Annotated in this window: 41 protein-coding genes; 18 read left to right on the top strand and 23 right to left on the bottom strand. The window is 72.9% G+C overall.

From position 1 onward, the window contains the following. Nucleotides 1-1,829 (bottom strand): DUF5682 family protein (locus ACWGN5_RS29285; protein ID WP_453520684.1); only part of this gene is annotated, 1,829 nt, incomplete at its 3' end. Between the two features lie 245 nt (nucleotides 1,830-2,074). Beyond that, entirely contained in the window at nucleotides 2,075-3,232 is a 1,158-nt protein-coding gene (locus ACWGN5_RS29290; protein ID WP_453520609.1) for an ATP-binding protein, read from the bottom strand. Between the two features lie 117 nt (nucleotides 3,233-3,349). Between ACWGN5_RS29290 and ACWGN5_RS29295 the strand changes: the two genes are divergently transcribed. Continuing rightward, entirely contained in the window at nucleotides 3,350-4,693 is a 1,344-nt protein-coding gene (locus ACWGN5_RS29295) for an SWIM zinc finger family protein (protein ID WP_453520612.1), read from the top strand. Between the two features lie 104 nt (nucleotides 4,694-4,797). After that, nucleotides 4,798-6,516, top strand: a complete 1,719-nt coding sequence (locus ACWGN5_RS29300; protein ID WP_453520614.1) for a DUF5691 domain-containing protein — start codon at nucleotides 4,798-4,800, stop codon at nucleotides 6,514-6,516. A 197-nt stretch (nucleotides 6,517-6,713) separates the two neighbouring features. Here the strand turns inward: ACWGN5_RS29300 and ACWGN5_RS29305 are convergent, their stop codons facing one another. Further along, nucleotides 6,714-7,121, bottom strand: a complete 408-nt coding sequence (locus ACWGN5_RS29305) for a cobalamin B12-binding domain-containing protein (protein WP_041130843.1) — start codon at nucleotides 7,119-7,121, stop codon at nucleotides 6,714-6,716. A gap of 302 nt (nucleotides 7,122-7,423) precedes the next feature. Here ACWGN5_RS29305 and ACWGN5_RS29310 point away from each other — a divergent pair, with 302 nt between their 5' ends. Beyond that, complete coding sequence (locus ACWGN5_RS29310; RefSeq protein ID WP_453520618.1) at nucleotides 7,424-8,263, top strand: lipase family alpha/beta hydrolase; 840 nt, start codon at nucleotides 7,424-7,426, stop codon at nucleotides 8,261-8,263. Nucleotides 8,264-8,485: 222 nt separating this feature from the next. Then, nucleotides 8,486-10,063: a M23 family metallopeptidase gene (locus ACWGN5_RS29315; RefSeq protein WP_453520621.1), complete on the top strand. Its 1,578-nt coding sequence runs from the start codon at nucleotides 8,486-8,488 to the stop codon at nucleotides 10,061-10,063. 72 nt (nucleotides 10,064-10,135) lie between these two features. On the opposite strand, the gene pcrA is transcribed toward ACWGN5_RS29315, so the two are convergent. After that, on the bottom strand, nucleotides 10,136-12,583 hold the full coding sequence (gene pcrA / locus ACWGN5_RS29320; RefSeq protein WP_453520624.1) for a DNA helicase PcrA: 2,448 nt from the start codon (nucleotides 12,581-12,583) through the stop codon (nucleotides 10,136-10,138). A gap of 79 nt (nucleotides 12,584-12,662) precedes the next feature. Beyond that, entirely contained in the window at nucleotides 12,663-13,016 is a 354-nt protein-coding gene (locus ACWGN5_RS29325; protein ID WP_453520626.1) for a hypothetical protein, read from the bottom strand. A 355-nt stretch (nucleotides 13,017-13,371) separates the two neighbouring features. On the opposite strand from ACWGN5_RS29325, the gene ACWGN5_RS29330 reads away from it, so the two are divergent. Beyond that, nucleotides 13,372-14,481 carry an NlpC/P60 family protein gene (locus ACWGN5_RS29330; RefSeq protein ID WP_453520628.1) on the top strand — a complete coding sequence of 370 codons (1,110 nt, stop codon included), beginning with the start codon at nucleotides 13,372-13,374 and terminating at the stop codon, nucleotides 14,479-14,481. Nucleotides 14,482-14,489: 8 nt separating this feature from the next. Here ACWGN5_RS29330 and ACWGN5_RS29335 read toward each other — a convergent pair whose 3' ends face one another. Then, on the bottom strand, nucleotides 14,490-15,206 hold the full coding sequence (locus tag ACWGN5_RS29335) for a LuxR C-terminal-related transcriptional regulator (RefSeq protein WP_453520631.1): 717 nt from the start codon (nucleotides 15,204-15,206) through the stop codon (nucleotides 14,490-14,492). Beyond that, entirely contained in the window at nucleotides 15,203-16,465 is a 1,263-nt protein-coding gene (locus ACWGN5_RS29340; protein ID WP_453520633.1) for a PspC domain-containing protein, read from the bottom strand. The genes ACWGN5_RS29335 and ACWGN5_RS29340 overlap by 4 nt, the downstream gene beginning before the upstream one ends. A 156-nt stretch (nucleotides 16,466-16,621) precedes the next feature. On the opposite strand from ACWGN5_RS29340, the gene ACWGN5_RS29345 reads away from it, so the two are divergent. After that, a complete protein-coding gene (locus ACWGN5_RS29345; RefSeq protein ID WP_453520636.1) occupies nucleotides 16,622-17,962 on the top strand; it encodes a PspC domain-containing protein in 1,341 nt (446 codons plus the stop codon). Beyond that, nucleotides 17,949-18,209 (top strand): hypothetical protein, encoded by a 261-nt coding sequence (locus ACWGN5_RS29350; RefSeq protein ID WP_453520639.1) that lies wholly within the window; start codon nucleotides 17,949-17,951, stop codon nucleotides 18,207-18,209. The genes ACWGN5_RS29345 and ACWGN5_RS29350 overlap by 14 nt, the downstream gene beginning before the upstream one ends. On the opposite strand, the gene ACWGN5_RS29355 is transcribed toward ACWGN5_RS29350, so the two are convergent. From ACWGN5_RS29355 to guaA, 4 genes are all read right to left on the bottom strand, one after another. After that, the gene (locus tag ACWGN5_RS29355) at nucleotides 18,119-18,568 is read right to left on the bottom strand and encodes a DoxX family protein (protein WP_453520687.1); all 450 of its coding nucleotides are present in this window, start codon (nucleotides 18,566-18,568) and stop codon (nucleotides 18,119-18,121) included. The two genes, ACWGN5_RS29350 and ACWGN5_RS29355, sit on opposite strands and share 91 nt — an antisense overlap. A 423-nt stretch (nucleotides 18,569-18,991) precedes the next feature. Continuing rightward, the gene (locus ACWGN5_RS29360) at nucleotides 18,992-20,224 is read right to left on the bottom strand and encodes a hypothetical protein (RefSeq protein WP_453520640.1); all 1,233 of its coding nucleotides are present in this window, start codon (nucleotides 20,222-20,224) and stop codon (nucleotides 18,992-18,994) included. A gap of 195 nt (nucleotides 20,225-20,419) precedes the next feature. After that, nucleotides 20,420-21,208 carry a class II aldolase/adducin family protein gene (locus ACWGN5_RS29365; protein ID WP_453520642.1) on the bottom strand — a complete coding sequence of 263 codons (789 nt, stop codon included), beginning with the start codon at nucleotides 21,206-21,208 and terminating at the stop codon, nucleotides 20,420-20,422. A 111-nt stretch (nucleotides 21,209-21,319) separates the two neighbouring features. Next, on the bottom strand, nucleotides 21,320-22,912 hold the full coding sequence (gene guaA / locus ACWGN5_RS29370; RefSeq protein ID WP_453520644.1) for a glutamine-hydrolyzing GMP synthase: 1,593 nt from the start codon (nucleotides 22,910-22,912) through the stop codon (nucleotides 21,320-21,322). 376 nt (nucleotides 22,913-23,288) lie between these two features. Between guaA and ACWGN5_RS29375 the strand changes: the two genes are divergently transcribed. Next, the gene (locus ACWGN5_RS29375; protein ID WP_453520646.1) at nucleotides 23,289-23,594 is read left to right on the top strand and encodes a chorismate mutase; all 306 of its coding nucleotides are present in this window, start codon (nucleotides 23,289-23,291) and stop codon (nucleotides 23,592-23,594) included. 695 nt (nucleotides 23,595-24,289) lie between these two features. On the opposite strand, the gene ACWGN5_RS29380 is transcribed toward ACWGN5_RS29375, so the two are convergent. The 6 genes from ACWGN5_RS29380 to ACWGN5_RS29405 form a co-directional block, all read right to left on the bottom strand. Further along, nucleotides 24,290-26,095 (bottom strand): GMC oxidoreductase, encoded by a 1,806-nt coding sequence (locus ACWGN5_RS29380; protein WP_453520647.1) that lies wholly within the window; start codon nucleotides 26,093-26,095, stop codon nucleotides 24,290-24,292. Between the two features lie 64 nt (nucleotides 26,096-26,159). After that, nucleotides 26,160-27,827: a succinic semialdehyde dehydrogenase gene (locus tag ACWGN5_RS29385; RefSeq protein WP_453520649.1), complete on the bottom strand. Its 1,668-nt coding sequence runs from the start codon at nucleotides 27,825-27,827 to the stop codon at nucleotides 26,160-26,162. A gap of 201 nt (nucleotides 27,828-28,028) precedes the next feature. Continuing rightward, a complete protein-coding gene (locus ACWGN5_RS29390; RefSeq protein ID WP_453520651.1) occupies nucleotides 28,029-29,735 on the bottom strand; it encodes a protein kinase domain-containing protein in 1,707 nt (568 codons plus the stop codon). Between the two features lie 127 nt (nucleotides 29,736-29,862). Beyond that, nucleotides 29,863-32,973 carry a protein kinase gene (locus tag ACWGN5_RS29395; protein ID WP_453520653.1) on the bottom strand — a complete coding sequence of 1,037 codons (3,111 nt, stop codon included), beginning with the start codon at nucleotides 32,971-32,973 and terminating at the stop codon, nucleotides 29,863-29,865. 158 nt (nucleotides 32,974-33,131) lie between these two features. Further along, a complete protein-coding gene (locus tag ACWGN5_RS29400; protein WP_453520655.1) occupies nucleotides 33,132-35,669 on the bottom strand; it encodes a protein kinase domain-containing protein in 2,538 nt (845 codons plus the stop codon). Nucleotides 35,670-35,855: 186 nt separating this feature from the next. After that, entirely contained in the window at nucleotides 35,856-37,562 is a 1,707-nt protein-coding gene (locus ACWGN5_RS29405) for a glycerol-3-phosphate dehydrogenase/oxidase (protein WP_453520657.1), read from the bottom strand. A 310-nt stretch (nucleotides 37,563-37,872) separates the two neighbouring features. Here ACWGN5_RS29405 and ACWGN5_RS29410 point away from each other — a divergent pair, with 310 nt between their 5' ends. Continuing rightward, nucleotides 37,873-39,114, top strand: a complete 1,242-nt coding sequence (locus ACWGN5_RS29410) for a nucleotide sugar dehydrogenase (protein WP_453520659.1) — start codon at nucleotides 37,873-37,875, stop codon at nucleotides 39,112-39,114. A 49-nt stretch (nucleotides 39,115-39,163) separates the two neighbouring features. Here the strand turns inward: ACWGN5_RS29410 and ACWGN5_RS29415 are convergent, their stop codons facing one another. From ACWGN5_RS29415 to ACWGN5_RS29430, 4 genes are all read right to left on the bottom strand, one after another. Further along, nucleotides 39,164-40,288, bottom strand: coding sequence for a GuaB3 family IMP dehydrogenase-related protein (locus tag ACWGN5_RS29415; RefSeq protein WP_453520660.1), 1,125 nt, complete (start codon nucleotides 40,286-40,288; stop codon nucleotides 39,164-39,166). Nucleotides 40,289-40,393: 105 nt separating this feature from the next. Then, entirely contained in the window at nucleotides 40,394-41,896 is a 1,503-nt protein-coding gene (guaB, locus tag ACWGN5_RS29420) for an IMP dehydrogenase (RefSeq protein ID WP_453520661.1), read from the bottom strand. Between the two features lie 190 nt (nucleotides 41,897-42,086). Next, entirely contained in the window at nucleotides 42,087-42,689 is a 603-nt protein-coding gene (locus tag ACWGN5_RS29425) for a sigma-70 family RNA polymerase sigma factor (protein WP_308433031.1), read from the bottom strand. Between the two features lie 243 nt (nucleotides 42,690-42,932). Beyond that, nucleotides 42,933-43,544 (bottom strand): response regulator transcription factor, encoded by a 612-nt coding sequence (locus ACWGN5_RS29430; RefSeq protein WP_003948568.1) that lies wholly within the window; start codon nucleotides 43,542-43,544, stop codon nucleotides 42,933-42,935. Between the two features lie 430 nt (nucleotides 43,545-43,974). Between ACWGN5_RS29430 and ACWGN5_RS29435 the strand changes: the two genes are divergently transcribed. After that, nucleotides 43,975-44,349 carry a WhiB family transcriptional regulator gene (locus ACWGN5_RS29435; protein ID WP_453520663.1) on the top strand — a complete coding sequence of 125 codons (375 nt, stop codon included), beginning with the start codon at nucleotides 43,975-43,977 and terminating at the stop codon, nucleotides 44,347-44,349. Nucleotides 44,350-44,459: 110 nt separating this feature from the next. Here ACWGN5_RS29435 and ACWGN5_RS29440 read toward each other — a convergent pair whose 3' ends face one another. Beyond that, nucleotides 44,460-45,353, bottom strand: coding sequence for a LysR family transcriptional regulator (locus ACWGN5_RS29440; protein ID WP_369146007.1), 894 nt, complete (start codon nucleotides 45,351-45,353; stop codon nucleotides 44,460-44,462). 79 nt (nucleotides 45,354-45,432) lie between these two features. On the opposite strand from ACWGN5_RS29440, the gene ACWGN5_RS29445 reads away from it, so the two are divergent. Continuing rightward, nucleotides 45,433-46,107, top strand: coding sequence for an MOSC domain-containing protein (locus ACWGN5_RS29445; protein ID WP_453520666.1), 675 nt, complete (start codon nucleotides 45,433-45,435; stop codon nucleotides 46,105-46,107). 85 nt (nucleotides 46,108-46,192) lie between these two features. Next, on the top strand, nucleotides 46,193-46,966 hold the full coding sequence (locus tag ACWGN5_RS29450) for an SDR family NAD(P)-dependent oxidoreductase (RefSeq protein ID WP_453520667.1): 774 nt from the start codon (nucleotides 46,193-46,195) through the stop codon (nucleotides 46,964-46,966). Between the two features lie 26 nt (nucleotides 46,967-46,992). On the opposite strand, the gene ACWGN5_RS29455 is transcribed toward ACWGN5_RS29450, so the two are convergent. Then, entirely contained in the window at nucleotides 46,993-48,780 is a 1,788-nt protein-coding gene (locus ACWGN5_RS29455; protein WP_453520670.1) for a DUF2264 domain-containing protein, read from the bottom strand. Nucleotides 48,781-49,139: 359 nt separating this feature from the next. On the opposite strand from ACWGN5_RS29455, the gene ACWGN5_RS29460 reads away from it, so the two are divergent. From ACWGN5_RS29460 to ACWGN5_RS29485, 6 genes are all read left to right on the top strand, one after another. Continuing rightward, nucleotides 49,140-50,237 (top strand): substrate-binding domain-containing protein, encoded by a 1,098-nt coding sequence (locus tag ACWGN5_RS29460; protein ID WP_453520671.1) that lies wholly within the window; start codon nucleotides 49,140-49,142, stop codon nucleotides 50,235-50,237. Nucleotides 50,238-50,339: 102 nt separating this feature from the next. Further along, nucleotides 50,340-51,656 carry an ABC transporter substrate-binding protein gene (locus ACWGN5_RS29465; protein WP_453520674.1) on the top strand — a complete coding sequence of 439 codons (1,317 nt, stop codon included), beginning with the start codon at nucleotides 50,340-50,342 and terminating at the stop codon, nucleotides 51,654-51,656. Nucleotides 51,657-51,660: 4 nt separating this feature from the next. Then, on the top strand, nucleotides 51,661-52,605 hold the full coding sequence (locus ACWGN5_RS29470) for a carbohydrate ABC transporter permease (protein WP_453520677.1): 945 nt from the start codon (nucleotides 51,661-51,663) through the stop codon (nucleotides 52,603-52,605). Then, nucleotides 52,602-53,453: a carbohydrate ABC transporter permease gene (locus ACWGN5_RS29475; protein ID WP_453520679.1), complete on the top strand. Its 852-nt coding sequence runs from the start codon at nucleotides 52,602-52,604 to the stop codon at nucleotides 53,451-53,453. Before ACWGN5_RS29470 ends, ACWGN5_RS29475 begins: the two co-directional genes overlap by 4 nt. 17 nt (nucleotides 53,454-53,470) lie before the next feature. After that, nucleotides 53,471-54,490, top strand: a complete 1,020-nt coding sequence (locus ACWGN5_RS29480; RefSeq protein ID WP_453520681.1) for a hydroxyacid dehydrogenase — start codon at nucleotides 53,471-53,473, stop codon at nucleotides 54,488-54,490. Nucleotides 54,491-54,536: 46 nt separating this feature from the next. Then, nucleotides 54,537-55,235 carry an ester cyclase gene (locus ACWGN5_RS29485; RefSeq protein ID WP_453520683.1) on the top strand — a complete coding sequence of 233 codons (699 nt, stop codon included), beginning with the start codon at nucleotides 54,537-54,539 and terminating at the stop codon, nucleotides 55,233-55,235. Nucleotides 55,236-55,333: the final 98 nt, after the last annotated feature.

Consider the following 55,333-nt stretch of genomic DNA (forward strand, 5'->3'; position numbering starts at 1 on the left):
GGCTCTGCGGGTGCGGCGGGCGTGGCGGGAGCGGCGGGCGTGGCGGGGGCGGCGGGCGTGGCGGGTGCGGCGGGCGTGGCGGGGGCGGCGGGCTCGGCGGAGTGGTCCTGGAGGAGGGCGATCGACGTGTGGACCGCGTCCAGGCGGTCCCGCATCGCGGTCGCGGCGTCCGCGTCCAGGCCGGCGCAGGCGGGCGGCAGGCCGACGCAGATCCGCTCGGCGAGCCCGGCGGCGACCCCGCCGAGGGCCGCCGTGCCCGTGCCGCGGACGTCGCCGTAGCGCAGGGAGCGGGCCAGGGCCGGCAGGGCCTCGGCGAGGTGGGCGACGTCCGTGTCGAGCGCGGCGCGGTCGGCGAGGGCCCGCATGACGACGGGCAGGGCGTCGGCGAGCCCGGCGAGGAGGCACTGCTCGGCGAGGGCGGTGATGTCGGTGAGCGCGGTCGCGGCGAGGGCGCGGGACTCGGCCCTTGCGGTGGCGGCGGCCTCGAGGGTGGTGCCCCAGACGCCGGCCTCGGCGACCTGGACGTGCAGCTCGGGCTCCCAGCGCAGCCGCCAGGTCTCCCGGAAGGTACCGGTGCCGGCCCGTCCGGCGGCCGGCTCGCCCCAGTGGACGCCGAGGAGCCGCAGCCGGTGCAGCAGGCGGCTGCGCTCGCCGTCGGTGTCCTTGCGGAGGTCGAGGGCGAGCTCACGCTCCTGGGCCTCGGGCTTGAGGCGCAGGGTGCGCTGACGGCGGGCCAGATCGCGCTGGAGGGGTACGGCGGGGGCGGCGGCGGGGACCTCGCCGAGGACGTCGCCGACGACGAGCCGGTCGCGGACGAGGCCGAGCGGCACGTCGGAGCCCTCGCAGAGGACGGCACGGACGGCGTCGGTCGTCTCGTCGAGGCCGGGGAGCGGGCGGCCGCGCAGGGCGGCGAGGGTCTCGGCGAGCCGGACGGCCTCGATGACGTGGGCGGAGGAGACGGGATGGTCCTCGGCCCTGAGCAGGCCGGCGACCTTGGTCATCCAGCGTTCGACGGGCCGGTCGGGGGCGGCGAACAGGTGCCCGTACCAGCCGGGCGCGTCGATCCCGGCGCCGTAGCCGGAGCGGCGGGCGAGCCTGCGGTGGGTCCAGGGGACCCAGGTCAGCTCGGTCTTCGCCCGGGGCAGGCCCTTCAGGAGGGCCTTGTCGGCGGCGACGGTGGTCCTGCGGGTGAGCGCGGGGACGTGCCAGGCGCCGCAGACGACGGCGACGGAGTCCCCGAACTCCTTGCGGGCGGCGCGCAGCCGGAGCCGCATGTGCGCCTCGCGGACGAGGTCGCGGGGGTGGCCGCCGTGCCCGTACGTCTCACGGAGGGCGCCCATGGCCTCGGCGAGGGCCTCGAAGGGGGCGGTGGGGTCGCCGTCCCCGCGCAGCTCGACGACGTCCTCCCACCAGCGCTCGGCGTCCTCGTGACCGGCGGTCCTGGCGAGCTCGGCGACCGGGTCGATCCGCAGGCCGCTCCCGTTCACCTCGCCCTCCCCGTCGCTCCAGGTGGGGTCGGCGGCGGCGAGGGTGTGGGCGGCGGGCAGGTCGATGAAGCGGACGGCGGCGCCGTGGTCGAGCGCCCAGCGGATCGCGACCCACTCGGGCGAGAACTCGGCCATCGGCCAGAACGCGGCCCGCCCGGGGTCGTCCACGGCGTGGGCGAGCAGGGCGACGGGCGGCCGCATGCCGGGATCGGCGGCGAGCCGCACGAGGGCGTCGGCCTCGGCGGGCCCCTCGACGAGCACCGCGGCGGGCCGCACGGCCTCCAGCGCGGCCCGCACCCCCCGAGCGGACCCGGGCCCGTGATGCCGCACCCCGAGCAACAGGGGCCCGGCGTCGGGGACACGACCGGGTAGGGCGGGGCCGGCCGCGGCGGATCCGGGTACGGCGGGTCCGGGTACGGCGGGTCCGGTCGCAGCGGGTCCGGTCGCGGCGGGTCCGGTCGCCTCGGGCCCTGCTGCGGCGGGTCCGGTGGCGACGGCCTCGGTCGACACGGGCCCGGCCGCGGCGGGCGCGTCCCCCCGGTCGGTTTCCCGCGCGCGGGGCGTTTCCGGCACCGTGCCCGTGGGGGTCACGCCGTCACCTCGCGGCAGGCGCGGTAGAAGTCCTTCCAGCCGTCTCTCTCCCGTACGACCGTCTCCAGGTACTCCTGCCAGACGACCCGGTCGGCCGCCGGGTCGCGGACGACCGCGCCGAGGATGCCGGCGGCGATGTCGGCGGGGCGCAGGACGCCGTCGCCGAAGTGGGCGGCGAGGGCGAGTCCGCCGGTGACGACGGAGATCGCCTCGGCCGTGGAGAGCGTCCCCGAGGGCGACTTGACCCTCGTCCGGCCGTCGGCGGTCACCCCGTCCCGCAGCTCGCGGAAGACGGTGACGACCCGGCGGATCTCGTCGACGCCGTCGGGCAGGACGGGCAGTTCGAGGGAGCGTCCGAGCTGTTCGACCCGGCGGGCGACGATGTCGACCTCGTCCTCGGGGGTCGCGGGCAGCGGGAGGACGACCGTGTTGAAGCGGCGGCGCAGGGCGCTGGAGAGCTCGTTGACGCCCCGGTCACGGTCGTTGGCGGTGGCGATCAGATTGAAGCCGGGGACGGCCTGCACCTCCTCGCCCAGTTCGGGGACGGGCAGGGTCTTCTCGGACAGGATCGTGATGAGGGTGTCCTGCACATCGGCGGGGATGCGGGTGAGTTCCTCGACGCGGGCCGTCTTGCCCTGGGACATCGCGCGCATCACGGGGCTGGGGACGAGCGCGTCCCCGCTGGGGCCGTGGGCGAGGAGCCGGGCGTAGTTCCAGCCGTACCGGATGGCTTCCTCGGGCGTGCCGGCGGTGCCCTGGACGAGGAGGGTGGAGTCGCCGCTGACGGCGGCGGCGAGGTGCTCGGAGACCCAGGTCTTCGCGGTGCCGGGGACGCCGAGCAGGAGCAGCGCCCGGTCGGTGGCGAGGGTGGTGACGGCGACTTCCACGATGCGGCGCGGTCCGACGTACTTGGGCGTGACGACGGTCCCGTCGGGAAGTGTGCCGCCGAGGAGGTAGGTGGCGACGGCCCAGGGCGAGAGGCGCCAGCGGGCGGGCCGGGGGCGGTCGTCGGCGGCGGCGAGGGCCGCGAGTTCATGGGCGAAGGCGTGCTCGGCGTGCGGCCGCAGGGCCTCGGCGGCGGTCTGCGGCCGGCCCGGTCCGGTGTCCGTCTCGACACCGGAACCGGGCTTCGCGATGGTTTCGGGCACGGGCATGGATCCCCCTCCAGATCGTTCGACCTGCTGTGCGATCCACCGTGCACCATGCCACTGACAATCGGATGTCACCGCTGGTCAGGGGCGTTGTCAGTGGCGGCCTCTACCGTCGAGGACATGAATGGCATGGGGGTGCGCCGGACGGCTGATCAGGTGCTGGCACTGGCTTCTGACGAGGCGTCGCGCAGAGCGGGGAGGGAGCTCGGCACGGCCGGGCCCTGGCAGGAGACGGGGTGTGGGGACGGCGCCGTCTGGGGCCTGTGCAAGGGCAGTGGAAGCACGCCGTACCGGACGGTCGTCGACACCACGGGCCCGGCGTACTCCTGCGGTTGCCCCAGCCGGAAGTCCCCCTGCAAGCACGCGCTGGGCCTGCTGCTGCTCAAGGCGGCGGACGGGATCGCCGCCGAGGACGCCGCCGCGCCCGACTGGGCCGCGCAGTGGCTCACCGGGCGCCGGGCCCGGGCCACGGGCGCCCGCCAGGCCGCGGAGGCGGCCCCGGGGGCGCCGGCGGACCCGGAGGCGGCGCGCCGCAGGGCCGAGCGCCGGGCGGCCCGGATCACCTCGGGCGCACAGGAGTTGGAGCAGCGGCTCGCCGATCTGCTGCGCGGCGGCCTGGCGGCGGCCGGGCAGGCGGGGTACGGGCTGTGGGAGGAGACGGCGGCCCGCATGGTCGACGCCCAGGCGCCGGGGCTCGCCGGGCGGGTCCGGGAGCTGGGGGCGATACCGGGCTCGGGGCCGGGCTGGCCCGTGCGGCTCCTGGAGGAGTGCGCGCTGACCCACCTCCTCGACCGGGCCTGGCTGGCGGCGGACCGGCTGCCCGCCCCGCTCGCGGCGACGGTACGGACCCGGGTGGGCCTCACCGCCCCGGCCGACGGCGTCCCGGTGCGCGACCACTGGCTGGTCCTCGCCCAGTACGACGCGGGGGACGCCCGGCTGACCACCCGTCGGATCTGGCTGCACGGCACGACGACCGGCCGCACCGCGCTGCTGCTCTCCTTCGGCGCGGCGGGCAGGGCGCCACAGCTCGCGCTCCCCGTGGGCGCGCTGCTCGACGGCGAACTGACCCCGCACACCGGCTCCGGGCAGGTGCGGGCGGAGCCGGGCGAGCGGTTCGTCCCGGTCGCGGGCCCCGTCGCCCCGCCGGCGGGCGGACCGGTCGGCGCGGCGCTCGACACGTACGGCCGCGCGCTGTCCGAGGATCCGTGGCTGGAGTCCTGGCCGGTGACGCTGACCGGGGTCGTCCCGGCCCGTGCGGAGTACGGCTGGCAGCTCGCCGACGCCGACGGCCGCGAGGCGCTGCCCCTGACGCCCGCCGCCCAGTCCCGGCCCGGCCTCTGGCGCCTGCTCGCCCTGTCGGGCGGCGCCCCGGTGACGGTCTTCGGGGAGTGCGGGCACCGGGGGTTCACGCCGCTCGCGGCCTGGTCGCCGGAGACCCGGGGGGAGACGGTCCCCCTCATATGACGCGCCCTCACACAAGGCCGACCCCGGTGGCACCCACCACCACTCACCTGACGCCCACCCGCGAAGGACCCGACCACCGCGCACCGGCCCACGGGAGGAGCCCGATGGACACCACCACGACCACCTCCACCACGCCCCCCGCCGACGACGCGGCCTGGGACGAGCTCGTCAGCTCGGCGCTGCTCGGCACGGACCGGCGGCCGCCCGCCGGGCTCGCCGGCCCGACGGCGCCCCGGGACCTGCCGGGCGCGCTGCTCGACGCGGCCGCGCTGCACACCGTACGGCGCAGGGCGGGGCTGCGGCCCGGGCCCGCCGCACCGCTGCCGGACCCCGCGCCGGAGGACCCTCGCACGCCGCTGCCCGAGGCCGCCCGGCGCCGGCTCGACCAGCTGCTCGCCGACCGGGCCGCACCCTCGCCCGCAGGGCGGCGCGGGGCCACGCCCGACCTGGCCGAGCTGCTCCCCCAGTGGCTGGCCCTCGCCAACCGGCACGGGTACAAGGCCTCCCCCGCCGCCCTGCCGGCGCTGCTCGACGCGGCCAGGGCCCGCACCGATCTGCGGCCCCAGGCCTTGCGCCTGGCGGGTCCGCGCGGTCTGTGGCTGGCCCGGCTCAACCCGGAGTGGAGGTTCGCGCTCAGGGGCACGGGCGCGAGCGGCAACCTCCCTTCCGCTCAGGACCCGGAGGGGGTCCGCGCCCTGTGGGACGAGGGGCTGTTCGCCGAGCGGGTCGCCCTGCTCGCCGCCGTACGGACCGAGGACCCGGCCGCGGGTCTCGCGCTGCTCGCCTCCACCTGGTCCGCCGAGCGGGCGGAGGACCGGCTGATGTTCCTGGACTCGCTGCGGACCGGACTCTCCGACGCCGACGAGGAGTTCCTGGAGGAGGCCCTCGGCGACCGGAGCCGTAATGTCCGGGCCACGGCGGCCGAGCTGCTCTCCGCCCTGCCGGCCTCGGCCCTCGCGGGCCGGATGGCGGTGCGGGCCGCCACCTGTGTCGGCCTGGACCGTACGGCCCCGGTGCCGACGATCGCGGTCGAGACCCCGCACGAGTGCGACGCGGCGATGCAGCGGGACGGTCTGGCCGCGACGCCTCCGGCGGGCCGGGGCGAGCGTTCCTGGTGGCTGGGCCAGCTGGTCGAGGCCGCGCCGCTGTCGTCCTGGCCGGCCAGGTTCGGGGGCCGCACCCCGGAGGAGATCGTGGCGCTGCCGGTCGCCGACGACTGGCAGGGCGAACTGCACGCGGCCTGGTGCCGGGCGGCCGTGCGGCAGCGGGACCCGGCCTGGTCGCGGGCGCTGCTCGGTGCCCCCTCGATCCCGCCCGCGACGGGCCCCGGCACCTCGTCGCTGGCCGAGCGGGCCCAGCTCCTGTCGACGCTGCCCGTGGAGGAACGGGCGCGCTGGGTCGCCTCGTTCGTCGCGGCCCATGGCCTCTCGGAGGCGTTCCAGCTGCTCGGCGTCTGCGCCGTCCCGTGGGCGGAGCCGCTGGGGGCGGCGGTGATCGACGCGCTCGACATCGCGCGGGAGGCGGGCAGTTACCCGTGGAGCTTCAGCGGGGTGATGGGCCTGGCGGAGCGCTGCCTCGCCCCGGAGGCGGCACGACAACTGGAGTCCCTGACGGCCCGCCCCGACGAGGCGGAGGACCATTCCCCCGGCGCGGGCGACTACTGGGCGGAGGCCTTCCAACGCCTGGTCTCGACCCTACGCCTCCGAGCCTCGATACAAGCCGAACTCACACCACAGCCAGGTGATTCCGTACCGCCACGGGACTCGATACCGCCACGGGACTCCGTACCGGCACCGCACTCCGTACCGCCGCAGGACTCCTGAGGCGCCGGGCCGCCCGGAACCACCCCCGCCCAGGGCGGTGACCCCGGGACGGAGACCCGGCGGACGGAGATCCCGCGGCCAGAGGCCCCGTGGACGGAGACCCCCGGGCAGAGACCCCGGGACGGAGCCCCCGGAACGGCGACAGGGCCCCCGTTCAGGAGGGCCCCGTCGTCACCTGCAGCGCACCGCGCAGCGGATCACGCGGCGACGCGGACGTTCGCGTTCACCCAGTCCACGATCGACGCGGTCGTCGCGCCCGGCGTGAAGATCTCCGCGACGCCCTTCTCCTTCAGCGGCGGGATGTCCGCGTCGGGGATGATGCCGCCGCCGAAGACCTTGATGTCCTCCGCGTCGCGGTCCTTGAGGAGCTCCAGGACCTTCACGAAGAGCGTGTTGTGCGCTCCGGAGAGGATCGAGAGACCGATCGCGTCGGCGTCCTCCTGGATCGCGGTGTCGACGATCTGCTCGGGCGTCTGGTGGAGCCCGGTGTAGATGACCTCCATGCCGGCGTCGCGGAGCGCCCGCGCGATCACCTTGGCTCCGCGATCGTGGCCGTCGAGACCCGGCTTGGCGACCACCACGCGGATCGGACCGCTCACACCCATGACTGCCTCCACATGCGACCCCCGCGCCTCATTGCCGGGGAGGTGAACGAACGTTATCTCCAGCATCCCGCACCGGGCCGTTTCGCGGTGGCGACCGAGGGGGAAATCACACGTGGGACATGTTCGCTCTGCGCCGTCCCCGCTCACGGGCCCTCCTCCTGGGCCCACCAGCCGCGAGCGGGGCCGGTCGCGAAGGGAGCCGCGACGAGGTCGCCGCGCCCCCGTGCCGCCGTCCGTGCGGCGCGGGGGCGCGGCGGACCGGCGTACCGTTCGCGCCCCGCGTGCCGTTCGGGAGGCCGGCCATGGAGCTCGGCAAGGTCACCGCCCTGATGAAGGCCACCGCGCTGGAAGTCGCGATCCTCACCGGCCATCTCGTCCTCTACCCGTACGGGATCGTCGCCGAGCGCGTCTCCCCAGCCCCGGACCCCTCCGCGGACCCCACCGCGGACCCGACCGCTCCGGCCGCGACGATCGCCCCGGGCAGCCGCCCGGTCGTCCTGCTGCACGGTTTCGTCGACAACCGTTCGGTCTTCGTCCTGCTGCGCCGCTCCCTCACCCGGCACGGCCGTGACTGTGTCGAGTCGCTCAACTACTCTCCGCTCACCTGCGACCTGCGGGCCGCCGCCGAGCTGCTGGGCCGCCGGGTGGACGAGATCCGCGCCCGTACGGGGCACGACGAGGTCGACATCGTCGGGCACAGCCTGGGCGGGCTGATCGCCCGCTATTACGTGCAGCGACTGGGTGGTGACGCCAGGGTGCGCACCCTGGTCACGCTCGGTACCCCGCACTCCGGCACCACGGTGGCGCCGCTCGCCGACGCGCATCCGCTGGTGCGGCAGATGCGGCCCGGTTCGGAGGTGCTGCGGGAGCTCGCCGAGCCCGCGCCCGGCTGCCGGACGCGGTTCGTGAGCTTCTGGAGCGATCTGGACCAGGTGATGGTGCCGGTGGAGACCGCCCGCCTCGACCATCCCGACCTGCTCGTGCACAACGTGCGGGTGAGCGGGATCGGTCATCTCGCGCTGCCGGTGCATCCGACGGTCGCCGCCGGGGTCCGCGAGGCCCTCGACGCCGGCGGTCCGGCCGCCTCCGGAACGGGGGACGGGACGCGGGAAGAGGGGTCGGGCGCCACCTCCGTGGCCTGATCGCACGACACCGTTCTTCGAACGTTCATCGAACACAAGGCCAAAGCTCTCCACCCGACCTGGCAAAAGACGGTCGATTGCCCGTTTCCTGTGGGCCCAAACCCCTCCGAAGATTGTCCGCCGCACGTACCGCCGGGTACAGTCGCGCCACTGCTTACCCCCGGGACACCCCTCACGGGCCCGCCCCGGACTGGTCCTGCTGCCGAGGCGAGAGAGACGTTGGTGAACGACCAGCACCCCCACGCCGGGTACGTCGGAGACGGCGCCCACACCACCGGCAGCTTCGCCATCGATCCGCTGTTCGGCGCCTACCCCGGCGGTCAGGCCGACCACAGCGGTCAGTGGGACCTCGGCCAGTACGCGGCCACCGGCACGTACGCGACGACGACGCAGTACGACACCACCGGGCAGTACGGCACGACCGGCCAGTGGGACACCACGGGCCAGTGGAACGCCGCCGCCGGCTACGACGCCACCGGCACGTACGCGACGACGACGCAGTACGACGCGACCGCGGCGCAGTACGACACCACCGGCCAGTGGGACGCCTCCGCCTGGACCGAGGCCCAGCACACCGGCCAGTACGAGACCGCCCACGCCGGCGCGTACGCCGCCCAGGGCACGTACGGGTACGAGGCCTACGACGCCACCGGCCAGTGGGCCGCCCCCGCCTTCGCCACCGAGACCGGTGCCTTCGACGCGACCGCGTGGAACCACGCGACCCCGGAGCCCGAGCCGGTCGTCCCCCAGCAGTACACCCCGCACACCCCGCAGGCCGAGCACACCGCCGAGTTCGCCTTCGAGTACGTCGCCGAAGAGACCGACGAGAGCTACGCCCCGGTCGAAGGCCTGGCCGATGCCGCGGAGCCGGAAGCCCTCGGATCTCTCGAAGACGGCGAGGACGACGGCTACGAAGGCCAGGAAGGCTACGACGGCTACGACAGTTACGAAGCCGACGACCTGACGGTCGACGCGCCCGCCGTCGAGCTCCGTGCCGACGCGCCCCTCGCGGGCCGCTCCGTACGGCGCTCCTCCGGCGGCAGCCGCGGCCGTCGCCGTACCCCCGCCAAACGCTCCGCGCTGCTGACCGTCGCCGTCCCCTCCGCCTGCGTCATGGGGGTCGCCGGCATCGCCGCCGCCTCCGTCGGCGGCCTCACCGGCCCCAACACGACCGGCGGCCAGAAGGACGACACGACCGCGCTCGCCGCCGCCGACCCGGCCTCCGTCAAGCCGGTCGCCGCCAACAGCGCCCTCGACACCCAGCTCGCCGCGCTCAGCGCCGACGCCCGTGACTTCGGCGACCGCGCCAGCCGCACCCAGGAGCGCATCGACCTCCGCGCCCGCCAGGCCGCCGAGAAGAAGAAGCGCGAGGAGGAGGCCGCCCGCAAGGAGGCGCTCCGCCCCAAGTTCCTGCTGCCGGTGAAGCTGCACCAGCTCAGCGCCCGGTTCGGTCAGGCCGGCGTCAACTGGATGTCGCTGCACACCGGCATCGACTTCCCCGTGCAGTACGGGACCCCCGTGATGGCCGCGACCGACGGCACCGTCCGTACGCAGTGGAACAGCGCCTACGGCAACATGGCGATCGTGACCGCCCCCGACGGCACCGAGACCTGGTACTGCCACCTGAGCAGCACCAAGCTCCGCTCGGGACACGTCAAGGCCGGCGACGTCATCGCGTACTCCGGCAACTCCGGCAACTCCACCGGCCCGCACCTGCACTTCGAGGTCCGGCCCGGCGGCGGCTCCGCGATCGACCCGCTGCCCTGGCTCCGCAGCCACGGCCTCGACCCGACCGGCTGAGCCTTCCCCCGCACCCGTACGAGAAGGGCCCCCGGCAGCTTTCCGCCGGGGGCCCTTCTCGCATCCGTCCCGCTACAGCTTCTCGACCGGCGCGTACCGCAGCAGCAGCCGCTTCGGCTTGTCGTCGCCGAAGTCGATCGTCGCCTGGGCGTCCGAGCCCGCACCGGTCACCGCCGTGACCGTGCCGAGGCCGAACTGGTCGTGCGTGACCCGGTCGCCGACCTGGAGGGAGATCACCGGCTTCTCGCCGGCGCGCCGGGTGGCGAAGCCGGAGGGGCCGGAGCGCGCGCGGGAGGAGGAGAGCGAGGAGGTGATCCCCGAGGTCGGCCCGGCAGGCTTCGCCATTGGACCGGTCCGCTTCCACTCCAGGTACGTGGGCGGGATCTCCTCCAGGAAGCGCGAGGCCGGGTTGTACGAGGGCTGGCCCCAGGCGCTGCGCATCGACGAGCGGGTGAGGTAGAGCCGCTCACGCGCGCGCGTGATGCCGACGTACGCGAGGCGCCGCTCCTCCTCCAGCTCCTTCGCCTGCCCGAGGGCGCGCATGTGCGGGAAGACGCCGTCCTCCATGCCGGTGAGGAACACGACCGGGAATTCGAGGCCCTTGGCGGTGTGCAGGGTCATCAGGGTGATGACGCCCCGGCCCTCCTCGTCCTCGTCCGGGATCTGGTCGGAGTCGGCGACGAGGGCGACCTGCTCCAGGAACTCGGCGAGGGTCGCGGGCTCTTCGCCGCGCTCCTGCTCGAACTCGAGGGCGACGGCGGCGAGTTCCTGGAGGTTCTCGATCCGGGTCTCGTCCTGCGGGTCGGTGGAGGCCTGGAGCTCGGCCAGGTAGCCGGTCCGCTCCAGGACGGCCTCCAGGACGACGGCGGGTCCGGCGCCGGACTCGACGACGGTGCGCAGCTCGTCCATGAGCGCGTTGAACCGCTTCACCGCGTTCGCCGACCGGGCCGCCATGCCGTATGCCTCGTCGACCCGCTTGAGGGCCTGCGGGAAGGTGATCTTCTCGCGCAGGGAGAGGGCGTCGATCATCGCCTCGGCGCGCTCGCCGATGCCGCGCTTGGGCACGTTGAGGATGCGGCGCAGCGGCACGTTGTCCTCGGGGTTGGCGAGGACCCGGAGGTACGCCAGGACGTCCCGGACCTCCTTGCGCTCGTAGAAGCGCACGCCGCCGACGACCTTGTAGGGCAGTCCGACGCGGATGAAGATCTCTTCGAAGACACGGGACTGGGCGTTGGTCCGGTAGAAGACGGCGACGTCCCCGGCCTTGGCGTCGCCCGCGTCGGTGAGCCGGTCGATCTCGTCGGCGACGAACTGGGCCTCGTCGTGCTCGGTGTCGGCGACGTAGCCGGTGATCTGCGATCCCGCGCCCGCGTTCGTCCACAGGTTCTTGGGGCGGCGGGACTCGTTGCGCTCGATGACGGCGTTGGCGGCGGAGAGGATCGTCTGGGTGGAGCGGTAGTTCTGCTCCAGGAGGATCGTCGTCGCGTCCGGGTAGTCCTCCTCGAACTGGAGGATGTTGCGGATGGTGGCGCCGCGGAAGGCGTAGATCGACTGGTCGGCGTCGCCGACGACGCACAGCTCGGCCGGGCCGAGGTCCTCGTAGCCGGTGCCGACGAGCTCGCGGACGAGGGTGTACTGGGCGTGGTTGGTATCCTGGTACTCGTCGACGAGGACGTGGCGGAAGCGGCGGCGGTAGTGCTCGGCGACGTCCGGGAACGCCTGGAGCAGGTGGACCGTCGTCATGATGATGTCGTCGAAGTCCAGGGCGTTGGCCTCGCGCAGCCGTGCCTGGTACATCCGGTACGCCTCGGCGAGCGTCTTCTCGAAGCCGTCGGCGGCCTGGTCGGCGAAGGTCTCCTCGTCGATCAGCTCGTTCTTGAGGTTCGAGATCTTGGCGCTGAACGACTTCGGCGGGAACTTCTTCGGGTCGAGGTCCAGGTCCCGGCAGACCAGCGACATCAGCCGCTTGGAGTCGGCGGCGTCGTAGATCGAGAAGGAGGACGTGAAGCCGAGCTTCTTGGACTCTCGGCGCAGGATGCGGACGCAGGCGCTGTGGAAGGTCATGACCCACATCGCGTTCGCCCGCGGTCCGACGAGCTGCTCGACGCGCTCCTTCATCTCGCCGGCGGCCTTGTTCGTGAAGGTGATCGCCAGTATCTGGCCGGGGTGCACGTGCCGCGTGGCCAGGAGGTGGGCGATGCGGTGGGTGAGGACCCGGGTCTTGCCGGAGCCGGCGCCGGCCACGATGAGCAGCGGGGTGTCGGTGTGGACGACGGCGGCGCGCTGCTGCTCGTTCAGCCCCTCCAGGAGCGCGGCGGCGTCCACGACGGGCCGGGGGTGGCCGTCGCGGTAGTGCGTGTCCCGGGCGGGCGGGGGCGCGTCGAAGTGCTCCCCGAAGAGGTCGTGCGGGACCTCCTCCGTGGCAGGCGAGCCGTGCTCGTCGTCCTCGGGGTGGGGCGGGGGCTCCTCCGAGTGGTTCTGGAGGCCGGCCAGGAAGCTGTCGTCAAAGAGGCTGCTCATCGCCTCACGAGTCTAGGACGCCCCACCGACATCCGGGCCCGCCTTCGGGACCGTCTCTGTGGAAGGCCTCACACGGGGCTCAGACCCAGAGGGTCGCGATGAAGATGTTCGCCATGGTCAGGCCGCCGACGGCGCCGAAGAGGCCCTTGTCGATCCGCTCCTCGTCCCGCTTGACGTAGACGAGACCGAGGATCACGACGAGGATCGCCAGCTTGATGCCGACCTTGAGGTTGTTCACGGTCTGGTCGTCGGCCTGGTTGAGGCCGACGAGCGCGACGCCCGTGATCAGCATGGTCAGCGCGCCGTGCAGCATCGCGGGGCTGAAGCGGGCCGTACCGGCGCCCATCGCCTTCATCTGGGTGAGGAAGCCGCCGAGGAGGGAGGCGATACCGATGATGTGCAGGGCGACGAAGACATTGATGAGTACGTCCATGGGGCGGAGCCTAACCGGGGCTTTAGCACCCCTCTCCGGCCGGGTCCACTCACCGCGCCGCTTCGGTCGGACGGCCGCCGGAATGATCCCCGCGCCTCACTCTGCGCGAACTCCAGGCGAAAGAGATCGGTCCCCGACACGTCAACTGAAGCCAATAACGGTCAACTCCCCGTCCGGCCGTGACCCCAGGTTTAGCGTCCTCCACCAGGTGACCGGCTCCCCACCACCGCCGGCGATCCGGCGGCTGTCGGTCACCCCCGCCGAGAAAACCGGCGGCGGTCCGTCTCCCCTGTGCGGCCCGCCGTCGGCCCGGCGGGCACCGTCCCCCTCAGGGAAGAGGATGTGACCCGCCCTCGTGGCAGCGCACCGGAAGTCCAAACAGTCCCCCCTCGGCGGCTCGGCGGCCCGTACCGCCGCCACCCTCGCCCTCGCCTCCGCGGCGACGGCGACGCTCTTCGAAGGGTCCGGCCACGCGGACCCCCGGCCCACCACCGCCGAGGTCAAGGCGAAGGTCGACCGGCTCTACGAGGAGGCCGAGGTCGCGACCGAGCGGTACAACGGGGCGAAGGAGAAGGCCGACGAGGCCCGCGCCGCCTTCGACCGGCTGCGCGACGAGGCCGCCCGCAGGACCGAGCGGCTCAACACCGCCCGGGACGCCCTCGGGACCATGGCCGCCGCCCAGTACCGCACCGGAGGGCTCGACCCCGCGGTGCAGCTCGCCCTCACCTCGAACCCCGACCAGTACCTGGAGCGGGCCGCGCTCGCCGAGAAGGCCGGAGACCGGCAGGCGGCCGCCGTCACGGCCGTACGGCGCGAACTCGCCGCGCTCCGGCAGCTCCGCGGCGAGTCGGCCGGGAAGCTGACCGCGCTGCGCGGGCACGAGGCCGAGCTGCGCCGGCAGAAGACGGCCGTGGTCGCCAAGCTGACCGAGGCCAGGACGCTCCTCGCCCGGCTGACCGAGGAGGAACGCGCACGGTACGAGGCGGCCGCCGCGACCCGCGACGGCTCCGGCGCCTCGACCCGGACCGACGGCCCCAACGGCACGTCCGGCGGCTCCCCCACCGTGCGGGCCGACCGCTCCTCGGGCGGCGAACGCGGGCCGGTGACCGCCCCGAACGCCCGGGCCGCCGCAGCCATCTCCTTCGCCCACGCCCAGCTCGGCAAGCCGTACGTATGGGGGGCGACGGGCCCCTCCGCCTACGACTGCTCCGGCCTCACCCAGGCCGCCTGGCGCGCGGCCGGCATCTCCCTGCCCCGCACCACGTACACCCAGATCAACGCCGGACAGCGGGTCTCCCGCTCCCAGCTCGCCCCCGGCGACCTGGTCTTCTTCTACTCCGGCATCAGCCACGTCGGGCTCTACATCGGCGGCGGCCAGATGATCCACGCCCCCCGACCGGGCGCCCCGGTGCGGATCGCCCCCATCGACGAGATGCCCTTCGCCGGAGCGACCCGCGTCGGCTGAGCTCCGGCTCAGACCAGGCGGCGGGCGGTGGCCCAGCGGGTCAGCTCGTGACGGTTGGACAGCTGGAGCTTCCGCAGCACCGCCGAGACGTGCGACTCAACCGTCTTCACCGAGATGTAGAGCTGCTTGGCGATCTCCTTGTACGCATATCCGCGGGCGATCAGCCGCAGCACCTCCCGCTCCCGCTGGGTGAGCCGGTCCAGGTCCTCGTCCACCGGCGGCGCGTCCGTCGACGCGAACGCGTCCAGGACGAAACCGGCGAGCCGCGGCGAGAAGACGGCGTCGCCCTCCTGCACCCGGAAGATCGAGTCCACCAGATCGGTGCCGGTGATCGTCTTGGTGACATAGCCACGGGCACCGCCCCGGATCACCCCGATGACGTCCTCGGCCGCGTCCGAGACCGACAGGGCCAGGAAACGGACCGGGTTCTCGGGCGCGCCCATCAGGCTCGCGCAGCGCCGCAGCACCTCGACCCCGCCGCCGCCCGGCAGGTGCACATCGAGGAGGACGACCTCGGGGCGGGTCGTGGTGATGACCGTGACCGCCTGGTCGACATCGGCGGCCTCGCCGACGACCTCGACACCGGTGACCTCGGTCCGGCCGATCTCGGCCTGCACCCCGGTACGGAACATCCGGTGGTCGTCGACGAGCACCACCCGCACCCGACGCCCCGCGCCCTGCGCCCCCGCGTCGGCTCCGGCCGCTGCTCCGGTCTCGTCGGTCATCCGTCCGCCCTCTCCATCTCGAGCTCCACTTCGGTGCCCCCGCCCTGCGGCGACCGCAGCCGGGCCGTACCGCCGTTGCGCTGCATACGGCCGATGATCGATTCTCGTACGCCCATCCGGTCCTCGGGCACCGAATCCAGGTCGAAACCCGGACCCCGGTCCCGCACCGACACGAAGACCGTGCGCCCCTCGACCTCGGCGTACACCTGCACGGCCCCTCCCTCGCCACCGTACTTGGCGGCGTTGACCATCGCCTCGCGCGCGGCCTGCATCTGCGCGGTCAGCTTCTCGTCGAGGGGGCAGTCGCCGACGACGACCACCTCCAGCGGGACCCCGTGCTTGTCCTCGACCTCGGCCGCCGCCCGCTTCACCGCCTCCGCGAGGGTCTCCGGCTCCTCGTCCCGACCGGTGCCCTCGGGCTTGTACAGCCAGTTCCGCAGCTCCCGCTCCTGCGCGCGGGCGAGGCGGCGCACCTCACCGGCGTCGTCGGCGTTGCGCTGGATCAGGGTCAGGGTGTGCAGCACGGAATCGTGGACGTGGGCCGCGACCTCGGCGCGCTCCTGGGCACGGATGCGCATGGTCCGCTCCTCCGTGAGGTCCTGCGACATCCGGACCAGCCAGGGGCCGGCGAGCAGGGCTATCCCGGTGAGGACCGCGACCGCGGCGGTGAGGGCCGTCCCGAGCTGGGCGACGGAGCCGCGGACCACCACGAAGACCGCGAGGCCGGTGCCGACCAGCCCGACGCCGACGAGGCCCCGGACGATCTGGAACGCGCGTCTGTGGCGTCCGGCATCGGTCCAGCTGGCCCGGCGGGCGTTGTCGACCTGTCTCCAGACGAGGACGACGCCGACGGCGATGAGGAGGAGGGGCCATATGTAGCGGCCGTTCTCGTTGTCGACGCTGATGTTCCCGACGAGGGCCGCGATGCCGATGCCGAGCGCGATCAGCGCGACGACCTGCCCGCTGTCGGGCTTGCGCAGTCTGCGCCGCCCGTCCGGCGTGGTCTCGAAGAGGGAGCGCGGGGTGGACCGGCCGCCGACGCCGAGCGGGACGACGATCCAGAAGACCGCGTAGAGCACGATGCCGAGGCCGTTCGAGAACGACAGCACCACGAAGAGTGCGCGCACCCAGACGACGGGGAGGCCGAGGTGGCCCGCGAGGCCTCGCGCGACACCGCCGAGCCACCGCCCGTCGGCGCTCCGGTAGAGCCTGCGCACGGGCGGTTCGTCGGTCTCGGTGACACGAGCGGTTGCGGACATGCACCGATCGTCACACGTCCGGCCCGCCCGGGACATCAGGGTCCGCCCTGAGATCGCCCCTGGTACCGACTCGGGGGCGGCGGCCGCTCGAATATCAGGGTCGGGCCAGGGTCGGCCCCGGTGCCGCCGGGCGTCACCGGCCGTCACCATGGAGGCATGACGAGTTCGATGCCTTCGCAGCACGAGGCCCCGCCGCCGGCGGAGGCCGATCCCGCCCCGCCGATCCGGCGCTCGCGCGGAAGCAACGTCGTGGGCGGCGTCTGCGGAGGTCTCGGGCGGCACTTCGACCTCGACCCGGTGATCTTCCGGGTGGTGCTCGGCGTGCTGGCGGTGACCGGCGGCCTGGGCCTTGTGTTCTACGGCTTCGCGTGGCTGCTGATCCCGCTCGCGGGCGAGGAGGACAGCGAGGGACGCAGGCTGCTGACGGGCCGGGTGTCCGGGGCCTCCCTCGCGGCCCTGCTGATGGCGCTGATCGGCTGCGGGATCTTCCTGTCGACGCTGCACAGCGGCCAGCTGCTCGGCTTCACGCTGACCCTGTCGCTCGCGGTGTGCGGGGCGGCGGTCTGGTCGCAGCGGCGGCGGGCCGGCGGCGAGACCGAGGGCAGAGCGGAGTCCGCGACCGGCCTCACGGTCGCCGAGGCGCCGCCCGAGACCAAGGCCCCGCCGATCTACGAGTCCCACTCCTGGTGGCGGGACCCGATCGTCAAGGACGGCTCGACGGGCAAGGTGGCCGTCGGCTACCTGTGGGGACCGCACGGAATCCTGGACGAGGACGGCAAGGTGAACGGCGAGGTGCCGAAGCCGGGCAGTCAGTGGGGTCCCGGACCGTCGGCGCCCGGGCGTCCGACGCCCTCCGTCCGCCGGAGCCCGCTCTCCATCGGGGGGCTCGTCTTCCTCCTCGCCCTGCTCGCGGGCGGTGCCGGCACGGGCCTGACGTGGGACACCCACCCGCTGGGCACCAGCCTGCAGATCGGCCTGGCGGCAGCGCTGGCCGTGTTCGGTCTGGGCCTCGTCGTCAGCAGTTTCCTCGGGCGGACCGGGTTCGGCACGATCTTCCTGACCGTGATCACGGCGGGCCTGCTCGCGACGGCCTCGGCGCTGCCGGACCGGATCTCCACGGAATGGGTCCGTGAGACGTGGCAGCCGGTCTCGGTGGCCGCGGTGCAGCCGGACTACGGGCTGGGCACCGGGGTCGGCACGCTCGATCTCTCCCGGCTCCCGCTCCCGGCCGGCACGACGGTGACGACCCGCGCCTCCGTGGGCGCCGGGCAGCTCAAGGTGATCGTCCCGAAGAGCGCGGTGGTGAAGCTGCACGCCCAGGTGGGCCTGGGCGATCTGCAGCTGCCGGGGGCGCCCCCCGGTGACATCGACATCGCGCCGGACCGTGACGTGACCCGGACGCTCACCCCGCCGGCCGGGACGGCCCCGGCGGGCACCCTGGACCTCTCGCTGGAGGTCGGACTCGGACAGGTGGAGGTCACCCGTGCTGCTTCATGAGTTCCGCCCCGGCCGGCTGCTCGTCGGCCTGACCGCCCTCGCGCTGGCCGCGGTCTACGCGGGCGACGCCGCCGGCGCCTGGACGACCCCGTGGTACGCGGTGGTCCCGCTGCTCTGCGGCGGCCTGGGCACCGCCGCCTTCGCGACCTGGTTCGCCTATCGAATACGGCGCCGTTCGGCGAGGAGCCGGTCCAGCGACAGCACCGGGGCCCCGGCCAGCAGCAGCGGGAGCCAGGACATCAGATAGGCCAGATCGTTGCCGAGGTAGTAGGGCTGCACCTGCCAGCTCACGGTCAGCCAGAGGCTCAGTGAGATCAGGGCGCCGCCGAGCGCCGCCAGTCGGGCGAAGAGACCGAAGAAGGTCCCGAGTCCGACGGCGAGCTCTCCGAAGGCGATGGCGTAGCCGAAGCCGGTCGGGTTGTTGAGGGCGAGGTCGACGAGGGCGGGGATCGCGGAGCTGTCGCGGACACCGCGCATCATCTCGCCGATGGAGCCGCTGCCGGTGTCGGCGAAGAAGGCGGAGTCGGTGAGCTTGTCGAGTCCGGCGTAGACGAAGGTGACCCCGAGGAAGATCCGCAGCGGAAGGAGGGCATAGCGCGAGGCGATCGACCTCCACTGGTCGAAGGTCGCCTTCCGCTCGACGAAGCGCCCACCGTCACCGGCGCCGTCGGTGCCGTCGGCACCCCGGGCCCTGCCCGGGGAGGCGTCGGCCCTGCCCGAGGGACCGCCGGCCCTACCCGGGGAGGCGTCGGCCCTGCCCGAGGGAGCGCCGGCCCTGCCCGAAGCGGAGGAGGCGTCGGTCCCGCCCCGGGAGCCGGCCCTGCCCGGAGAGGCGTCGGCCCTGCCCGAGCCGTCGGCCGCACCCGGGGTCCCGGTGCCGCCCGGGTCGTCGCCCCGGTCGTCGCTCGGGTTGTGCGGTCGGTTCGTCTGTCCCGTCATCGTCGGTCACCTCTCCACGCCCCGTACGACAGTTCGCGGAATGATTCTCCTCGCACCGGAGGCCCGGGACACGGGAAAGGGGCCGGGGGTTCAGTCCACGACGTCGATCGTGACCCGGTTGGTCTCCACGCCGGCCGCCGTCACGACCGAGACCTCCACCCGGCCCGGTTCCACGTCCGCCGGGAGGGGGACGGTCAGGGACGCGTCGGTGGGGTTGGCGAAGCCGCCCGGGACCGGGACCAGCGGCACGTGGGCGTGGACGGGGCCGATGCGCACGACGAGACGGGTCAGCGGGTCGGGGGCACCGGCGCCGGGCGGGACGAATCCGCAGCCGCGGATCTCGATGTCGTCGCCCGTGCGGATCGGGGCGTCGAGGTCGCCGGCCTCGCGGGAGCGGACCACGGAGTGGATCGTGGGGCGGACGCCCTCGGTGCACTTGGCGGCCAGGTACCAGGCCGCGGAGACGCCGAGGAGCAGCACGAGGGACCAGGGCACGTCGGGGAGCCGGTCGGGGTCGCGGGCCAGGCCGACCGCGGCCAGGGCGAGGACGGCGCCGGAGACGAGGAGGTACTGGACGTCGGCGAGGGCGGCACGGCCGCTGTCGTCGCAGACCAGGTCGGCGGCGCGCGGGCGGTCGGCGCGCACCTTCTGGAGACGGCCGGCCGTGATCCCCCGGGCGACGACGAGACGGGCGGTGACGGTGACGGAGGTGACGAGGGCGAGGACGGTCAGCAGGCCGGCGCCCCGGGCCAGACCGAAGGCGGTCGCGCCCGGGGAGCGGAAAGCGAGGAAGAGGAGGGTGTAACCGAGGAGGAGGAGCCAGCCGGCGGCGACGGCGCGGGTGGTGGAGAGCCGGTTGTCCTCGCCGATCAGCGGGGCGAGGAGACCGCCGCGGGCCCGGTGGGCGTGGGCGGCGGCGCTGAGCAGGACGGCGAGGACCACGGCGGTGCAGAGGCCGGCGGTGCGGGCGCCGGTCCAGCCGCCGTCGATGGCGGTGAGGGCCTGGCCGAGGAGGAGGGCGAGGACGGCGCCCCAGACCGCGCCCAGACCTCCGCTCCGTACCCGGTCGAGCCAGGCGAGCCCGGCCTCCCTGCCCCGTACGGCCACGGCGCGGGCGGACTGGGCGAGCTCGTCGGAGACCCACTGGCGGGCGGCGACCGGGGAGTGGGCGACGGCCGCGGGGACGCCGTGGCCGGCGGCGAGCTCGTCGCGCCGGGCCAGGAAGGCGGCGACGGCCCGCCGGTGCCCTGCCTGCCCGCAGTGGGCACAGCCGGCACAGGCCGTCGCGTGCTCGCCGTACTGTCTCGCCTCTTGAACCGCCACGGTGCCCACTCCCGAGCTCACGAGCTCACTTCACGGCCCGCTTGGATGCGTCCGGGCGTGCCCCCGCAGGGTCAACCACCCGTTTATTCCACGGAATTGTGCCGTACCGGCGGCTCCCGCGCCTGCCGCGTGCGCCCCGCCGGAGAGTGATTGCCGCGCCATCTCATTGACGTACAGAAGGGTGAGGCGATGGTGTTACGACAGGAGTTCGGGGTCCGTTCGGCTGATCCGGCGCCAGAGGGGCTGGTAGTTGATCCAGGCGACGAGGTCGCTACCGAGCTGTTCCCGGGTGGCGACGGCCTCGCGGTGGTCGATGAGCACCGGTTTGCCGGCGGCCCGCGCGGCCATCTGGACCTGGGCGCAGCGTTCGAGGGCGATGAACCACCAGGCGGCGGCGTCGACGGAGGTGCCGACGGTGAGCAGCCCGTGGTTGCGGAGCACGATCGCCTTGAAGTCGCCGAGGGCGACGGCGATCCGGCGGCCTTCCTCGGCGTCCACGGTGACGCCGGTGTAGGCGTCGTAGAGGGCGTGGTCCTGGTAGAAGGCGCAGGCCTCCTGGGTGATCGGGTCGAGGAGTTCGCCGAGCGCGGCGAGGGCCCGCCCGTGGACGGAGTGGGTGTGGGCGACGGCGACGGCGTCGGGCCGGGCCCGGTGGACCTGGGCGTGGACGGTGAAGGCGGCCTGGTTGACGTGGTGGCCGCCGCGGAGGACCTGTCCGTCGCCGTCGACCAGGATGAGGTCGCTCGCGGTGAGGTCCTCGAACGGCGCCCCGAAGGGGTTCACCCAGAAGCAGTCGGGGTGCTCCGGGTCGCGGGCGGTGATGTGGCCCGAGACGCCCTCCTCGTACCCGAACCGTCCGAAGAGCCGGAGCGCGCCGGCGAGCCGCTGCTTGCGGTGGGTGCGTTCCTCCTCGGCCGTCGCGTGGACGGGCGGCAGGGCGAAGTGGAGCCGTTCGACGGGGACGGGGTCCGGTATCACGCTCATGCGCCGGAAGGTAACGCCCGGCCGGTCAAGTCACCAGAGCCAGGACGTGAACACGACGAAGCCGCCGCCCCGGACGAGCGGGGCGGCGGCTTCGACGGTGTGCGGGAGGGATTACTCCCACTCGATGGTGCCCGGCGGCTTGCTCGTGACGTCCAGGACGACACGGTTGACGTCGGCGACCTCGTTGGTGATGCGGGTCGAGATCTTGGCGAGCACCTCGTAGGGCAGGCGCGACCAGTCGGCCGTCATGGCGTCCTCGGAGGAGACGGGGCGCAGCACGATCGGGTGACCGTAGGTGCGGCCGTCGCCCTGGACGCCCACGGAGCGGACGTCGGCGAGCAGGACGACCGGGCACTGCCAGATGTCGCGGTCGAGGCCGGCCGCGGTGAGCTCCTCGCGGGCGATGGCGTCGGCCTCGCGCAGCAGGTCCAGGCGCTCCTTGGTGACCTCGCCGACGATGCGGATGCCGAGGCCGGGGCCGGGGAACGGCTGGCGCTGGACGATCTCCTCGGGCAGGCCGAGCTCCTGGCCGACCATGCGGACCTCGTCCTTGAAGAGCTGCCGCAGCGGCTCGACGAGTTCGAACTCGATGTCGTCGGGGAGGCCGCCCACGTTGTGGTGGGACTTGATGTTGGCGGTGCCGGTGCCGCCGCCGGACTCGACGATGTCCGGGTAGAGGGTGCCCTGGACGAGGAACGCGACCTCCGGGCCCTCCTCCTGGAGGATCTCCAGCTGCGCCTGCTCGAACACGCGGATGAACTCGCGGCCGATGATCTTGCGCTTGGTCTCCGGGTCGGAGACGCCGGCGAGCGCGGTCAGGAAGCGCTCCTGCGCGTCGACGACCACCAGCTTGGCGCCGGTGGCGGCGACGAAGTCCTTCTCGACCTGCTCGGTCTCGTTCTTGCGCATCAGGCCGTGGTCGACGTACACGCAGGTGAGCTGCGAGCCGATGGCCTTCTGCACGAGCGCGGCGGCCACGGCGGAGTCGACGCCGCCGGAGAGACCGCAGATGGCGCGCTTGGTGCCGACCTGGGCGCGGATGGCCGCGACCTGCTCCTCGATCACGTTGCCCGTGGTCCAGCTCGGCTCGATGCCGGCGCCGCGGTAGAGGAAGTGCTCGAGGATCTGCTGGCCGTGCGTGGAGTGCAGCACCTCGGGGTGGTACTGGACGCCGTACAGCTTCTTCTCGTCGTTCTCGAAGGCGGCGACCGGCACGACGTCCGTGGAGGCGGTGACGGTGAAGCCCTCGGGGGCGGCGGAGCAGGCGTCGCCGTGCGACATCCACACCGACTGCTCGACCGGGGTGCCCTCGAAGAGGGTGGAGCCGGCCTTGGAGACGTGCAGCGGGGTCCGGCCGTACTCGCGGGCGCCGGTGTTGTCGACGGTGCCGCCGAGGGTCGTCGCCATCAGCTGGAAGCCGTAGCACATGCCGAAGACGGGGACGCCCGCCTCGAAGATCGCGCGGTCGAGGCGCGGGGCGCCCTCGGCGTACACGGAGGACGGGCCGCCGGAGAGGATGATCGCCTTCGGGTTCTTGGCCAGCATCTCGGCCACCGGCATGGTGGACGGGACGATCTCGCTGTAGACCCGCGCCTCACGGACGCGACGGGCGATGAGCTGGGCGTACTGGGCGCCGAAGTCGACAACGAGGACTACGTCCGGGTTGGAGACGTCGGGCGCGGCAGCGGGAGTCGCTGATGACACTACGGCGGCCTTCCGGCGGTAGGAGAGGTTCCCTCGTGAGGTCCCCTGGCGGTTCCCGTGGGGTCCCTGAGGGTTCCCTCGAAAGGGGGGCTATTTGTCGATTCTACCGGCGCGCCGGTGTCGCTTTTCGTCTCACCATCCGAACCCGGGTTGTCCCGGGGTGCGCGAAGGGGTCCATACTGTCGCCATGCGCAAGCACCCGACCTTCGTCTTTACCTATGGCAACCGGCCCACCGGCTGCCATGGTCGTGCTGCTTGAGCAACTGACAAGCGACTTCCCAGGCGCCCCGGGCCGACAAGGCCCGGGGCGTTCTGCTTGTCTCCGGGCGATGTCGCCCCGGGGCTCCAGGACCCGACACCACAAGGAGCCCCCGCCATGACCACGAACACCGCGACCACGAAGACCATCACGGAGCAGACCGGCGCCCGCACGGACGAGGCGGCGACGCTGATCGGCGACGCCCGTGAGCGCATCGACGCCCTCGACGACCGGATCATCGGCCTCATCCAGGAACGGATGGCCGTCTCGGCCGTCATCCAGGAGGCCCGGATCTCCTCCGGCGGCCGCCGGGTGAACCTGGCCCGCGAGATGGAGGTCCTCGGCCACTACAGGGACGCCCTGGGCAAGCCGGGCACGTCGCTCGCGATGACGATGCTGGAGCTGTGCCGGGGCCGCATCTGAATCCGGTGAGGCCGACAGGCGAATCCGGTGAGGTGAATCCGGTGAGGCCGACAGACGAATCCGGTGAGCCGGGCAGACGAATCCGGCGGTTCCGGCCGACGCGCCCGGGTGGGCCCCCGTACCCGAGTTCGGTCGTGCTCTCACCCGTACGGCGCGTGACCGGTTCCGGCCGGGCTTCGTTGGTCCGGGTGTCCGTGCCAGCCAGGGGCGGGCCCGTAGAAACCACGCGTGGCTTCGCTGGGGCGTGTGGCGTACCTCTCGGGTACGTCGTGGGACCTCGCACCAGCGCGCGTGACCGGACAGCAGGGGACAGCAGCCCGGTCACCCAGAAAGGGCGGTCGGTCCCGGGGACGCCCGGGGCCGGCCGCAACCGGCCGATCTCCCGACCCTCCCGTCCCCCGATCCCCCCGATCCCCTCCCCCTCGCGGCGCAACCCCCCGGCGCCGCCCCGCTCGGCACCGCCGCTGCCCTGACACCGGTGCCGACCTCAAGGGCCCCGCGCCGCGACCGGAATCGCGAGCGCGGGGCCCTTCTTCGCACCCGACACCAGAACGTGACGCGCGTCACACGAAGATCCTGTGCAACCGCTACAACCAATCGCGGGGGCGGAAGGTCATCTATGCAGCAACACCAAAGCTGGAAGGGCGCTGCACTCGGAGGGGGGTGCAGCGCCCTTTCACGTGAGCCGGTGCGGATCAGTCCTTCTTCGGCGGGACCGCCGGCATCCCCAGGAACGGCAGCCGCAGGGCGCCGAAGGCCTCGGACGGGACGGCGGGGGACTTCGGCTCGACCGCCGAGAGCCGTACGTACGCCTCTCCCTGCCGCGGGCGCGGGTCCTCCTCGCCCTTGTTCGGCCAGAAGGACATGGCGCGCTCGGCCTGGGCCGTGATCGTCAGGGACGGGTTGACGCCGAGGTTGGCGGAGACGGCCGCGCCGTCGACGACGGAGATCCCGGGGTGGCCGTAGAGCCGGTGGTACGGGTCGATGACGCCGGTCTCGCCGTCGGCGCCGATCGGGCAGCCGCCCAGGAAGTGCGCGGTCAGGGGGGTGCCCATCAGCTCGCCGACGTTGGAACCGGCGAAGCCGTTGATCTCCTCGGCGAGGAGGGTGGCGGCCCGGGTGGCCGCCTCGATCTGTGTCGGGTTGGGGGCGCCGTGGCCCTGGCGGGCGGTGAGCAGGCCCTTCCCGATGCCGCCCGGCTTGCGGAAGGTGGTGAGCGAGTTGTCCAGGGACTGCATGACGAGGCCGATGATGGTCCGCTCCGACCAGCGGCGGTTGGACAGCGAGCGGGCTGCGAGCGTGGGGTGCTTGACCAGTTCGAGCAGCCACCTGCGCACCCGGTGCGCGCCGTACGGCACCTGGAGGACGGTCATGCCGCCCATGGAGTTGGAGCCCTTGCCGTAGCGGACCGGCTCGATGTGGGTGTTGTCGTCCGGGTGGATGGACGAGGTGATCGCGACGCCCTTGGTGAAGTCGACCCGGTCCTTGCCGTGCCGCTTGCGGTAGCGGCGGTCGGTGGTCTGCGAGCCGACCAGCGCCTCGGAGTTCGTGCGGGTCAGCTCGCCGAGCCGGCCGGAGACGCGGGGCAGCAGCCCGGTGTCCTTCATCCGGTGCAGCAGGGTCTGCGTGCCGTACGTACCGGCGGCGATGACGACCTTGCGGGCGGTGAAGGTCCGGCCCGCGCCCTTCTTCTTGTTGTCGGTCGGGAGGGTCTTGACCGCGTAGCCGCCCCGGGAGTCCTCGGTGACCGCGACGACGGAGGTCATCGGGTGGACGACCGCGCCCGCCTTCTCGGCGAGGTAGAGGTAGTTCTCGTTGAGGGTGTTCTTGGCGCCGTGGCGGCAGCCGGTCATGCACTCGCCGCACTCGGTGCAGGCCTTGCGGGAGGGCCCCGCGCCGCCGAAGAACGGGTCGGCGACCTCGCCGCCCGGCTTCGCCTTCGCCGTGCCGTCGCCGTCCTGCCCGTCCCCGAAGAACACGCCGACCGGCGCCATGTGGAAGGTGTCGCCGATCCCCATCGCCTGGGCCGTGGCCTTCAGGTGCACGTCGGAGGGCGTCATCGTCGGGTTGAGGCGCACGCCGAGCATCCGCTTGGCCTGGTCGTAGTAGGGCGCGAGCTCCGCACGCCAGTCCGTGATGTCCTTCCACTGCGGGTCGTCGAAGAACGGCGCGAGCGGCTCGTAGAGGGTGTTGGCGTAGTTCAGGGAGCCGCCGCCGACGCCCGCGCCGGCGAGGACCATGACGTTCCCGAGCAGATGGATGCGCTGGATGCCGTACAGGCCGAGCGTCGGCGCCCACAGGAAGTTCTTCAGGTCCCAGGAGTTCTTCGGCAGCTCGTGGCGTGCGAAGCGGCGCCCGGCCTCCAGGACGCCGACCCGGTAGCCCTTCTCGGTGAGGCGGAGGGCGGTGACCGATCCGCCGAAGCCGGAGCCGACGACCAGGACGTCGTAGTCGTACGCGTCGTCCTCGTCCTGATTCTGGGCAGGGGGTACCGCGGTCATGGCTCTCCTCGCAACGAAAAGGTGGGGAAGGGAAGGGCGTCGGCGCGGGCGCGGCCGAAGGGCGTCAGCGCAGGCGCAGGGCCTTCATCGCCTTCAGGGACACGCTCATGAACGCGGCGTACTTCTCGTCGTCCATCCCGAAGGACGGCGCGAGCGGGATCAGCCGCTGCTGGGCGACGGTCTGCGCCTCGGTGTACTTGAGGATGCCCTCGGAGCCGTGGCGGCGGCCGAGTCCGGAGTCCTTCATGCCGCCCATCGGGGACTGCACGCTGCCGTACGCGGGCGCGTACCCCTCGTTGATGTTGACGGTTCCGGTGCGCAGCCGGGCGGCGACGGCGTGGCCGCGGCGCGAGTCCTTCGTCCAGACGGAGGAGTTGAGGCCGTACGGGGTGGCGTTGGCGAGCTCGACGACCTCGTCCTCGTCGGTGAAGCGGTAGACGGAGACGACCGGGCCGAAGGTCTCCTCGCCGCAGACGGCCATCGGGGCCTCGACGCCGTCGAGGATGGTGGGCTCGTAGAAGAGGGGGCCGATGTCGGGGCGGGCGACGCCGCCGGCGATGAGCGTGGCGCCCTTGGCGACGGCCTCCTCGACGTGCTTCGAGACGGTCTCCAGCTGCCGCTCGCCGACGAGGGAGCCCATGTCCGCGCCGTACGCGAGGGAGCTGCCGAGGCGCATGGCCTTGGTGCGGGCGGCGAAGCGCTCCAGGAAGGCGTCGGCAACCGACTCGTGGACGTAGAGGCGTTCGATGGAGATGCAGAGCTGTCCGGCGGAGGAGAAGCAGGCGCGGACGGCGCCGGCGGCGGCCTTCTCGATGTCGGCGTCCGCGAGGACGAGCATCGCGTTCTTGCCACCGAGTTCGAGGGAGACGCCGACGAGCCTGGCCGCGGCGCCCTGGGCGACCTCGCGGCCGGTGCGGGTGGAGCCGGTGAAGGAGACGTAGTCGGCGTGCTTGACGACCTCGGGACCGACGACCGGGCCCTCGCCGAGGACGACCTGGAAGACCTCTTCGGGGAGTCCGGCCTCGATGAGCAGGTCACGGGCCCAGAGGGCGGTGAGCGCGGTCTCGGTGTCGGGCTTCATGACGACGGCGTTGCCGGAGACGAAGGCGGGGAGCGCGTCGCCGACGGAGAGTTCGAGGGGGTAGTTCCAGGGGGCGATCTGGCCGACGACCCCGCGCGGCTGGCGCAGCTCGGTGACCTTGGTGAGGGTCGGCACGACGCCGGTGTGGCGCTTGGCGCGGAGGTAGGAGGCGGCCTTGCGGCCGTAGTGGCGGGCGGCGACGGCGACCGCCTGGACCTCCTCGTGGGCGTGCAGGCGGGCCTTGCCGGTCTCCAGCTGGATGAGGTCGAGGACCTCGGCCTGCCGCTGGAGGACGAGGTCGTGGAAGCGCAGGAGGACGGCGGCGCGGGCCCTGACGGGGGTGGCGGCCCAGACGGCCTGGGCGGCACGCGCGCGCGTGAAGGCCTCGGCGACGTCCTCGGGGGTGGACTCGGGCAGGTCAGCCAGCTTGTCCCCGGTGAAGGGGGTGTGGTTGGCGGTCCGGCCGGAGCCGACGACTCCGCGCGTGAGCCGGGCGACCAGCTCGGGCGTGACGACGTCGGCGGCGGTCCGCGCCCCGGCGGGCGCGGGCGCGACCGGGTTGGTCGCGCCGGCGGGGGCGGCCGGGCGGGCCGCCTCGGCGGCGGTGTCGGCGGGAACCGTGAGGGCGGCGGGGGCCTGCGAGTCCGTCATGAGGGCGAGCGTAGGCCGCGTTCCGACCTTTGGGTACCCGTCGGTAACGCGTTTTCACCCTCTCCGCACATCGCGCCAGCGATCACTGGCACATAAGCCCTGATCAGGGGCTTACGGCCATCCTCGGAGCCGTGCGAGGAGTTTTTCCGCGCCTCGGTCCGCGCCTCGGTCCGCGCCTCGGGCCGTCCCTCGGTCCGCGCCTCACTGGTCCGGTGCGCGCCAGTGCTGGACGACGATGTCGAACTGCTCCCGGGTGGTCTCCCAGCTCGACTCCGGCGAGGACATGTAGATGGCGTACTCGGTGCCGTCGTCCTCGTAGTACATCTGGTCGATCGCGTGCCGCGGCCCGGGGAAGGTCTTCTTCTCGGTCCAGGTGAACTCCCACAGGCAGGAGCGCACCTGATCGCGGTAGGTGGTCTGGAGGAGCTTGACCCGGTTGTAGTCCATGCGCTTCCCGAGCTGCCGCTCCAGGTCGATGGCGTGCATGTACGGGTTCTCGAAATCGGGGCTCTTGTCGATGCTGATCCGGATGCGGTGGCGGCCGTTGTCCGGGGTGTAGTCGATCTGGTCGCGCTCGGTCTGCCGCTTCCAGCCGTCCGGTACGAGGAGGCTGAAGCCCTCCGGGTCCTCGACGCGGTGCCAGCCGGCCGGGATGCCGTCCCCGGCTCCCTTGGTGGCGGGTGCGGTCGCCGGGGTGGTCCGGCCGCCGTGGCCCTGGTCGTCGCGGTCGCCACCCGCGTAGTTCATGGCGGCGAAGACGGCACCGCCGGCGACGACTCCGGCGAGCAGCGCCGCGAACACGGCCGAGCGCCAGCGGCCACGGCCTGAGGACGGCGGCGAGGAGGGGACGAGGGTGGGATGCGATGTCCGAGGCTGGTGCGGTACGGAGGACGGCTGCGGCTCCTGGGCCGACTGGGGCCACTGCGCGGTGACCTTCGGCGTCCCGCCCGCCAGGATCTCCGTACCCGTACCGTCCGCCTGCCGGGCCTCGCGCGCCGCCGAGTCCAGCTCCTCCCTGGCCACGCGCTGGGTCGGCACGTACGCCTGGGCCGCCGCCGGCGCACGGCCCTCCATCGCGTCGAGGAGCATCCGCTCGGCCTCGTCCGCGCGCGGCCGCTGCGCCGGGTCCTTGCGCAGCAGGGCCACGATGACGGAGGCCAGCGGCCCCGCCTTCGCCGGGTGCGGCGGTTCCTCCGTCACCACGGCCTGCATGGTGCTGATCGGGGAGGTGCGGCGGAACGGCGAGGTGCCCTCCACCGCCGTGTAGAGCGTGGCGCCGAGGGACCAGAGGTCGGAGGCGGGGCCCGGATCGCCGCCCTGTACCCGCTCGGGCGCCAGATAGTCGATGGAGCCGACGATCTCGCCCGTACGGGTGATCGTCGAGTCGCCCTCGATCGCCGCGATCCCGAAGTCCGTGATGAGGACGCGCCCGTCGCGCGCGAGCAGCACGTTGCCCGGCTTGACGTCCCGGTGCAGCACCCCGGCCGCGTGCGCGGCCCGCAGCGCGCCGACGACGTGCAGCCCGATCCTGGCCGCCTCGCGGGGCTCGATCGTGCCGGCCTCCTTGGCGGCGTCGGCGAGCGAGGGCCCGTCGACGTACTGCATGACGATCCAGGGCCGGTTGTCGTGCTCCAGGACGTCGTGGACGGTCACCACACCCGGGTGCGTGATCCGCGCGGCGGCCCTCGCCTCCTTCTGCGTACGGGCGTGCAGCACGAGCCGGTCGGCCTCGGCCACGAACCGGCCCGCCGTCAGCTCCTTCACCGCCACCACACGGTGCAGCACCTCGTCGTGCGCGCGCCAGACCTTGCCCATGCCGCCGCGGCCGATGGACTCACCCAGCCGGTAGCGACCGGCGAGCAGAAGCCCCGACCCTGTGCCCTGAGAAGCGCTCTGAGAATGTTCCACTTGCCCCCGCCCGTTCCTTCTGATGCCAGGTTACGGAGGGGGGTACGGGCGGCGGAACCTCGGGGCCGTCATAGGAACAGCACTGTGACCAGGGGCCGGTGGGACATTCGTATCAGCGTCCCGGACGTCAGCGCCCCGGACGGAACCCCTTCGTGGCCTGCTCGTAGATCTCCGACACCTTGTCACGCTCGCTCTCCGGCCCGATGACCTGGACGACGTGGTACCGACCGCCGTCGATCAGGGCGAGATTGCGTACGAACACCTCGCGGCCCGTGCTGTCCGGCCAGGTGTAGAACCCCTCGGCCGTCGGCGTCCGGCCGATGTCCACCCGGCGTGTCTTCTCCACCCGCGACCAGCTCGTCGCACGGTAGGGCGCCAGCTCGCGCTCCTTGCTGTTCTGGTACTCCAGCGGGTCCGAGCCGTTGTCCTGGACGCTGTCCCGGCCGGGGACGACGATCAGCGTGAAGTCGCCGCTGGTGTAGCGCACTTGCCCGGCGTCGTTGATCGGGCTGCGCCGCCACCCCTTCGGCACCCCGATCCGGAAGCCCTCGGGGTCCTGGCGCAGTTCGTACCCGGCGGCGAGCGCGGGGGCCGAAGTGTCCGCGGGGGGCGGGGTGGTGGCCGGTCCGGTCGACGGCTTCGCCGACGGTTCGGCCGACGGTTCGGCCGACGGTTCGGCCGACGGCTTGGTCGACGGCGCCGCGGACGGCTTCGTGCTCGCCGTGGCCTGGGCGGTCGGTCCACCACCGGGCTGCTCGCCCCCGCGGGGCATGAACAGGACGGCGTACGCGACCGCCCCCGCGAGCAGCAGGAGGACGAGGATCAGGAGCGTACGGCCCAGGGAGCGCGGGGAACCCGGCGTACGGGAGGCCGATGGGCGCGCGGAGGACCGGGGGGCGCGCGGGGCGCGCTGCGGGATCTCCTCGTCGAAGTCCTCGCGGAACGCCTCCCGGAAGCCTCCCCGGGACTCGTCGCGGAACTCCTCAGGGAACTCCTCGCGGTAATCCGGCTGTACGCGCGCGTGGCCGTACTCCTGGTCGTGCACGTGGTCGGGTTCGGGGCCCCGCGAAGCCTCGTGCCGGGTCGCCGGGCGCGGGTCCTTGCCGCGCTTGTGGCGGCCCGCCCGCGCTCCCCCGCGCCACCGGCGCACCAGCTCGCCGCGCCGGCGCACGATCGGCAGCCGCGCCTCGTCGAAGGACGGCAGCGGTACGACCCCGAGCCCGGCCTCCGGCTCCGGCGCCGAGCGGACCATGGAGCGCAGCCAGCCGCGCAGCTCCTCGAAGTCCGGGCGCTCGGTCGGGTCCTGACGCAGCAGCGACTCCACGACCGGGCGCAGCGGCCCGCACTCCTCGGCGAAGGCCGGCGGCTCGGCGCAGACCAGCTGGACGAGCTCGGCCGCGCTGTCCTCGGGGTACGGGGCATGGCCCTGGACCGCCCGGTAGAGGAGCGCGCCGAGCGCCCACAGGTCGGTCGCGGGGGTGATGGGCGGGGCGAGGCGCCAGTTCTCGTGCACGGGTCCGGCCTGCTCGGGCGCCCAGCGCTCCGTCACGGCACCGACGACCGCGATCCGCGTCTGGCGGGCCCGTTCGGCGGCGAGCCGCGTGGTCGGACCGCGGTGCGCCTGGGCCGGGATCGCGAGCGGCGCTTCCTCCCGCGGGGCGGCTTGCGCCGGAAGCCGCGCGGGATCCGGGGTCGCCGGCGTGTACCCGGCGGGCAGCGCCGGACGCCCCGAACCGGGCAGCACGGAACCCCCGCCGGCCGGGATCGGTCCCGAGCCGTCCCGCGAGGCGTGCGGACCGTCGCTCCAGCTGCCGGCCAGCATCGCGCGCGGCGGCGGGCCGGCCTGCGGGCCACCGCCGTACGGCTCGTCGCCGTCGTCCTCGTCGTCCTCGTCGTCCACCACCCGGGCCCACCACTGCGGCTCGGGCGCGCCGGACGCCTGTGCCGTGGGCGGCGGGGGCGGCTCGTGCCCCTCCGGCGGCGCGGGGCGCTGGACGGGGAGGGCCCCGGTCTCGCCGAGCTTGGCGGCGGCCCGCGCACCGGCCCGGTACGCGGCGATGGCCCCGGCCCGCGCGGCCCGCACGTCGGCGGTGGGCGGCGTGGCGACGGGCTGCGTCTCGGCGGCGGCCGGCATGGCCCGCCCGTAGGGGTCGGCACCGTAGTCCCCGTACGGACCGGTGCCCGTACCGGTGTCGGTGTCGTCCGGGTCCGGGGCTCCGTCGGGTTCGGGCGCCGCCGCGTCCAGCTCCTCGTCCACCTCGGCGCCGTAGGCCTCGGCGCCGTAGGCCTCGGGGCCGTACGCGGCGGACTCGGACTCGTAGTCGTACTCGTACTGGTCGACGGGCTCCAGCGCGTAGGGCTCACGCCGGTACGGCTCGGGCGCGTAGGGCTCACGCTCGTACGACTCAGGCCCGTACGGCTCCAGCTCGTACGACTCGGAGCCGTACTCTCCAGCCCCGTACTCCCCCGCCCCGTACTCCCCCGCCTCGTACTCCTCAGGCGCATACGGCTCGGCCACGTGCTCGACCGGTCCGGCTTCCTCCGGCTCGTAGGCCTCGGGCTCGTAGGCCTCGGCCTCGTGGAGTTCGGGCTCGTGGAGTTCGGGCTCGGCGGCCGTGGGCGGCGCGAACGCGTCGGGCTGTTCCGGGACCGGGGCGTAGCCGCAGAGGGCCTCCTCGGCGGCGCCCACCGCGAGGCCGCTGAGGACCACGCGGCCGTCGTCGCAGACGAGCACGGTCCTGGCGGTGATGTTCCGGTGCACCCAGCCGTGGGCGTGGAGGGCGCGCAGGGCGGTGAGGACGTCGGCGCCTATCTCGGCCGCGCGGTACGGGTTGAGGGGCCGCTCGGCGAGGAGCGCGGCCAGCGGTCGGGCCGCCACGCGCTCGCTCACTATCCACAGCGAGCCGGCCTCGGCGAAGACGTCGAAGACCTGGTCGAGCAGGGGATGGTCGGGGATCTGCGCGGCGGCCTGGGCCGCCTCGATCGCGCGGCGCACGACGGGCTCGGCCGGCCGGCGGGTGGCCGGGCCCGCGCCGCCGTAGGGCCCGGCGGGACCGCCCCGGCCGTCGAGGACCTCGGCGTCGACGAACTCCGGCAGCGGCACCTGGCGGACCAGGACCTCCTGCCCGCTGTAGGTGTCGAACGCGCGCGTCTCCACCGGTTCGTACGCGTCGGCGTCCGCCGGTGGCAGCGGCAGGCGGTAGCGGTCGGCGAGCACCCTTCCCGCGTAGTCGTCCACGACGCCTCCCCCGCGCGCACGCTGTCCCCCGTGGTCCCGCGGATCCCTCGGGATCGGGCGGGATCACGCAGGTCTCGTCAGTTCCGGTCCGGCAGCGTGCAGTTGACGGCTCTGTTCGGCTGCGTTCGGTCCATGAACCTCACGATACGTGCCACCGGTCAGTCCTTGGGGCTGAACGTGGCGAACGCCGTGTCCCGCAGCGTCTTGCACTCCGCGCCGTTCCACGCGTCCGAGGCGCAGCTGATCATGATGGAGTACCCGTGCTTGGCGTCCACCTTGAAGCCTCGGTTGAGCACGCGGACACGGATGCCCTTCTGCGTGCGCTCGAACTCCCAGTCGGCGACGGTCGGGTAGCCGTTGTAGGAGACCGGCCTTATGCCGAGGTGCTTGTAGTCCTGGCTGGAGGCGGCCACGCCGTACCTGGCCAGCTCCCAGGCGTTCGCCGCGTTGTCCTTCGGGCTGCCGTTGTAGTCGACCTGGACGCGCGGGAAGCCGCCGCTCTCGTTGAATATCGCGCCGAGGTCGTAGCCCGGGATCGAGCGGAGCTTGAAGGACGCCGGCATCGCCATCGAGAAGTGGAGCTTCTCGTTGCTGACGAGGGTGTAGCCGGCGGGCAGCTGGGCGCCCGCGCCGCCGGGCCCTCCGGAGGGCTTGGTCCCGTTCTGCCCGCCCGTGGACCCCGACCCCGTGGTGCCGTTGTCGCCGCCGGTCGATCCCGTGGCGCCGTTGTCGCCGGGCTGGGTGCCGCCCTGCTGGCCGGGTCCGCCCGAGGACTGGCCCTGGGCGCCGCCGGAGCCGCCGGAACCGTCGGCTCCACCGGTCGAGGCGCCGGCCGAGGCGGTGGTGCCCCCGTCGCCCTTGCCCTGGTTGCCCTCGTCGCCGCCGCCGAGGGAGACCGCGAGGATCGTGCCGAGCACGGCGAGGACGGCGACCGCGGCGATGACCACCAGGGTGCGGCGCGGTACGACGTCGGTCAGCGGCGCGCGGGCCGGGGCCGGCTTGCCGCCGCCCCGCAGCGGCTCGGTCGCGAGTCGCGGCGCGGGCTTCGGCTCGGGCTTCACGGACGCGGCGGCGTTCCGTACGGACTTCAGCGCGTCCCGCATCCGCTCGGCGGCCGCGTCGGGCCCCCGGTCGATCGCGGCGGCCGTCGGGGCCTGGTCGGGGCGCGGCGGCAGCGGTACGACGGTGGTGACCTCGGGCGAGGCCACGGGCGGCGCGTCGGGCGCGTCGAGCACGGCCCGCAGCAGGACCCTGGCGCCGGCGTCGTCGAGCCGCTGCGCCGGGTCCTTGGCGAGGAGGCCGTAGATGACCTTCTCCAGCTCGGGGCCGGCGTTCTTCGGCGGGTCGACCGGCTCGGTCATCACGGCCGTGAGGGTGGCGATGGCGGAGCCCTTGTCGTACGGCGGGCTGCCTTCGACCGCGGCGTAGATGAGGCCGCCGAGCGACCACATGTCGGCGGCGGGGCCGGGCTTGTGGCCGCGGGCGCGCTCCGGGGAGATGTACGAGGGGGCGCCGACGAGCATGCCGGTGGAGGTGATCGAGGGGTCGCCCTCCACCTGGGCGATGCCGAAGTCGGTGAGGACGACGCGGCCGTCCTCGGCGATGAGGACGTTGGACGGCTTCACGTCGCGGTGCAGGATGCCCTCGCGGTGCGCCGAACGCAGGACGTCGAGGATGGCGAGGCCGACCTCGGCGGCGCGCCGGGGCGTGAGGGTGCCGTCCTCACGGACGGCGTCCGCGAGGGACTTGCCCTCGATGAGCTCCATGACGATCCACGGGCGGTCGTCCTCGTCGACGACGTCGTAGACGGTGACGGCGCCGTTGTTGCGGATCCGGGCGATGGCCTTCGCCTCGCGCAGGGTCCTGGTGATGAGGCGTCGCTTCTCGTCCTCGTCGATGCTGGTGGGGAAGCGGAGCTCCTTCACGGCGACGGTACGGCCGAGGGTCTCGTCGACGGCGCGCCACACGGTGCCCATGCCGCCGCGGCCGAGGACGCCGCCGAGCCGGTAGCGGCCCGCGAGCAGCCGTCCTTCGCCGGCCGGTTCCTTGCGGAACTTGTCGGCGCCGCGCGGGCCGTCGGCGGCGGGCCGGCGGTCGCTCTCGCCGTCGCCGTCCCCGGCGCCGAAACCGGCCCGTCCGGTCGACGGCTCGGTACCGCGCAGCCGCCCGTTCGCGACGGCGTCGTCACCAGTGGCCCCGCTCGCGGCACCAGCACCGGCCTCGGTCCCGGCCGAGGCACTGGCACCGGCCTCGGCCTCGGTCCCGGTCCCGGCCGCTGCACCGGCACCGGTCCCGGCCGCTGCACCGGCACCGGTCCCGGTCGCGGCACCGGCACCGGCACCGGCCGAGGCCTCGGTCCCGGTCGCGGCACCGGCCGAGGCCGAGGCCCCGGCCCGAACGTCGCTCGCGCCCGGAGTCGCCGTCCCCTCGGACGGCGCGTCCTGAGGGTCCTTCACCTCCTGAGCGTCCTTCACGTCCCGAGGGGTCTCCGCGGGCTTCGCGTCCTCGACGCCCCGCTCCGGTTCGCGCGCGCCCCCTGGGGCCTGCGCACCCTGGCTGACCTGCGCGTCCTCCGTGTCCCGCTCCGGCTCACGCGCGGCCGGAACCGCTCCTCGGTCGCCGTCGGTCGCGGCCCCCGCGGCGGCGTCCCGCCTGGGGTCCCTCGCCTTGTCCCGCGACTGCTCCGCCTCCGACATGCGTCCCCTCTGCGATCCCTGATCTTCGCCGCGTCTGCCGCTTCCCGCGCGATGCGGTAACCCGCCCTGGAAGAGAGGCCATTGTCCCTCACCTCGGGGCGGGTGGCGCCCCCGGGTCCGCACTCCGGGATACGACGCCTCCGCACGGCCCCGAGGTTCCCGCGGTGCGAGGACCCGGACGTCCCGTCAGATCGGCACGATGTCCGGCGCCCCGAGCCGCGCGGCGTCGGCCGTCAGGTCGTCGGGCTGGCGCTGCGACTCGCGCTCGGCCTCGACCCGCTTCTCGTAGTGCTCGACCTCCTTCGCGATCTGGCCCTCGTCCCAGCCGAGGACCGGTGCCATCAGTTCCGCGCACTCGCGGGCGCTGAGCGTGCCCCGGTCGAAGGTCTCGATGGAGATCCTGGTCCGCCGGGTGAGGACGTCGTCGAGGTGGCGGGCGCCCTCGTGCGAGGCGGCGTAGACGATCTCGGCGCGCAGGTAGTCCTCGGCCGCGGCGAGCGGTTCGCCGAGGCTCGGGTCGGCCGCGATCAGGTCGAGGATCTCCTCCGTCAGGGAGCCGTAGCGGTTGAGGAGATGCTCGACCCTGACGACGTGCAGTCCGGTTCTCGCGGCGGTCCTGGCCCGCGCGTTCCACAGGGCGCGGTAGCCCTCGGCGCCGAGGAGCGGGGTGTCCTCGGTGACGCAGGGGGCGACGCGCTGGTCGAGTCCGTGCACGGCCTCGTCGACGGCGTCCTTCGCCATCACGCGGTACGTCGTGTACTTGCCGCCGGCCACGACCACGAGACCGGGGACCGGGTGGGCGACGGTGTGCTCGCGGGACAGCTTGCTGGTGGCGTCCGACTCGCCGGCCAGGAGCGGCCGCAGGCCCGCGTAGACGCCCTGGACGTCGTCCCTGGTGAGCGGGGTGGCGAGGACGGTGTTCACATGCTCCAGGAGGTAGTCGATGTCGGCGCTGGAGGCGGCGGGGTGCGCCTTGTCGAGGTCCCAGTCGGTGTCGGTGGTGCCGACGATCCAGTGGCGCCCCCAGGGGATGACGAACAGCACGGACTTCTCGGTGCGCAGGATCAGCCCGGTGGTCGAGTGGATGCGGTCCTTGGGCACGACGAGGTGGATGCCCTTGGAGGCGCGGACGTGGAACTGGCCGCGCTCCCCGATGAGGGCCTGGGTGTCGTCGGTCCACACGCCCGTGGCGTTGACGATCTGTTTGGCCCTGATCTCGTACGCGACGCCCGCCTCGACGTCCTGGACGCGCGCGCCGACGACCCGCTCGCCCTCGCGGAGGAAGCCGGTGACGCGGGCCCGGCTGGCGGCCCGGGCGCCGTAGGAGGCGGCCGTGCGCACGAGGGTGGTGACGAAGCGGGCGTCGTCCATCTGGGCGTCGTAGTACTGCAGGGCGCCGACCAGGGCGTCCTTCTTCAGGCAGGGCGCGACCCGCAGGGCGCCCCGCCGGGAGAGGTGCCGGTGGACGGGGAGGCCGCGGCCGTGGCCGGAGGAGAGCGACATCGCGTCGTACAGCGCGACGCCCGAGCCGGCGTAGAACCGCTCCCAGCCCTTGTGCTGGAGGGGGTAGAGGAACGGGACCGGCTTCACCAGGTGGGGGGCGAGCCGCTCCAGGAGGAGTCCGCGCTCCTTGAGCGCCTCCCGTACGAGCGCGAAGTCGAGCATCTCCAGGTAGCGCAGGCCGCCGTGGATGAGCTTGCTGGACCTGCTGGAGGTGCCGGAGGCCCAGTCACGGGCCTCCACGATGCCGGTGGAGAGCCCTCTCGTGGCGGCGTCGAGGGCGATTCCCGCGCCGACGACTCCGGCGCCGACGACCAGCACGTCCAGCTCTCGCTCGGCCATGACCGCGAGTGCCTCGGCGCGCTCGGCGGGTCCCAGTGTCGCTGTCCTCACGCTGCTGCCTCCCGTCGTCCCCCGTCTGTCCCACACGCCGTCGGCACCGCACACACCGGGCCGTAGCGACGTACACGAACCGCGAACCGGGCCCCGTGTGGTCCGGCTCACAGCTCGATTCTGTCCCGGTCCCGCGACTTCAGCCACCGCCTCGCGGCCGACCTGTGGATAACACTCGGCGACGTTCGACCCCACAATGCCGCATATCGGTCATATTTACGCCTAGTCTGACATTGCGCTCGACCCGTTCTGTCCACCGGGCTTGCGCGTCGCGTCCCCTCCGGCTACTGGGAAGGACGGCCCACCCCCCATGCCCGCTGACCTCGCCGTCATCGGCCTCGGCCACCACGGACTCCCCCTGGCCCAGGCCGCCACCGCCGCAGGCATCGACACCATCGGCTACGACACCGACCCCCGCCCCGTCGCCGAACTCGCCGCCGGCCGCTCCCCGGTCGACGGCTCGCTCACCGCCCCAGAGATCCGCCGGATGCTCTCGGGGGGCTTCCGGCCGACCACCAACCCCGCCGAGCTCGGCCGGGTCCGCACCGCCGTCCTCTGCGCCCCGACCTCCCCCGGCCCCGACCGGACCCTCGACCTCACCGCCGTCACCGACGCCGCCCGCGCCCTCGCCGCCCGGCTGCGCCCCCACACCACCGTCCTCCTGGAGTCCCCGGTCCCCCCGGGCACCACCGAGGGCCTCCTCCGCGAGGTCCTGGAGGCGGGCTCGGGCCTGCGCGCCGGGCGCGACTTCCACCTCGCGTACTCCCCCGGCCGCCTCGACCCCGGCAGCCGCACCCACGGCTACGCCGGCACGCCCAAGGTCATCGGCGGCCTCACCCCGGCCTGCACCGAGTCCGCGGCCGCCTTCTACGGCCGGCTCACCGACAAGGTGGTACGCGCGCGTGGCCCCCGCGAGGCGGAGACGGTCAAGCTCCTGGAGACCAACTTCCGGCACGTCAACATCGCCCTCGTCAACGAGATGGCGGTCCTCTGCCACGAACTCGGCGTCGACCTCTGGGACGTCATCCGCTGCGCCGAGACCAAGCCCTTCGGCTTCCAGGCCTTCCGCCCGGGACCCGGCGTCGGCGGCCACGGCGTCCCCGTCGACACCGTCGGCGCCCACCGCCCGCTGCGCCTCGTCGAGCTCGCGGGACAGGTCAACGAACGCATGCCGCAGTACGTCGTCCAGCGCGCCGCCACCCTCCTCAACGAGCACGGCAAGTCGGCCCGCGGCGCCCGGATCCTGCTGCTCGGCATCACCTACAAGCCCGACCTCCCCGACCGCCAGGGCTCCCCCGCCGACGAGATCGCCCGCCGCCTCATGGACCTGGGCGCGGCCGTCAGCTACCACGACCCGCACGTCCCCGACTGGCGCGTCCGCGAGCTCCCCGTCCCCCGCGCCGACTCCCTCTACGAGGCCGCCGCCCACGCCGACCTGACGATCCTGCTCCAGCACCACCGCACGTACGACCTCCAGGGCCTCTCGGTGAAGGCCCAGCTGCTCCTCGACACCCGCGGCGCCACCCCCGCCGGAGCGGCCCACCGGCTGTGAGCAGCAGAAAAGCCCCGCACCACCTGGTGCGGGGCTTCTCAGCGGGTCGTCAGCGCTTGTGCTGGGAGTCCGCGACCGTGACCTCGACGCGCTGGAACTCCTTGAGCTCGCTGTAGCCCGTGGTGGCCATCGCGCGGCGCAGGGCGCCGAAGAAGTTCATCGAGCCGTCCGGGATGTGCGACGGGCCCGCGAGGATCTCCTCGGTGGTGCCGACGATGCCCAGGTCGACGAGCTTGCCGCGCGGCACGTCCTCGTGGACGGCCTCCATGCCCCAGTGGTGGCCCTTGCCGGGCGCGTCCGTGGCACGGGCCAGCGGGGAGCCCATCATCACGGCGTCGGCACCGCAGGCGATGGCCTTCGGCAGGTCTCCCGACCAGCCCACACCGCCGTCGGCGATGACGTGCACGTACCGGCCGCCGGACTCGTCCATGTAGTCGCGGCGGGCCGCGGCCACGTCGGCGACCGCGGTCGCCATCGGGACCTGGATGCCGAGGACGTTACGGGTGGTGTGCGCGGCGCCGCCGCCGAAGCCGACCAGGACACCCGCCGCGCCGGTGCGCATCAGGTGCAGGGCCGCGGTGTACGTGGCGCAGCCGCCGACGATGACCGGGACGTCCAGCTCGTAGATGAACTGCTTCAGGTTCAGCGGCTCGGCCGCGCCCGAGACGTGCTCGGCCGAGACCGTCGTGCCGCGGATGACGAAGATGTCCACGCCGGCGTCGACGACGGCCTTCGAGAACTGCGCGGTGCGCTGCGGGGAGAGCGCGGCGGCGGTGACGACACCGGAGTCGCGCACCTCCTTGATGCGCTGCCCGATCAGCTCCTCCTTGATCGGGGCGGCGTAGATCTCCTGCAGACGGCGGGTCGCGGTCGCCTCGTCCAGCTCGGCGATCTCGTCGAGCAGCGGCTGCGGGTCCTCGTACCGGGTCCAGAGACCCTCCAGGTTCAGGACGCCGAGGCCGCCCAGCTCGCCGATGCGGATGGCGGTCTGCGGCGACACGACCGAGTCCATCGGGGCGGCCAGGAACGGCAGCTCGAAGCGGTAGGCGTCGATCTGCCAGGCGATCGAGACCTCCTTCGGGTCCCGGGTGCGCCGGCTCGGGACGACGGCGATGTCGTCGAACGCGTACGCCCTGCGGCCGCGCTTGCCGCGCCCGATCTCGATCTCAGTCACGATGTGTGGCCTTTCCCTCTATGTCTGCGCCTACCAGTATCCCCGACACACGCCGGAGGGGCGGCTCCGGCCACATGCCGGAACCGCCCCCTCCGTCGCGCGCTGTTACTTCCTGCTGTAGTTCGGCGCCTCGACCGTCATCTGGATGTCGTGCGGGTGGCTCTCCTTGAGGCCCGCCGAGGTGATCCGGACGAATCGGCCGTTCGCCTGGAGCTCCGGCACCGTGCGCCCGCCGACGTAGAACATCGACTGGCGCAGACCGCCCACCAGCTGGTGGACGACGGCCGAGAGCGGGCCGCGGTAGGGCACCTGGCCCTCGATGCCCTCGGGGACGAGCTTCTCGTCGGAGGCGACGCCCTCCTGGAAGTAGCGGTCCTTGGAGAAGGAGCGCTGCTCGCCGCGGGACTGCATGGCGCCGAGCGAGCCCATGCCGCGGTACGACTTGAACTGCTTGCCGTTGATGAAGAGCAGCTCGCCCGGGGACTCCTCGCAGCCCGCGAGCAGCGAGCCGAGCATCACCGTGTCGGCGCCGGCGACGAGGGCCTTCGCGATGTCGCCGGAGTACTGCAGACCGCCGTCGCCGATGACCGGGACGCCGGCCGCCTTCGCGGCGAGGGAGGCCTCGTAGATCGCGGTGACCTGCGGGACGCCGATGCCGGCGACCACGCGGGTGGTGCAGATGGAGCCCGGGCCGACACCGACCTTGATGCCGTCGACACCGGCGTCGATCAGCGCCTGGGCGCCGTCGCGGGTGGCGACGTTTCCGCCGATGACGTCGACCGAGGAGTTCGACTTGATCTTGGCGACCATGTCGCCGACCAGGCGGGAGTGGCCGTGCGCGGTGTCGACGACGATGAAGTCGACACCGGCCTCGATCAGGGCCTGGGCGCGCTCGTACGCGTCACCGGCGACACCGACGGCGGCGCCGACGAGGAGCCGGCCTTCCTTGTCCTTGGCGGCGTTCGGGTACTTCTCGGCCTTGACGAAGTCCTTGACCGTGATGAGGCCCTTGAGGATGCCCGCGTCGTCGACCAGCGGCAGCTTCTCGATCTTGTGGCGGCGCAGCAGCTCCATGGCGTCCACGCCGGAGATGCCGACCTTGCCGGTGACCAGCGGCATCGGGGTCATGACCTCGCGGACCTGGCGGCTGCGGTCCGACTCGAAGGCCATGTCGCGGTTGGTGACGATGCCGAGCAGCTTGCCGGCCGGGTCGGTCACCGGGACGCCGCTGATGCGGAACTTGGCGCAGATCGCGTCGGCCTCGCCGAGCGTCGCGTCCGGGTGGACCGTGATCGGGTCCGAGACCATGCCGGACTCGGAGCGCTTCACCAGGTCGACCTGGTTCGCCTGGTCGGCGATCGAGAGGTTGCGGTGCAGCACACCGACACCACCCTGTCGCGCCATGGCGATCGCCATGCGGGACTCGGTGACCTTGTCCATCGCGGCGGAGAGCAGCGGGATGTTCACCCGCACGTTCTTCGAGATGTACGAGGCGGTGTCGATCTGGTCGGGCGCCATGTCGGACGCGCCCGGCAGCAGCAGCACGTCGTCGTAGGTCAGCCCGAGTGTCGCGAATTTCTCGGGCACTCCGTCGACGTTGGCAGTCATGACACCTTCCCAAATGGCCTTGATCGGTGCGGGATGTCCATGCTAACGGGCCTGAGCGGTGTCTCATTCCACGAGCAAGATCAGCGAGAAGCTTTGGACGTTCGCACGTGTACGAAAGGGATGACAGCGCCCGGCAAGGCTTACTGCTCGGCCAGTGCCCGGAGCAGGCCGAGAGCGCGGTGCTGTCGGGTCACTGCTCCGCCAGCGCCCGGAGCCGGCTGAGGGCGCGGTGCTGGGCGACCCTGACGGCGCCCGGGGACATGCCGAGCATCTGGCCGGTCTCCTCGGCGGTCAGTCCGACCGCGACCCGGAGCACGAGCAGTTCGCGCTGGTTCTCCGGGAGGTTGGCGAGCAGCTTCTTGGCCCACTCGGCGTCGTCGCTGAGCAGGGCGCGCTCCTCGGGGCCGAGGGAGTCGTCGGGCCGCTCGGGCATCTCGTCGGAGGGAACGGCGGTGGACCCGGGGTGCCGCATGGCGGCGCGCTGGAGGTCCGCGACCTTGTGTCCGGCGATGGCGAAGACGAAGGCCTCGAAGGGCCTGCCCGTGTCCTTGTAGCGCGGCAGCGCCATCAGGACGGCGACGCAGACCTCCTGGGCCAGGTCCTCGACGAAGTGCCGGGCGTCGCCCGGCAGGCGGTTGAGGCGGGTGCGGCAGTACCGCAGGGCGAGCGGGTGGACACGCGCGAGCAGGTCGTGCGTGGCCTGCGCGTCGCCGTCGACCGCGCGGTGCACGAGCGCGCCGATCTCCCCCTGCCCGGCAGGCATGGGGGTACCCACGGTCTCGTCGTCGCGCATCGCTCCATGGTGCCCCGACGCCTCCGCGTCCGTGGCACCGCGTCCGTAGTTGTGCACCGAAGCGTTATGAGCAGGTGCGCCGGCACTCATCTCCCGCGCCCCCTCCTCCCGCTCGATCGACTCGTCCCCGAGGAACTCCACATCTCAAGGATGCGGCATTCCACGGGGAAGTGACACAAGCCCGCCCCGTCCACCCCACGACGGACGCGGGCGAGGACGGGGAGAGGACAGGTGACCTGCGATTCAGCGGACCAGGCCCCAGCGGAATCCGAGCGCGACGGCATGCGCCCGGTCGGAGGCGCCCAGCTTCTTGAAGAGGCGCCGGGCGTGCGTCTTGACCGTGTCCTCGGAGAGGAAGAGCTCGCGCCCGATCTCCGCGTTGGACCGGCCGTGGCTCATGCCTTCGAGGACCTGGATCTCGCGCGCGGTGAGGGTGGGCGCGGCGCCCATCTCGGCCGAACGGAGGCGGCGCGGGGCGAGCCGCCAGGTCGGGTCGGCGAGCGCCTGGGTGACCGTGGCCCGCAGTTCGGCGCGCGAGGCGTCCTTGTGCAGGTAGCCACGGGCGCCCGCGGCGACCGCGAGGGCGACGCCGTCGAGGTCCTCGGCGACCGTGAGCATGATGATGCGGGCGCCGGGGTCCGCGGAGAGCAGCCGGCGGACGGTCTCCACGCCGCCCAGACCGGGCATGCGTACGTCCATCAGAATCAGGTCCGAGCGGTCCGCGCCCCAGCGGCGGAGGACTTCCTCGCCGTTGGCCGCGGTGGTCACGCGCTCGACGCCGGGCACGGTCGCGACCGCGCGGCGGAGCGCCTCTCGGGCAAGCGGGGAGTCGTCGCAGACGAGGACGGATGTCATGCCTGACCTCCGCGGCTCTCGCAGCTGTTGCGCGTCACCTTGAGCCTCCAGGGCTGTACGTATCGTCACCTGTGCGGTTGACGCTCTCGGACATGTGCCCGATCGCTTATTCCTTCAACCGCCTCCGCACTCTCAACGACGGTCACTCGAAAGAGTTACGGGTCGGACGGCGTCTTCGGCACTCTACGTGAGGAGTCGTGCGCGGAGGAGAGTGTCGCAGGTCGTTCGTCCCGACATCAAGAGCTATGCCCCATTTAGCGGGTTTTCTTCCCTTTTCGCAGTGTCTGTGGCTAGATTCGCAATGAGTCATATTTACATCTACTTCGACAGTAGGTGTAGCTACGGACCTGTCGGGACCCGAGGAGCCCCGGCCATCAGCCATCCACCCGCCCACCTATCCGTTCGACACGGTTTCAAGGGGACAAGCGCAATGGCAGATTTCTCCCGCCTTCCCGGACCCAACGCCGATCTGTGGGACTGGCAACTCCTCGCGGCCTGCCGCGGGGTCGACAGCTCCCTGTTCTTCCACCCCGAGGGAGAGCGCGGCGCGGCACGGAGTGCGCGTGAGAACTCGGCGAAAGAGGTCTGCATGCGGTGCCCGGTGCGCGCGGAGTGCGCGGCACACGCACTCGCCGTGCGGGAGCCCTACGGCGTCTGGGGCGGCCTCACCGAGGACGAACGCGAAGAACTCATGGGACGCGCGCGCAATCGCCTGATCACGACGGCCCCGGCCTCGCCGCCGGTCACGTCCGCCGCGTCCGCCACACCCATGACACCCATGACATCACTCGGGGAACGTATGTGAAGGAACGTTTCTTCGGTGGACTGAGAACCACCTGACCCGTGGGCGTGGACCGAGAACCACTTGACCCGTGGGCTGAGAACCACCTGAACGGACCCGTGCGCCCGCGCGCCCTACGCGCGCGTGGCGGCGCGGATCAGTTCGTCCAGCGTGGCGGCGACGGCCGGGACCTGCGCGAGGTCCGGCAGCGTCAGGGCCACGATCTCCCGCTCCACGGCCGGCTCCACGGCCACGGTCCGCGCCCCCTTGGGCCGTACGGACTCGATGGCCAGCTCCGGCAGGACGGCGACGCCCAGACCGGCGCCGACCAGGCCCACCACGGCCGGGTAGTCGTCGGTGGCGAAGTCGATGCGGGGGGTGAAGCCCGCGTCCTCGCAGACGTCGACGAGCTGGCGGCGGCAGCGCGGGCAGCCCGCGATCCAGGGCTCGTCGGCGAGTTCCGCGATGCCGACCGAGCCGGCCCCGGCGAGCCGGTGGCCTTCCGGCACCAGGCCGACGAGCCGGTCGGCGAGCAGGGGGCGGACCACCAGGTCGTCCCACTCGGCCTGCCCCGCCCCGTACCGGAAGGCGAGCGCGATGTCACAGTCGCCCTCGCGGAGCATCTCGATCGAGCGCGGCGGCTCCGCCTCGACGAGGGAGACCCGGGTGCCGGGGTGCGCGGCCCGCAGCGCGGCGAGCGCGGTGGGCACCAGGGTCGAACTGCCGCTCGGGAAGGAGACCAGGCGGACACGGCCCGCGCGGAGCCCGGCGATGGCGGCGACCTCCTCCTCGGCGGCGGTCAGCCCGGCGAGGATGCCGGAGGCGTGGCGCACCAGGACCTCGCCGGCCTGGGTGAGGCGCATCTCGCGTCCCGTGCGGATCAGCAGCGGCGTGCCGGCGGAGGCTTCGAGGGCCTTCATCTGCTGGCTGACGGCGGGCTGGGTGCAGCCGAGTTCACGCGCGGCGGCCGAGAAGGAGCCGGTGGCGGCGACGGCGCGCAGGACGCGGAGGTGGCGTGCCTCGATCATGCGTCCAGCATAAGCGACTCTTGGGTGAAGCTGCCCATTCTCGCGAGCGCCTTTGAGATGGCGCCCGTACAGTGCCCGCATGACCTTGCTGAGCGTGAATGTGGGCCGCGCCAGGCCCGTGGAGTACACCGACGCCGCTTCGGGGATGACGGGCATCGACAAGCGGCCCGTGGACGGGCCCGTACGGATCGAGGCGCCGGGCGCGCCCGGTGTCGGGGCGAGCGGGGTCGCCGGCGACGCGGTCTGCGACCTGCGCTTCCACGGCGGCGACGACCGGGCGGCGTACGCCTTCGCCCGGGAGGACATGGACCTGTGGGAGCGGGAGCTCGGCCGCGAACTGGCCAACGGCTCCTTCGGCGAGAACCTCACCACCCGGGGCCTCGACGTGAACGGCGCGCTGATCGGCGAGCGGTGGCGGATCGGCGAGGAGGTGGTCCTGGAGGTGACCGGCGGCCGCATCCCGTGCCGTACCTTCGCCGGTTTCGTCGAGGAGAAGGGCTGGGTGAAGCGGTTCACGCAGTCCGAGGCCGGTCCCGGCGCGCTGCTGCGGGTGATCGTGCCGGGCGAGGTGCGGGCGGGCGATCCGATCACGGTCGTGCACCGGCCGGACCACGACATCACCGTGGCGCTGCTGCACCGCGCCGCGACCACCGAACGCGCCCTGCTGCCCGGCACGTTGGTCGCCGCGGAGTGGATGGAGTCCGGACTCCTGGCGCTCGCCCGCCAGTACAAGGAGAAGTACGCCAAGGAGTAGCCGCGGGGCGGGGCGGCGGTGCCCGGCTTCCGGACCGGGCCCACGAGACCGGCCCGGTCCTGAGGCCAGGCACTAGGTTGCCCGTATGACGACTGCACTGATTACGGGCGCCACCGCGGGCATCGGGGCCGCCTTCGCACGGAGACTGGCGGCGGACGGCCACGACGTCGTGCTCGTGGCCAGGGACGTGAAGCGGCTCCGGGAGCAGGCGACCGAACTGCACGACCGGCACGGCGTCGAGGCCGAGGTGCTCGCGGCGGACCTCTCCGAGGAGCACGGCATCGCCGCCGTCGAGGCCCGGCTCTCGGACCCGAGGCAGCCGGTGGACATGCTGGTGAACAACGCCGGCTTCGGCAACAAGGGCCGTTTCCTCGAGGTCTCCATGGCCGACGAGCTGAAGATGCTGACGGTGCACTGCGAGGCGGTGCTGCGGCTGACCTCGGCGGCCGCCGCCGCCATGAAGGGCCGCCACCGGGGCGCCGTGGTGAACGTGGCGTCGGTGGCGGCCTTCGTGCCCCGCGGCACCTACGGCGCCTCGAAGGCCTGGGTCGTGCAGTTCACCCAGGGCGCGGCGCGGGACCTCGCGGGCAGCGGGGTGCGGCTGATGGCGCTCTGCCCCGGCTTCGTACGGACCGAGTTCCACGAGCGGGCCGGGATGGGCACGGACAACATCCCGGGCTGGATGTGGCTCGACGCGGACAAGCTGGTGACGACCGCCCTCCAGGACCTGGAGCGGGGGAAGTCCCTGTCGATCCCGGACCCCCGCTACAAGGCCCTCATGGGTGTGGTGAAGCTGGCGCCGCGCGGTCTGCTCGGCGGGGTGTCGTCGAAGGCGGGCCGCAAGTACGGGCCGGAGTAGGCCCCCTGGTGACCTGAGTCGGAGATTCAGAGGTCCAGTCGCACGGTGGTGCCGTTCTGCCAGGTCACGGTCAACAGGCGGCCGTCGACCCGGACCTTCGCGAGGTCCGACACGGGGGTGGGGTCGGGTTCGGCGGTGAGGGAGGCGAGGGCGGCGAAGAGCGATGCCGGGCCGCTCGTGGTGCCGTGCAGGGCGAGGGTCCGGCTGCCGGGGCCCTGAAGGGTCTCCCCGGTGGGGAGTTCCGCGGTTTCGGGGCGGTAGCCGTGGACCGGGTGGAGCTGCGCGTGCGGGCCGTCGGGGGTGACGGCCCAGCCGGTCTGCCGTACGGGGGTCCCTTCCGGGGCGCCGAGGACGAGGTGGGCGCGGAGTTCGGCGCGGCCGTGGACGAGGGTCGCGGAGAGGACCCGGACGCCGGGCAGCGGGTGGTGCAGGGAGGCGGCCCGGTCGGGTCCTGTGCTGAGCGGGACGGCGGGGCCGCGGGTGGTGGCCCGGCCGTCGACGAGCAGGGCGAAGTGGTTGTCGGCGGTTCCCGTACCGGGTCCCGTACGGGTGGAGTAGGCGTGGCGGGCGTAGCCGGGGTCGTCCTCCTCGCCCGGCGCGCTGTGGACGTGGTTGCTGCCGTGGTTGTGGAGGCGTACGAGCCCGTCGGCGGCGGTGGTCTGGACGAGCAGTCCGGCGGGGGCGACGGGGAGGACCGTGTCGGCGCGTTCGGCGGGCAGGGGTTCCTCGGGGTCGGTCCAGGCGGGGTGGTCCGCGGGCAGCAGGAGGCCGAGGAAGCCCTTGGACGCCCAGTAGGGGGAGCCGGGGCCCGAGTAGTCCTGGACGAGCGGCGGGTGGGGGCCGTGCCAGCCGAGGGTGAGGAGGCCGCGCTCGTCGGTGGCGCCGCGGTCGAGGAAGTACCGCAGGGTGCCGGAGGCGAGGCGGCGGGTGGCGCCGGGGGTGAGGGGGGTGTGGCCGGTGAGGGTGCCGAGCCAGGGGGCGGCGGCCGCGGCGAAGCGGTAGATCAGGGAGCGCCCGTACGGGACGGGGGCGCCGTTCGCGTCGAAGAGGTGGACGTGCGTGTCGAGGTGGGCGCGCAGCCGGGGGCCGTACCGGTCGAGGAGGTCCCGGTCGCCGGAGAGGAGGGCGTGGAGGACGGGGTAGAAGTGCAGGGCCCAGGCGTTGTAGTGGTCGAAGGCGCGGTTGTCGCCGTCGCTGTACCAGCCGTCGCCGAGGTACCAGTCCTCGATCCGGGCGAGGGAGCGGTCGATCGTGGCGGCGGCGCGGTCGGTCTCGATGCCGGTGTCCTGGAGGAAGCCGGCGACGGTGAGGCCGAAGAGCCACCAGTTGTTGTCGACGGGTGAGGGGCCGAGGGCGGGCAGGAGCCAGTCGGCGACCTGCCGGCGGGTGCGGTCGTCGAGGCGGTCCCAGAGCCAGGGGCGGGTGAGGCGGAGGCCGAGGGCGATCGAGGCGGATTCGACGATCGCCTGGCGGGTGCCGGCCATCTCGGGCCAGGAGTCCTGGTCCTGGCGTCCGGGCTTCTCGGTCCCGGCGGCGAGGCCTTCGGCGTACCGGTCGAGGTGGCCGTGCGGGTCCTCGCCGTGGGCGCCCGCGACGCGGAGGGCGGCGAGGAGGAAGGTGCGGGCCCAGCCCTCCAGGCCGTCGGAGCGGGGTCCCGACCAGCTGGGACGGGGGCCGGGGAGGTCGATGAGGCCGCCTCCCGGGGAGGCGAAGGGGCGGACGTCCAGGAGGAGCCGGTCGGCCGTGGCCTCCCAGTGGGCACGGGTCCAGCCGGTGTACGGGCTGAGCTCACGGTTCTCGGGCGGCGTGGGCATGATGCTCCCTAGGGCCTGTCCGACCATTCGCGTCGGATCAGGCCGGGTCGTTCGGTGCGTGCGATCGGCGTGCGGCCGGGGCGCCCTCGTAGCGGAGCTACTTGGGCGTTTCGGCCGTGCGGCGTGGGGGCACCTCCCGTGCCCGAAGGGCTACGGGGGAGTGCGTGCCGGGCGGGCCGGACCCGACGGGAATGGTCGGACAGGCCCTATCCGTGCGAGGACGTCTGCGTCGCGGGAATCCTGAACAGACTCCGATCGAACGTCAAGAGAATCGGAGCGAATGATCGAAACTTCTGTCGTTCGATCATTTCTGGAGTTAGGCTCGACGGACCACCACCACCGCGAGGGGGAACTGCGCCGTGCGCGAGAGTGCTGCCGAACGACACGACCGACTGCTGGCCCTGGTGCGCGAGCGCGGCACCGCCCGCGTCTCCGAACTGGCCGAACGCCTCGGGGTCTCCCCCGTCACCGCCCGCCGGGACGTCGAGGTCCTGGCCGGCCGGGGCCTGCTCGACCGGGTGCACGGCCAGGTCTCCTGGCCGCAGCGGGGGGCCGCCGGCGGCGGACGCTCCGGCGAGGGCCTGGTCCTCGGCCTGCTCGTGCCCTCCGCCACGTACTACTTCGCCGAGGTCATCCGGGGGGCGCACGAGGCGGCCGCCCGCGCCGGGGCGCGGCTCGTGCTGCGGATCTCCGACTACCGGCCGGAGGAGGACCGCGCCCGCACCGAGGGCCTCCTCGCGGCGGGCGCCGAGGGCGTCCTCGTCGCGCCCGGCTGGCGCGGACTGCCCGAGGACCGGCTCGCGTACGGCGACTGGCTGGCCGAGCTGCCCGTGCCGGCCGTCCTCCTGGAGCGCCGCGCCGAGCCCGGCAGCCCGCTCGACGGCCTGGACCGGGTCGCCTCCGACCACGCCCACGGCGTGCTGCTCGCCCTGCGCCATCTGCTCTCGCTCGGCCACGCCACGCCGCTGCTCGTGGCCCGCCGGGACTCCCCGACCGCGTTCGCCGTACGCGCGGGCTACGCCGAGGCGCTGGGCACCCTGGGCCTGAAGGAGCCGCGCCCGGTCATCGACTCCGTACCGGCGGAGGCGGACCCGGAGGGCTTCGAGCGGGCGGTGCGGGCCCTGCACGAGGCCGTCGGCTCGGGCCTGGCGAGCGCGGCCCTGGTCCACAACGACGTGGACGCGATCGAGATCGTGCAGCGCCTGGCCGAGCTGGGCGTGCGGGTGCCGGAGGACCTGGCCCTGATCGCGTACGACGACGAGGTCGCCGCCCTCGCCGACACCCCGCTGACGGCGGTCGCCCCGCCGAAGCGACAGGTGGGGCGGCACGCCACGGAACTCCTGGTGGAGCGGCTCACGGAGGCCTCCGACGAGGACGCGGCACGGCGCCATCTGAGCCTGCTGCCGTGGCTGCGGGTCCGGGCCTCGTGCGGGGCGAGCACGACACCCTCAGTTTGATCTTTTTTCGATCAATCAATCTTTCGCTCTTGACTTCGGTCATGAACGGTCACAGGATCACGGCCACAACCACCCAGCCGCCCCGCCCTCAGGAGCCGTGCCGTGACCCGTACCTGGAGCAGAACGTCCCGCGTCATAGCCGGCACCGCCACCGCCCTGGCCGTCCTCACGGCCTGCGGCGGCGGCGGTGACGACACCGCCAACAAGCCGAACGGCCCCGTGACCATCACCTTCTGGGGCTGGGCCAAGGGCTCCAAGGACGTCGTGGACGCCTTCAACGCCTCCCACACCGACATCCAGGTGAAGTTCGAGGAGATCCCCTCCGGCACCGCCGGCGGCTACGCCAAGATCTCCAACGCCGTGAAGGCGGGCAACGCCCCCGACCTGGTCTCCATCGAGTACTCCTCGCTCCCCGAGTTCGTGAGCTCCGGCGCCCTCCAGGACATCGGCGACCAGTTCACCGAGGCCGACCGCGCCAAGCTCCTCCCGCAGTCCGTCGAACTCACCACCCTCGGCGGCAAGTCCTGGGCCGTCCCCTTCGACGCCGCCCCGCAGGCCTTCTTCTACCGCAAGGACCTCTTCGCGCAGTACAAGGTCGAGGTCCCCACCACCTGGGACGCGTTCAAGAAGGCCGCCGAGCAGGTCAGGAAGGCCGACGCCAAGGCCCGGATCGCCACCTTCTTCCCCGACGACCCCACCACCTTCGAAGCCATGGCCTGGCAGGCCGGCGCCCAGTGGTTCAAGGCCGAGAACGACACCTGGAAGATCGACACCACGGACGCCGCCACCAGCAAGGTCGCCTCCTACTGGCAGGGCCTCCTCGACGCCGACCTCGTCCACAAGGACGCCTCCTTCAGCCCCGAATGGGTCGGCTCCCTCAAGAACGGCACCACCGTCGGCTACCTCGGAGCCTCCTGGGGCGCCGGCGTCCTCAAGGGCAACGTGCCCGAGATGGGCGGCAAGTGGGCCGTCGCCCCCATCCCCACCTGGGACGGCAAGCCCGCCAGCGGCATGCTCGGCGGCACCTCCTTCGCCGTCACCAAGGACAGCAGGCAGAAGGCCGCGGCCGTCACCTTCGCCGAGTGGATGTCCACGACCGAGGCCGGCATCAAGGCCCGCATCGCCTCCGGCACCTCCAGCGCCTTCCCCGCCGCCGCCTCCCTCCGCCCCGTCGCCAAGAAGGCCTTCGACGCGAGCTTCTACGGCGGCCAGGACATCTACACCCTCTTCGAGGCCGCCGGCGCCTCCATCAACCCCCACTGGTCCTGGGGCCCGACCACCGGCACCACCAACACCGCGATCAAGGACCGGTTCGGAAAGATCGCCCAGGGCGGCCCCGGCATCGCCGACGCCGTCAAGGCCGGCCACGACGCCACCGTCGCCGAACTCACCAAGCGCGGCCTGAAGGTCGAGGGCTGACCCGATGAAGGCCCGCACCCGCGCCGCCACACTTCTGCTGACCCCCTTCTTCGTCCTCTTCACCGCGGTGATGGTGGTGCCGATCGGATACGCGGTCTGGCTCAGCCTCTTCACCGAGAAGCAGTCCGGACTGGGCTTCGGCGGCACCGAGACCGTCTTCACCGGCCTCGACAACTACACCGCGGCGCTGGGTGACCGGGCCTTCCTGGAGGGCTTCGGCGTCCTGCTCGGGTACTGCCTGCTCTACATCCCGCTGCTGCTCGCCGGGGCCCTCGGCCTCGCCCTCCTGCTCGACTCGGCGCTCGCCCGCGCCCGCCGCTTCTTCCAGCTCGCGCTCTTCCTGCCGCACGCCGTCCCCGGCATCATCGCCGCCCTGATCTGGGTCTACCTCTACACACCCCAGCTCAGCCCGGTCGTGCAGGCCATGGACGCCGGCGGCCTCGGCTTCGACTTCTTCTCCCCCGAAGGCACCCTGCCGTCCGTCGTCAACATCGCCCTGTGGGAATGGCTCGGCTACAACATGGTCATCTTCTACGCCGCCCTCCAGGCCATCGACCGCTCCGTCATCGAAGCGGCCACCGTCGACGGCGCCGGCGCCTGGCGCATCGCCTTCGCCATCAAGGTCCCGCTCGTGAAGGCCTCCCTCGCCATGGTCGGCCTCTTCACGATCATCGGCTCCCTCCAGCTCTTCACCGAGCCGCTCATCCTCAACAAGGGCACCGGCTCCGCCGTCACCTCCACCTGGACGCCGAACATGTACGCCTACACCGCGGCCTTCGACCGCAACGACTACGGACTCGCCGCGGCGGCCTCCGTCCTCCTCGCCCTGACGGCGGCGCTGCTCTCCTTCGCGGTGACCAGGCTGACCGGCCGCCGGAAGCCGGGCGCGGCACCGAAGCAGGCACCGGCGCGCAAGCCCGCCGCGGCGCGGAAGGAGCAGACGGCATGAGCACCCGCACGCCGAACAGATGGCTCTCGAAGACGGCCGTCAACGGCGCCCTCGTCCTCGCCGTCGTCTACATGCTCTTCCCCCTGGTCTGGCTGCTCACCGCCGCCACCAAGGACGCCGGAGGCCTCCTCGCCGGAGACGCCTTCTCCTTCGAGGGCTTCGACCTCGACGGCAACCTCTCCCGGCTCGCCGCGTACAGCGACGGCATCTACTTCCACTGGTACGCCAACAGCCTCCTCTACGCGGGACTCGGCGCCCTCGCCTGCTCCCTGATCAGCGTCGCCGCCGGATACGCCTTCCACGTCTACGACTTCCGGGGCAAGGAGAAGCTCTTCGGCCTCGTCCTCCTGGGCGTGCTCGTCCCCACCACCGCGCTCGCCCTGCCGATGTACCTCCTCGCCAGCGAGGTCGGCATCGTCAACACCTACTGGGCCGTCCTGATCCCCGTCCTCGTCAACCCCTTCGGCGTCTACCTCTCCCGGGTCTTCTGCGCCGGCTACATCCCCGACGAGGCCCTGGAGGCCGCCCGTATCGACGGGGCCGGCGAGATGCGCGTCTTCTGGTCGATCGGTCTGCGCATGGTCATGCCCGGCTTCGTGACCGTCTTCCTCTTCCAGTTCACCGCCGTCTGGAACAACTTCTTCCTCCCCCTGGTGATGCTCTCGGACCAGAAGCTCTTCCCGCTGAGCCTCGGCCTGTACGCGTGGAACAGCAACGCCCACGCCGAACCCGACTACTACCCCCTCGTCGTCACCGGATCCCTGCTCGCCGTCGTCCCCCTCGTCGTCGCCTTCGTCTCCCTCCAGCGGCACTGGAAGGCCGGTCTGACGGCCGGCAGCGTCAAGTGAGGAGCACAGGTCCCACGATGCACCCGACCACTGACAACCGCCCGTCCCTCCTCCTCGCCATGGGCCCCGGCGTGGACGACCGCCTCCTCACGGACGCCCACCGCACCCGCCTGGCCCGCCTCAGCCGGACCGACCCCCACCTCGTCGCCCACGACCTGACGGCCCCGGACCCACGGGTCGCCGCCGCCCTGGCCGAGGCGGAGATCCTCCTGACCTGCTGGGGAGCGCCGCCGCTGACGGCCGAGGCCCTGGCCCGCGCCCCTCGGCTCAAGGCGGTCGTCCACGCGGCGGGCTCGGTCAAGCACCACATCACCGAGGCCTGCTGGGAGCGGGGCCTCCGGGTCACCTCGGCCGCCGCGGCCAACGCGCTGCCGGTCGCCGAGTACACGCTCGCCGCGATCCTCCTCGCCGGGAAACGCGTCCTGCGCTCGGCCCAGCGGTACGCGGAACTCCGCACCGACGACACCTGGCTCACCGAATCCGCCCCGTGGGGCAACTACCGCCGCACGATCGGCATCGTCGGCGCCTCCCGCATCGGCCGCCGGGTCGTCGAACTCCTCCGCCCCTTCGACTTCGAGATCCTGCTGTACGACCCGTACGTGACGATCCCGCCGCCCGGCACCGCGCTCGTCGGCCTCGACGAACTCTGCGCCCGCAGCACGATCGTCTCGATCCACGCCCCGCAACTCCCCTCCACCCACGGCATGATCGGCGCGGCGCAGCTGGCGGCGATGCCGGACGGGGTGACCCTGATCAACACCGCCCGCGGCTCCCTGATCGACGAGACGGCCCTCCTCCCCCACCTCGTCTCGGGCCGCCTCCACGCGATCCTCGACGTGACGGACCCGGAACTCCCACCGTCCGAATCACCGTTGTGGACCCTCCCGAACGTCCTCCTCACCCCCCACGTCGCCGGCTCCCTGGGCAACGAACTCCACCGCATGGCGGACCAGGCACTCGAGGAGGTGGCGCGGTACGGGCGGGGGGAACCGTTCGCGGAGGAGGTACGGGCGTCGGACCTGACGCGCTCGGCGTAGCCCGCAGACCTAGACTGGAAAGGTCCTACCTGGGTCGGGAGGCGTCATGACTTTCGTGCAGATCATCGACTGCAAGACGAGCCGGGTCGAGGACCTGAACCGGCTCATGGACCGGTGGGTCGAGCAGACGCAGGGCAAACGGACCGCTACCCACAGCATCGTCGGCAAGGACCGCTCCGACGCCTCGCACGTGGTGGAGATCGTCGAGTTCCCCTCGTACGACGTGGCCATGCAGAACTCGCAGCTTCCGGAGACCGACCGGATCTTCCGGGAGATGGTGGCGCTCTGCGACGAGATGCCGACGTTCACGGACCTGGATGTCGTACGGGACGAGGCGCTGTACAAGAACAACGCCCGCAGGCTGCTGGAGATGTTTGCGACCGAGCAGGAGCTGGCGCTGCTCGACGAGGTGCTGGCGGAGGGCTACCACGATCACGATCCGACCAACGAGCAGGACGTGATCGGGATGGACGCGGTGCGGCGCGAGGTCGAGATGTGGCGGGGCGGCTTCGACTTCACGTTCGAGATCGACGACCAGGTCGCCGAGGGCGACCGGGTCTGCACGCGGTGGACGTGGAAGGCGAACCACACGGGCGACTTCATGGGGCTGCAGCCGACCGGGATGGACGTGGAGATGACGGGCACGGTCGTCCACCGCTTCCGCGACGACGGGAAGATCGTCGAGGGCTGGTGGCAGTACGACATGCTCGGGCTGATGGGACAGCTCGGCGCCGTCGAGGGGTAGAGCGAGAACGCCGAGGCCCGGTTGTCCCGGGGAGCAGACACCGAGGCCCGGTGGCCCCGCGGCCGGGGCGCCGGGCCGCGGGGGTGGGGGACGGGGCG

Source organism: Streptomyces sp. NPDC055815, from assembly GCF_053616475.1.

Bases quoted from the DNA above. Each gene is read 5' to 3' on its own strand.
- ACWGN5_RS29290 (WP_453520609.1), bottom strand. From the start codon at position 3,232: ATGCCCGTGCCCGAAACCATCGCGAAGCCCGGTTCCGGTGTCGAGACG.
- ACWGN5_RS29295 (WP_453520612.1), top strand. From the start codon at position 3,350: ATGAATGGCATGGGGGTGCGCCGGACGGCTGATCAGGTGCTGGCACTG.
- ACWGN5_RS29300 (WP_453520614.1), top strand. From the start codon at position 4,798: ATGGACACCACCACGACCACCTCCACCACGCCCCCCGCCGACGACGCG.
- ACWGN5_RS29305 (WP_041130843.1), bottom strand. From the start codon at position 7,121: ATGGGTGTGAGCGGTCCGATCCGCGTGGTGGTCGCCAAGCCGGGTCTC.
- ACWGN5_RS29310 (WP_453520618.1), top strand. From the start codon at position 7,424: ATGGAGCTCGGCAAGGTCACCGCCCTGATGAAGGCCACCGCGCTGGAA.
- pcrA (WP_453520624.1), bottom strand. From the start codon at position 12,583: ATGAGCAGCCTCTTTGACGACAGCTTCCTGGCCGGCCTCCAGAACCAC.
- ACWGN5_RS29325 (WP_453520626.1), bottom strand. From the start codon at position 13,016: ATGGACGTACTCATCAATGTCTTCGTCGCCCTGCACATCATCGGTATC.
- ACWGN5_RS29335 (WP_453520631.1), bottom strand. From the start codon at position 15,206: ATGACCGACGAGACCGGAGCAGCGGCCGGAGCCGACGCGGGGGCGCAG.
- ACWGN5_RS29340 (WP_453520633.1), bottom strand. From the start codon at position 16,465: ATGTCCGCAACCGCTCGTGTCACCGAGACCGACGAACCGCCCGTGCGC.
- ACWGN5_RS29345 (WP_453520636.1), top strand. From the start codon at position 16,622: ATGACGAGTTCGATGCCTTCGCAGCACGAGGCCCCGCCGCCGGCGGAG.
- ACWGN5_RS29365 (WP_453520642.1), bottom strand. From the start codon at position 21,208: ATGAGCGTGATACCGGACCCCGTCCCCGTCGAACGGCTCCACTTCGCC.
- ACWGN5_RS29375 (WP_453520646.1), top strand. From the start codon at position 23,289: ATGACCACGAACACCGCGACCACGAAGACCATCACGGAGCAGACCGGC.
- ACWGN5_RS29380 (WP_453520647.1), bottom strand. From the start codon at position 26,095: ATGACCGCGGTACCCCCTGCCCAGAATCAGGACGAGGACGACGCGTAC.
- ACWGN5_RS29385 (WP_453520649.1), bottom strand. From the start codon at position 27,827: ATGACGGACTCGCAGGCCCCCGCCGCCCTCACGGTTCCCGCCGACACC.
- ACWGN5_RS29400 (WP_453520655.1), bottom strand. From the start codon at position 35,669: ATGTCGGAGGCGGAGCAGTCGCGGGACAAGGCGAGGGACCCCAGGCGG.
- ACWGN5_RS29410 (WP_453520659.1), top strand. From the start codon at position 37,873: ATGCCCGCTGACCTCGCCGTCATCGGCCTCGGCCACCACGGACTCCCC.
- guaB (WP_453520661.1), bottom strand. From the start codon at position 41,896: ATGACTGCCAACGTCGACGGAGTGCCCGAGAAATTCGCGACACTCGGG.
- ACWGN5_RS29425 (WP_308433031.1), bottom strand. From the start codon at position 42,689: ATGCGCGACGACGAGACCGTGGGTACCCCCATGCCTGCCGGGCAGGGG.
- ACWGN5_RS29430 (WP_003948568.1), bottom strand. From the start codon at position 43,544: ATGACATCCGTCCTCGTCTGCGACGACTCCCCGCTTGCCCGAGAGGCG.
- ACWGN5_RS29435 (WP_453520663.1), top strand. From the start codon at position 43,975: ATGGCAGATTTCTCCCGCCTTCCCGGACCCAACGCCGATCTGTGGGAC.
- ACWGN5_RS29440 (WP_369146007.1), bottom strand. From the start codon at position 45,353: ATGATCGAGGCACGCCACCTCCGCGTCCTGCGCGCCGTCGCCGCCACC.
- ACWGN5_RS29445 (WP_453520666.1), top strand. From the start codon at position 45,433: ATGACCTTGCTGAGCGTGAATGTGGGCCGCGCCAGGCCCGTGGAGTAC.
- ACWGN5_RS29450 (WP_453520667.1), top strand. From the start codon at position 46,193: ATGACGACTGCACTGATTACGGGCGCCACCGCGGGCATCGGGGCCGCC.
- ACWGN5_RS29455 (WP_453520670.1), bottom strand. From the start codon at position 48,780: ATGCCCACGCCGCCCGAGAACCGTGAGCTCAGCCCGTACACCGGCTGG.
- ACWGN5_RS29470 (WP_453520677.1), top strand. From the start codon at position 51,661: ATGAAGGCCCGCACCCGCGCCGCCACACTTCTGCTGACCCCCTTCTTC.
- ACWGN5_RS29475 (WP_453520679.1), top strand. From the start codon at position 52,602: ATGAGCACCCGCACGCCGAACAGATGGCTCTCGAAGACGGCCGTCAAC.
- ACWGN5_RS29480 (WP_453520681.1), top strand. From the start codon at position 53,471: ATGCACCCGACCACTGACAACCGCCCGTCCCTCCTCCTCGCCATGGGC.
- ACWGN5_RS29485 (WP_453520683.1), top strand. From the start codon at position 54,537: ATGACTTTCGTGCAGATCATCGACTGCAAGACGAGCCGGGTCGAGGAC.